The organism is Aquibacillus saliphilus (assembly GCF_020404745.1).
In the GTDB taxonomy this organism is placed as follows: domain Bacteria; phylum Bacillota; class Bacilli; order Bacillales; family Amphibacillaceae; genus Aquibacillus; species Aquibacillus saliphilus.
This window is the reverse complement of sequence record NZ_JAIZAP010000017.1, coordinates 1-56,185: the sequence shown is the minus strand read 5'-3', so window position 1 is coordinate 56,185 and position 56,185 is coordinate 1. Positions and strand designations below refer to the sequence as shown.

General features: G+C 35.3%; 68 protein-coding genes, 1 tRNA gene and 1 rRNA gene (1 of these 70 cut by a window edge). 44 read left to right on the top strand and 26 right to left on the bottom strand.

Annotated elements, in window-relative coordinates:
* Positions 1-1,250: the 3' portion of an oligoendopeptidase F gene (gene pepF, locus LD272_RS16100; protein WP_226037646.1), read on the top strand. Its footprint begins 565 nt before the window's first position; only the last 1,250 of its 1,815 coding nucleotides appear in the window; its start codon lies beyond the left edge, outside the window; it ends in the stop codon at positions 1,248-1,250.
* A gap of 88 nt (positions 1,251-1,338) precedes the next feature.
* Here pepF and LD272_RS21785 read toward each other — a convergent pair whose 3' ends face one another.
* From LD272_RS21785 to LD272_RS16085, 4 genes are all read right to left on the bottom strand, one after another.
* Positions 1,339-1,524: a hypothetical protein gene (locus LD272_RS21785; RefSeq protein ID WP_500784467.1), complete on the bottom strand. Its 186-nt coding sequence runs from the start codon at positions 1,522-1,524 to the stop codon at positions 1,339-1,341.
* A gap of 322 nt (positions 1,525-1,846) precedes the next feature.
* Positions 1,847-2,755, bottom strand: a complete 909-nt coding sequence (locus tag LD272_RS16095; protein WP_369413996.1) for a ClpXP adapter SpxH family protein — start codon at positions 2,753-2,755, stop codon at positions 1,847-1,849.
* Complete coding sequence (locus LD272_RS16090) at positions 2,752-3,156, bottom strand: globin domain-containing protein (RefSeq protein ID WP_226037645.1); 405 nt, start codon at positions 3,154-3,156, stop codon at positions 2,752-2,754. The genes LD272_RS16095 and LD272_RS16090 overlap by 4 nt, the downstream gene beginning before the upstream one ends.
* Before the next feature lie 180 nt (positions 3,157-3,336).
* Entirely contained in the window at positions 3,337-3,906 is a 570-nt protein-coding gene (locus LD272_RS16085) for a CYTH domain-containing protein (protein WP_226037644.1), read from the bottom strand.
* Between the two features lie 246 nt (positions 3,907-4,152).
* Between LD272_RS16085 and yjbM the strand changes: the two genes are divergently transcribed.
* From yjbM to LD272_RS16070, 3 genes are read left to right on the top strand one after another with little or no spacing between them, the layout of a single operon-like run.
* On the top strand, positions 4,153-4,773 hold the full coding sequence (gene yjbM, locus LD272_RS16080) for a GTP diphosphokinase (protein ID WP_226037643.1): 621 nt from the start codon (positions 4,153-4,155) through the stop codon (positions 4,771-4,773).
* Between the two features lie 13 nt (positions 4,774-4,786).
* Positions 4,787-5,590, top strand: a complete 804-nt coding sequence (locus LD272_RS16075) for an NAD kinase (protein ID WP_226037642.1) — start codon at positions 4,787-4,789, stop codon at positions 5,588-5,590.
* Positions 5,591-5,638: 48 nt separating this feature from the next.
* Positions 5,639-6,514, top strand: coding sequence for an RluA family pseudouridine synthase (locus LD272_RS16070; RefSeq protein WP_439647406.1), 876 nt, complete (start codon positions 5,639-5,641; stop codon positions 6,512-6,514).
* A gap of 95 nt (positions 6,515-6,609) precedes the next feature.
* Here LD272_RS16070 and prpE read toward each other — a convergent pair whose 3' ends face one another.
* Complete coding sequence (gene prpE, locus LD272_RS16065) at positions 6,610-7,350, bottom strand: bis(5'-nucleosyl)-tetraphosphatase PrpE (protein ID WP_226037641.1); 741 nt, start codon at positions 7,348-7,350, stop codon at positions 6,610-6,612.
* Between the two features lie 96 nt (positions 7,351-7,446).
* Complete coding sequence (locus tag LD272_RS16060; protein WP_226037640.1) at positions 7,447-8,619, bottom strand: FtsW/RodA/SpoVE family cell cycle protein; 1,173 nt, start codon at positions 8,617-8,619, stop codon at positions 7,447-7,449.
* 387 nt (positions 8,620-9,006) lie between these two features.
* Here LD272_RS16060 and mgtE point away from each other — a divergent pair, with 387 nt between their 5' ends.
* The 3 genes from mgtE to fabI all read left to right on the top strand — a co-directional run bounded on the left by mgtE (position 9,007) and on the right by fabI (position 13,136).
* The gene (gene mgtE / locus LD272_RS16055) at positions 9,007-10,374 is read left to right on the top strand and encodes a magnesium transporter (protein ID WP_226037639.1); all 1,368 of its coding nucleotides are present in this window, start codon (positions 9,007-9,009) and stop codon (positions 10,372-10,374) included.
* Positions 10,375-10,387: 13 nt separating this feature from the next.
* On the top strand, positions 10,388-12,238 hold the full coding sequence (locus LD272_RS16050) for a monovalent cation:proton antiporter family protein (RefSeq protein WP_226037638.1): 1,851 nt from the start codon (positions 10,388-10,390) through the stop codon (positions 12,236-12,238).
* 118 nt (positions 12,239-12,356) lie between these two features.
* On the top strand, positions 12,357-13,136 hold the full coding sequence (fabI, locus tag LD272_RS16045; RefSeq protein ID WP_226037637.1) for an enoyl-ACP reductase FabI: 780 nt from the start codon (positions 12,357-12,359) through the stop codon (positions 13,134-13,136).
* Positions 13,137-13,333: 197 nt separating this feature from the next.
* Here the strand turns inward: fabI and LD272_RS16040 are convergent, their stop codons facing one another.
* From LD272_RS16040 to LD272_RS16030, 3 genes are all read right to left on the bottom strand, one after another.
* Positions 13,334-13,771 (bottom strand): GNAT family N-acetyltransferase, encoded by a 438-nt coding sequence (locus tag LD272_RS16040; protein WP_226037636.1) that lies wholly within the window; start codon positions 13,769-13,771, stop codon positions 13,334-13,336.
* Between the two features lie 177 nt (positions 13,772-13,948).
* On the bottom strand, positions 13,949-14,488 hold the full coding sequence (locus tag LD272_RS16035; protein ID WP_226037635.1) for a CotY/CotZ family spore coat protein: 540 nt from the start codon (positions 14,486-14,488) through the stop codon (positions 13,949-13,951).
* Positions 14,489-14,667: 179 nt separating this feature from the next.
* Positions 14,668-15,189 (bottom strand): CotY/CotZ family spore coat protein, encoded by a 522-nt coding sequence (locus tag LD272_RS16030; protein WP_226037634.1) that lies wholly within the window; start codon positions 15,187-15,189, stop codon positions 14,668-14,670.
* Positions 15,190-15,493: 304 nt separating this feature from the next.
* Here LD272_RS16030 and LD272_RS16025 point away from each other — a divergent pair, with 304 nt between their 5' ends.
* The 5 genes from LD272_RS16025 (at position 15,494) to LD272_RS16005 (ending at position 18,103) form a co-directional block, all read left to right on the top strand.
* Positions 15,494-15,976, top strand: a complete 483-nt coding sequence (locus LD272_RS16025; protein WP_226037633.1) for a CotO family spore coat protein — start codon at positions 15,494-15,496, stop codon at positions 15,974-15,976.
* Positions 15,977-16,146: 170 nt separating this feature from the next.
* Positions 16,147-16,389, top strand: a complete 243-nt coding sequence (locus LD272_RS16020) for a hypothetical protein (protein ID WP_226037632.1) — start codon at positions 16,147-16,149, stop codon at positions 16,387-16,389.
* A gap of 248 nt (positions 16,390-16,637) precedes the next feature.
* Entirely contained in the window at positions 16,638-16,853 is a 216-nt protein-coding gene (locus LD272_RS16015; protein WP_226037631.1) for a hypothetical protein, read from the top strand.
* A 70-nt stretch (positions 16,854-16,923) separates the two neighbouring features.
* A complete protein-coding gene (locus LD272_RS16010; RefSeq protein ID WP_226037630.1) occupies positions 16,924-17,175 on the top strand; it encodes a hypothetical protein in 252 nt (83 codons plus the stop codon).
* A 28-nt stretch (positions 17,176-17,203) separates the two neighbouring features.
* Entirely contained in the window at positions 17,204-18,103 is a 900-nt protein-coding gene (locus LD272_RS16005; RefSeq protein WP_226037629.1) for an MBL fold metallo-hydrolase, read from the top strand.
* 14 nt (positions 18,104-18,117) lie between these two features.
* On the opposite strand, the gene LD272_RS16000 is transcribed toward LD272_RS16005, so the two are convergent.
* The 4 genes from LD272_RS16000 to LD272_RS15985 form a co-directional block, all read right to left on the bottom strand.
* On the bottom strand, positions 18,118-18,786 hold the full coding sequence (locus tag LD272_RS16000) for a DUF421 domain-containing protein (RefSeq protein WP_226037628.1): 669 nt from the start codon (positions 18,784-18,786) through the stop codon (positions 18,118-18,120).
* Between the two features lie 126 nt (positions 18,787-18,912).
* Positions 18,913-19,338 (bottom strand): GNAT family N-acetyltransferase, encoded by a 426-nt coding sequence (locus tag LD272_RS15995; protein ID WP_369413995.1) that lies wholly within the window; start codon positions 19,336-19,338, stop codon positions 18,913-18,915.
* A gap of 6 nt (positions 19,339-19,344) precedes the next feature.
* Positions 19,345-19,857 (bottom strand): YjcG family protein, encoded by a 513-nt coding sequence (locus tag LD272_RS15990; protein WP_226037627.1) that lies wholly within the window; start codon positions 19,855-19,857, stop codon positions 19,345-19,347.
* A 158-nt stretch (positions 19,858-20,015) separates the two neighbouring features.
* On the bottom strand, positions 20,016-20,738 hold the full coding sequence (locus tag LD272_RS15985) for an alpha/beta hydrolase (protein ID WP_226037626.1): 723 nt from the start codon (positions 20,736-20,738) through the stop codon (positions 20,016-20,018).
* A gap of 194 nt (positions 20,739-20,932) precedes the next feature.
* On the opposite strand from LD272_RS15985, the gene LD272_RS15980 reads away from it, so the two are divergent.
* Together LD272_RS15980 and LD272_RS15975 are read left to right on the top strand one after the other, a co-directional pair.
* A complete protein-coding gene (locus LD272_RS15980) occupies positions 20,933-21,781 on the top strand; it encodes an SDR family oxidoreductase (protein ID WP_226037709.1) in 849 nt (282 codons plus the stop codon).
* 72 nt (positions 21,782-21,853) lie between these two features.
* Positions 21,854-22,066 carry a hypothetical protein gene (locus tag LD272_RS15975; protein ID WP_226037625.1) on the top strand — a complete coding sequence of 71 codons (213 nt, stop codon included), beginning with the start codon at positions 21,854-21,856 and terminating at the stop codon, positions 22,064-22,066.
* A gap of 83 nt (positions 22,067-22,149) precedes the next feature.
* Here LD272_RS15975 and LD272_RS15970 read toward each other — a convergent pair whose 3' ends face one another.
* The gene (locus LD272_RS15970; RefSeq protein ID WP_226037624.1) at positions 22,150-22,662 is read right to left on the bottom strand and encodes a DUF3231 family protein; all 513 of its coding nucleotides are present in this window, start codon (positions 22,660-22,662) and stop codon (positions 22,150-22,152) included.
* A 226-nt stretch (positions 22,663-22,888) separates the two neighbouring features.
* Between LD272_RS15970 and LD272_RS15965 the strand changes: the two genes are divergently transcribed.
* Positions 22,889-23,572, top strand: coding sequence for a DUF421 domain-containing protein (locus tag LD272_RS15965; protein WP_226037623.1), 684 nt, complete (start codon positions 22,889-22,891; stop codon positions 23,570-23,572).
* A gap of 95 nt (positions 23,573-23,667) precedes the next feature.
* Here LD272_RS15965 and LD272_RS15960 read toward each other — a convergent pair whose 3' ends face one another.
* The gene (locus LD272_RS15960; protein ID WP_226037622.1) at positions 23,668-24,258 is read right to left on the bottom strand and encodes a cell wall hydrolase; all 591 of its coding nucleotides are present in this window, start codon (positions 24,256-24,258) and stop codon (positions 23,668-23,670) included.
* Between the two features lie 441 nt (positions 24,259-24,699).
* On the opposite strand from LD272_RS15960, the gene LD272_RS15955 reads away from it, so the two are divergent.
* Complete coding sequence (locus LD272_RS15955; protein ID WP_226037621.1) at positions 24,700-25,269, top strand: biotin transporter BioY; 570 nt, start codon at positions 24,700-24,702, stop codon at positions 25,267-25,269.
* 76 nt (positions 25,270-25,345) lie between these two features.
* Here LD272_RS15955 and LD272_RS15950 read toward each other — a convergent pair whose 3' ends face one another.
* On the bottom strand, positions 25,346-25,732 hold the full coding sequence (locus LD272_RS15950) for a hypothetical protein (RefSeq protein ID WP_226037620.1): 387 nt from the start codon (positions 25,730-25,732) through the stop codon (positions 25,346-25,348).
* A gap of 196 nt (positions 25,733-25,928) precedes the next feature.
* On the opposite strand from LD272_RS15950, the gene LD272_RS15945 reads away from it, so the two are divergent.
* The 6 genes from LD272_RS15945 (at position 25,929) to copZ (ending at position 30,998) form a co-directional block, all read left to right on the top strand.
* Positions 25,929-26,000, top strand: a tRNA-Val gene (locus tag LD272_RS15945).
* Between the two features lie 288 nt (positions 26,001-26,288).
* Positions 26,289-26,495 carry a YqaE/Pmp3 family membrane protein gene (locus LD272_RS15940; RefSeq protein ID WP_226037619.1) on the top strand — a complete coding sequence of 69 codons (207 nt, stop codon included), beginning with the start codon at positions 26,289-26,291 and terminating at the stop codon, positions 26,493-26,495.
* 300 nt (positions 26,496-26,795) lie between these two features.
* Positions 26,796-27,611: a ZIP family metal transporter gene (locus tag LD272_RS15935; RefSeq protein ID WP_226037618.1), complete on the top strand. Its 816-nt coding sequence runs from the start codon at positions 26,796-26,798 to the stop codon at positions 27,609-27,611.
* A gap of 448 nt (positions 27,612-28,059) precedes the next feature.
* A complete protein-coding gene (locus tag LD272_RS15930) occupies positions 28,060-28,362 on the top strand; it encodes a metal-sensing transcriptional repressor (RefSeq protein ID WP_226037617.1) in 303 nt (100 codons plus the stop codon).
* 17 nt (positions 28,363-28,379) lie between these two features.
* Complete coding sequence (locus LD272_RS15925; RefSeq protein ID WP_226037616.1) at positions 28,380-30,764, top strand: heavy metal translocating P-type ATPase; 2,385 nt, start codon at positions 28,380-28,382, stop codon at positions 30,762-30,764.
* Between the two features lie 30 nt (positions 30,765-30,794).
* Positions 30,795-30,998, top strand: coding sequence for a copper chaperone CopZ (copZ, locus tag LD272_RS15920; RefSeq protein ID WP_255639784.1), 204 nt, complete (start codon positions 30,795-30,797; stop codon positions 30,996-30,998).
* Between the two features lie 105 nt (positions 30,999-31,103).
* Here copZ and LD272_RS15915 read toward each other — a convergent pair whose 3' ends face one another.
* The 3 genes from LD272_RS15915 to LD272_RS15905 form a co-directional block, all read right to left on the bottom strand.
* Positions 31,104-33,215 carry a heavy metal translocating P-type ATPase gene (locus LD272_RS15915; protein WP_226037615.1) on the bottom strand — a complete coding sequence of 704 codons (2,112 nt, stop codon included), beginning with the start codon at positions 33,213-33,215 and terminating at the stop codon, positions 31,104-31,106.
* Complete coding sequence (locus LD272_RS15910; RefSeq protein WP_226037614.1) at positions 33,208-33,576, bottom strand: ArsR/SmtB family transcription factor; 369 nt, start codon at positions 33,574-33,576, stop codon at positions 33,208-33,210. Before LD272_RS15910 ends, LD272_RS15915 begins: the two co-directional genes overlap by 8 nt.
* Before the next feature lie 451 nt (positions 33,577-34,027).
* Positions 34,028-34,576 (bottom strand): helix-turn-helix domain-containing protein, encoded by a 549-nt coding sequence (locus LD272_RS15905; RefSeq protein ID WP_226037613.1) that lies wholly within the window; start codon positions 34,574-34,576, stop codon positions 34,028-34,030.
* 238 nt (positions 34,577-34,814) lie between these two features.
* On the opposite strand from LD272_RS15905, the gene LD272_RS15900 reads away from it, so the two are divergent.
* Entirely contained in the window at positions 34,815-35,231 is a 417-nt protein-coding gene (locus tag LD272_RS15900; RefSeq protein ID WP_226037612.1) for a DoxX family protein, read from the top strand.
* Between the two features lie 24 nt (positions 35,232-35,255).
* On the top strand, positions 35,256-36,011 hold the full coding sequence (locus LD272_RS15895; protein ID WP_226037611.1) for a GTP cyclohydrolase II: 756 nt from the start codon (positions 35,256-35,258) through the stop codon (positions 36,009-36,011).
* A 146-nt stretch (positions 36,012-36,157) separates the two neighbouring features.
* Here the strand turns inward: LD272_RS15895 and LD272_RS21515 are convergent, their stop codons facing one another.
* Together LD272_RS21515 and LD272_RS15890 are read right to left on the bottom strand one after the other, a co-directional pair.
* Complete coding sequence (locus LD272_RS21515; protein ID WP_255639783.1) at positions 36,158-36,283, bottom strand: hypothetical protein; 126 nt, start codon at positions 36,281-36,283, stop codon at positions 36,158-36,160.
* A gap of 18 nt (positions 36,284-36,301) precedes the next feature.
* Positions 36,302-36,529 carry a hypothetical protein gene (locus LD272_RS15890; protein WP_226037610.1) on the bottom strand — a complete coding sequence of 76 codons (228 nt, stop codon included), beginning with the start codon at positions 36,527-36,529 and terminating at the stop codon, positions 36,302-36,304.
* A 137-nt stretch (positions 36,530-36,666) separates the two neighbouring features.
* Between LD272_RS15890 and LD272_RS15885 the strand changes: the two genes are divergently transcribed.
* The 14 genes from LD272_RS15885 to LD272_RS15820 all read left to right on the top strand — a co-directional run bounded on the left by LD272_RS15885 (position 36,667) and on the right by LD272_RS15820 (position 46,241).
* Entirely contained in the window at positions 36,667-37,380 is a 714-nt protein-coding gene (locus LD272_RS15885; protein WP_226037609.1) for a response regulator transcription factor, read from the top strand.
* Positions 37,358-38,728, top strand: a complete 1,371-nt coding sequence (locus LD272_RS15880) for a sensor histidine kinase (RefSeq protein ID WP_226037608.1) — start codon at positions 37,358-37,360, stop codon at positions 38,726-38,728. Before LD272_RS15885 ends, LD272_RS15880 begins: the two co-directional genes overlap by 23 nt.
* Before the next feature lie 120 nt (positions 38,729-38,848).
* The gene (locus tag LD272_RS21680; RefSeq protein ID WP_226037707.1) at positions 38,849-38,926 is read left to right on the top strand and encodes a four-helix bundle copper-binding protein; all 78 of its coding nucleotides are present in this window, start codon (positions 38,849-38,851) and stop codon (positions 38,924-38,926) included.
* A gap of 460 nt (positions 38,927-39,386) precedes the next feature.
* Positions 39,387-39,866, top strand: a complete 480-nt coding sequence (locus LD272_RS15870) for a DsrE/DsrF/DrsH-like family protein (protein ID WP_226037607.1) — start codon at positions 39,387-39,389, stop codon at positions 39,864-39,866.
* A gap of 51 nt (positions 39,867-39,917) precedes the next feature.
* Entirely contained in the window at positions 39,918-40,280 is a 363-nt protein-coding gene (locus tag LD272_RS15865) for a rhodanese-like domain-containing protein (protein WP_226037606.1), read from the top strand.
* A 16-nt stretch (positions 40,281-40,296) separates the two neighbouring features.
* A complete protein-coding gene (locus LD272_RS15860; protein WP_226037605.1) occupies positions 40,297-40,593 on the top strand; it encodes a rhodanese-like domain-containing protein in 297 nt (98 codons plus the stop codon).
* A gap of 47 nt (positions 40,594-40,640) precedes the next feature.
* The gene (locus tag LD272_RS15855; RefSeq protein ID WP_226037604.1) at positions 40,641-41,216 is read left to right on the top strand and encodes a sulfurtransferase TusA family protein; all 576 of its coding nucleotides are present in this window, start codon (positions 40,641-40,643) and stop codon (positions 41,214-41,216) included.
* A 13-nt stretch (positions 41,217-41,229) separates the two neighbouring features.
* Complete coding sequence (locus tag LD272_RS15850; RefSeq protein ID WP_226037603.1) at positions 41,230-41,463, top strand: glutaredoxin family protein; 234 nt, start codon at positions 41,230-41,232, stop codon at positions 41,461-41,463.
* 63 nt (positions 41,464-41,526) lie between these two features.
* Positions 41,527-42,654 carry an MBL fold metallo-hydrolase gene (locus LD272_RS15845; RefSeq protein WP_226037602.1) on the top strand — a complete coding sequence of 376 codons (1,128 nt, stop codon included), beginning with the start codon at positions 41,527-41,529 and terminating at the stop codon, positions 42,652-42,654.
* A gap of 28 nt (positions 42,655-42,682) precedes the next feature.
* Positions 42,683-42,910: a sulfurtransferase TusA family protein gene (locus LD272_RS15840; RefSeq protein WP_226037601.1), complete on the top strand. Its 228-nt coding sequence runs from the start codon at positions 42,683-42,685 to the stop codon at positions 42,908-42,910.
* A gap of 137 nt (positions 42,911-43,047) precedes the next feature.
* On the top strand, positions 43,048-43,824 hold the full coding sequence (locus tag LD272_RS15835; protein WP_226037600.1) for a sulfite exporter TauE/SafE family protein: 777 nt from the start codon (positions 43,048-43,050) through the stop codon (positions 43,822-43,824).
* Positions 43,825-44,667: 843 nt separating this feature from the next.
* A complete protein-coding gene (locus LD272_RS15830) occupies positions 44,668-44,979 on the top strand; it encodes a rhodanese-like domain-containing protein (protein ID WP_226037599.1) in 312 nt (103 codons plus the stop codon).
* Between the two features lie 88 nt (positions 44,980-45,067).
* On the top strand, positions 45,068-45,451 hold the full coding sequence (locus tag LD272_RS15825) for a DUF302 domain-containing protein (RefSeq protein ID WP_226037598.1): 384 nt from the start codon (positions 45,068-45,070) through the stop codon (positions 45,449-45,451).
* A gap of 124 nt (positions 45,452-45,575) precedes the next feature.
* A complete protein-coding gene (locus LD272_RS15820; RefSeq protein ID WP_226037597.1) occupies positions 45,576-46,241 on the top strand; it encodes a hypothetical protein in 666 nt (221 codons plus the stop codon).
* Between the two features lie 35 nt (positions 46,242-46,276).
* Here the strand turns inward: LD272_RS15820 and LD272_RS15815 are convergent, their stop codons facing one another.
* Positions 46,277-46,903: a TetR/AcrR family transcriptional regulator gene (locus LD272_RS15815; protein WP_226037596.1), complete on the bottom strand. Its 627-nt coding sequence runs from the start codon at positions 46,901-46,903 to the stop codon at positions 46,277-46,279.
* A gap of 162 nt (positions 46,904-47,065) precedes the next feature.
* On the opposite strand from LD272_RS15815, the gene LD272_RS15810 reads away from it, so the two are divergent.
* The gene (locus LD272_RS15810; RefSeq protein ID WP_439647405.1) at positions 47,066-49,294 is read left to right on the top strand and encodes an MMPL family transporter; all 2,229 of its coding nucleotides are present in this window, start codon (positions 47,066-47,068) and stop codon (positions 49,292-49,294) included.
* A 230-nt stretch (positions 49,295-49,524) separates the two neighbouring features.
* Here the strand turns inward: LD272_RS15810 and LD272_RS15805 are convergent, their stop codons facing one another.
* Complete coding sequence (locus LD272_RS15805) at positions 49,525-50,238, bottom strand: class I SAM-dependent methyltransferase (protein ID WP_226037594.1); 714 nt, start codon at positions 50,236-50,238, stop codon at positions 49,525-49,527.
* Between the two features lie 153 nt (positions 50,239-50,391).
* On the opposite strand from LD272_RS15805, the gene LD272_RS15800 reads away from it, so the two are divergent.
* Complete coding sequence (locus tag LD272_RS15800; protein WP_226037593.1) at positions 50,392-51,180, top strand: DUF2268 domain-containing putative Zn-dependent protease; 789 nt, start codon at positions 50,392-50,394, stop codon at positions 51,178-51,180.
* Positions 51,181-51,352: 172 nt separating this feature from the next.
* Here the strand turns inward: LD272_RS15800 and LD272_RS15795 are convergent, their stop codons facing one another.
* The 3 genes from LD272_RS15795 to LD272_RS15785 all read right to left on the bottom strand — a co-directional run bounded on the left by LD272_RS15795 (position 51,353) and on the right by LD272_RS15785 (position 52,481).
* Positions 51,353-51,625, bottom strand: a complete 273-nt coding sequence (locus LD272_RS15795) for a hypothetical protein (RefSeq protein ID WP_226037592.1) — start codon at positions 51,623-51,625, stop codon at positions 51,353-51,355.
* 296 nt (positions 51,626-51,921) lie between these two features.
* On the bottom strand, positions 51,922-52,065 hold the full coding sequence (locus tag LD272_RS15790; RefSeq protein ID WP_226037591.1) for a hypothetical protein: 144 nt from the start codon (positions 52,063-52,065) through the stop codon (positions 51,922-51,924).
* Between the two features lie 86 nt (positions 52,066-52,151).
* The gene (locus LD272_RS15785; protein ID WP_226037590.1) at positions 52,152-52,481 is read right to left on the bottom strand and encodes a YolD-like family protein; all 330 of its coding nucleotides are present in this window, start codon (positions 52,479-52,481) and stop codon (positions 52,152-52,154) included.
* A gap of 294 nt (positions 52,482-52,775) precedes the next feature.
* Here LD272_RS15785 and LD272_RS15780 point away from each other — a divergent pair, with 294 nt between their 5' ends.
* The 4 genes from LD272_RS15780 to LD272_RS15765 form a co-directional block, all read left to right on the top strand.
* Positions 52,776-53,942 (top strand): TraB/GumN family protein, encoded by a 1,167-nt coding sequence (locus LD272_RS15780; RefSeq protein WP_226037589.1) that lies wholly within the window; start codon positions 52,776-52,778, stop codon positions 53,940-53,942.
* A 151-nt stretch (positions 53,943-54,093) separates the two neighbouring features.
* The gene (locus tag LD272_RS15775) at positions 54,094-54,915 is read left to right on the top strand and encodes a metallophosphoesterase (protein WP_226037588.1); all 822 of its coding nucleotides are present in this window, start codon (positions 54,094-54,096) and stop codon (positions 54,913-54,915) included.
* Positions 54,916-55,288: 373 nt separating this feature from the next.
* Positions 55,289-55,549 (top strand): atypical membrane-integrating protein (Mistic protein), encoded by a 261-nt coding sequence (locus LD272_RS15770; protein ID WP_226037587.1) that lies wholly within the window; start codon positions 55,289-55,291, stop codon positions 55,547-55,549.
* Positions 55,550-56,095: 546 nt separating this feature from the next.
* Positions 56,096-56,185 (top strand): 16S ribosomal RNA (locus LD272_RS15765); the annotation flags it as partial.

Below are 56,185 nucleotides of genomic sequence, written 5' to 3'. Positions count from 1 at the left end.
AGGTTAAGGATGATAGTGGAGAAGAGATTGAGTTAACACATGGGCGCTATTTAAACTTCCTAGAATCAGACAATCGCCAAGTTCGTGAAGATGCTTTTAAAGCTATGTACGGCACGTTTGGCAAGTATAAAAATACTTTCTCTTCAACCCTTTCAGGCGCAGTAAAGAAAAACAACTTTTATGCTAAAGTACGAAAATATGACACGGCACGTCAAGCTGCTTTAAATAATAATAATATTCCAGAGCAAGTCTATGATAATTTGGTAGAAGCAGTTAATGAACGATTACCATTGTTGCAGCGTTATGTTTCTTTACGTAAAAAGGTGTTAAAGCTTGATGATATTCACATGTATGATTTATATACACCGCTTGTTAAGGATGTTGAAATGAAGGTTCCTTACGAGGATGCGAAAGATTACCTTGTTAAAGGTTTAGCGCCTCTGGGAGACGAATATATCAGTATTCTAGAAGAAGGCTTCAATAGCCGTTGGGTTGATGTTGAAGAAAATAAAGGTAAGAGAAGTGGTGCATATTCATCGGGAGCATATGGTACCAATCCATATATTTTGATGAATTGGCAGAACAATATTAATAATGTATTTACATTAGCACATGAATTTGGTCACTCGCTTCATAGTTATTATACAAGAAAAAATCAACCGTTTCGTTATGGCAATTACTCCATTTTCGTAGCAGAAGTCGCATCAACCTGTAATGAAGCGTTATTAAATGAATATATGATTAATAATACAAAAGATAAAAAAGAAAAGTTATTCTTATTAAATCATTTCCTAGAAGGATTCCGTGGTACTGTTTTTAGACAGACGATGTTTGCTGAGTTTGAACATAATATCCACATTCAAGCTCAAAACGGTGAAGCATTGACTGCAGATAAACTGACAGAGCTCTATTATGATCTGAATAAAAAGTATTTTGGTGATGAAATTACGGTTGATGATGAAATTGGAACTGAATGGGCTCGGATCCCACACTTTTATTACAACTATTATGTTTATCAATATGCGACTGGCTATGCCGCTGCGACAGCACTAGCGTCACAGATTCTAAAAGAAAAAGAACCTGCTGTTGAGCGTTATTTGAATTTCCTGAAAGCAGGAAATAGTGATTATCCAATCGAAGTATTAAAACAAGCAGGTGTAGATATGACTGGTAAAGAACCAATTCTATCTGCTTTAGATGTATTTGAAGAAAAATTAATAGAAATGGAAGAGCTATTAGAGAACATATAGTTTATAAAAAAAGGACTGCCATTGAAATTGGCAGTCCTTTTGGTTATTAAGAACATACTATCAGGTGGTCCATTATTTCTATCATCAATTATTTGAACCCTCGAAAAGCTCTACGGTGTGTAAATGAGAAAATGGTCAAATAGATAGAAATAAAGAACAAGGGAACGGTAATAATTAATGGTATTAATTGCATTAGTCCAAATAGATTAAAGAAGAATGCCAAAATGGTTAACAGCAGAAAGAAAAAGGGATAAAATCGATGGATAAGTAACACCTCCAGATTCTAGGTATATACCATGGTTAGAGGAAAAAAGATAACTTACTTTATACTTAAATGTATGCTTCATCGACATTTTATAGAAGTGTGACATTTTTGTGAAATAATGAACAAAACTATTGCGTGAATATTTTAATACTGTTATATTTTAATTGTGAGATGTTTAACAAACAAAACCCCTTTGTTTGACCTGAAACTTTCTCCCATCCCCTTTGTTTTAAAATATACTAGATTAGAAAAGATATGTCGACGGACATATCTTTTTTAGTAAAAAAATCCCAAGTTAGACACACAAGGGATTAAGGTATATGAAAAAGAGTTATTCTCTGTTGTTTGGTTGAATATATCTCCAAAAGTAACCATACTTAACAGGTACTTTTTCGACCACTTGCTTCAACCGTAATTTTTTCATTTCTTTTTCTGTTTTCTCTATAGACCATTCATAGACAACTGAAATTTCCTTTGTACCTACAAAATCATAGTGTGATAAGAAATCTTCAATTGGTGGTTTATTGGCTGGAGAAGGATCTTTTTGTAGCATTTGTTTTAGTACTTTCACATAAATATCATATGGATATAGCCCCGATATTTTCAGACCCTCTTCTTCCTCTGATTCATTAAAAAACACCATTGCAGGGATGTATTCGACGTCCATTTCTTTTGTCAATTTCAAATCACATTGTAAAGCTTTTCTGGCAGAATTTGAATATAGATCATTTTTAAATTCCTCGATGTCTAATCTTGCGTCCACCGCACATTCCATCAAAACTTTTTCTTGTGAAACATCCTTTTTATTTAAGAAAAGGTATTCTTGTAATTTTCGTAAAAATCTTCTACCAGCTTTTTTACCTTGCAGCTCGGCAGCCTTTATGGCAATTGATGCAATCCATGGAGAAGATATCGGGTTTTCTATCCACAAATCTCCGTCACAGCTCATACCTGTTCGCTTGGCAGTCTTTTCCCATATTTGTTTTAATTGCTTTGGTCTATCAAATTTATCTTTATTTAATGTTGCAAGTTGACCGCTCAATATAGGACGAATTGTGAAGAATCTTCCATACTCGATTGTCAGCTTTTTTAAGTATGGTTCTAGTGACCAACATTCAGGACATAGCGGATCAATAAAAACATAGATCTCTACCTTTTTCTTCAGTAAATCAAAAAAGCCATACTGTGCCTTGGTATTAGTTTTCTGGTTGTTTGATGGCCCAGATGGATTCCAACTCACATCGATTCTCCTTTCTGTTCATCAACTGTATTCATCATGTGGTGTGCAGTTAAAGTTAGTCGGTCAAAAATAGCTGTTCGATAAGGCTCTTCTATATCAGACTCTTCAAGTGCATCTGCCATACATTCAAGCCAAGCAGCTTTTCTCGTTGGAGTAATAGTGAATTCCAAATGTCTTCGTCGTAACATTGGATGGCCGTGCTCTTCTAAATAAAGAGGAGGTCCACCAAAGAATTGTGTTAGAAATTGTGTTTGTTTTCTAGCGGTTTCGGTTAAATCGTTAGGAAAAATAGGAACTAATTCTGGATGAACAGCAACTCTTCTATAAAACGCATTTACTAATTCTTCAATTTTATTCTGTCCACCAATTGCTTCGTATATGGTTCCTGGAAGCTTTGACATGAATACCAAAACCTTTCATATCTTTATGAGCTATGCTTTAGCTGTGTACTAATTAATATCCTTTGGAAGAATACTGTAACTAAATAATGACAAAGCCATCTATTAATTAAATCTCGTCTCACAGTTATTTATTTGTAATTTATTGTAACAGTGGCAAATAAGGTTGGGCAACTTATATGATTACAATGACGAGTAGAAACGTTTGATTTTGTTAGGAGTCTCTTTTTTAGGAATATCATGATTCTCTAATAGTTCATGGAACACTCTTTCTCCAATGGCCTTCTCGGTTGCCTCAATTTCTAATTCATAATCAGATTGATTATTGTAGGTACTATAATCTAATACAATCGTTGTTTGTTTATAAAGCGTTTCTAAGCGATACGTTTTAAGTGTTCCACCATAGTTCAACCCAGCGAAGTCAATTCCTAGTTGATTTAGCTGTTTAGCAACAGTTGGTTTTGGAATGATAACACCGTTGATCCATGAAGTTGCTTCCGTAGTTGTTAATGTATCATGTGTTTCTAATAAGCCTTCTGGATGTGGTTCCTTCAAGGTGAGCTGCCATAAATTATTTTTTTCTCTAATTCGAAGTGCTGCACCTTTATCTTTTAGTCTAAAGTCGCTAGTTTCAAAATAGTGGTTTGTTTGAATAACCGGTTCTACATTTTCTAATTCGAAAAAAAGTCGCAATTTATCATATTCATCTTTTGTTAGCAGATTTTTAAACTCTATTTCAATTTCTTGTGACATAATATTACCTCCAGCGTTGTCTTTCTATCATTGTGTAAAATTTTCAATGAAAATGCAAAAGTTAGCTACTATATTTTTAAAAAGCGCACCTGTTGTGTAGGTTTTACTGACAAAAAGACAAGAAAACTTTTTTGTCGAATGAAGCACCATTGAAAAAAGGTGTTCTACTGGTGCAAGTTTCACTTTATGATACAATTAGTATTGTATTATACTCATAGTAGAAGGATTTTATAGGTGGTGTTCTTTGTGAATTGGGAAGCTTTCCTTGCACCTTATGTTCAGGTAGTTGAGGAATTAAAAGTTAAACTAAAAGGAATGAGAGCTCAATTTGAGTATGAGTCAAGGCATTCTCCAATTGAATTAGTAACAGGCCGGGTAAAACCGGTGCCGAGTATTTTAGAAAAAGCACACCGCAAAGAGATTCCAATGGATAGTCTAGAAGAAGAGGTACAGGATATTGCTGGGGTTCGTGTTGTTTGTCAGTTTGTTGATGATATACATTCAATTATAGAAATGCTTCATAATAGAAATGACTTTTTCATCGTAGAAGAAAAGGATTATATATCTGAAAAAAAGGATAGTGGTTATCGTTCTTATCATATTATTATCAAATACCCAGTAGAGACAATTCACGGTGAAAAACAAGTAACCGCAGAAATTCAGATCAGAACTATGGCGATGAACTTTTGGGCTACAAATGAGCATTCTTTAAACTATAAATATGAAGGGCAAATTCCAACAAAAGTAAAATCTAGATTAAAAAGAGCAGCAGAAGCAGCCTTTAAATTAGATGAGGAAATGTCTAAAATAAAAGATGAGGTACAAGAGGCGCAGCGTCTCTTTTATAAAAATAAAAACAAACACTAGGGGGCATCTAGACATGAAATTTGCGGTAACTTCAAAAGGAGATACTAAATCAAACCAATTAAAAGAATTTATTATAGATTCTTTAACTAATTTGAAAATGATACACAATGAAGCAGAACCTGACTTAGTTATTTCAGTTGGTGGTGATGGCACTTTTCTCGAAGCCTTCCATACATATAATCATCGATTAGAAGAAACTGCTTTCATCGGAGTCCATACTGGCCATTTAGGATTTTATGCAGATTGGGTCCCAGAAGAAGTAGAAAATCTTATTGCTGAAATTACCAAGAATACTTTTAGAGTCGTAGAATATCCCTTACTTGATATAAAAATATATCCAAAAAACGGACCAGAAATTGAACGGTTTTTAGCTTTGAATGAGTGCTCTGTCAAAACACCAGAAGGATCGGTAGTATTGGATTTGAATATAAAGGGAGAGCACTTTGAACGCTTTCGAGGTGATGGTCTTTGCATCTCGACACCATCAGGGAGTACAGCCTATAATAAAGCTTTAGGTGGAGGGATTATCCATCCATCACTAGAATCCATCCAAATTACTGAGATGGCATCAATAAACAATCGAGTGTTCCGTACGATTGGTTCACCATTAATTTTACCAAAGCATCATGTATGTGAATTGAAGCCAATCTATGATGATCGCAGTTTCTTACTAACGATTGATCATATAACTAAAAATTATACAAATGTCAAGGCAATTGAATGTCGAGTTGCTGAAGAAAAGATTCGTTTTGCAAGGTTTCGTTCCTTCCCGTTCTGGAAACGAGTGCATGATTCGTTTGTTTCTGACAAACGTTAATAACACCAAAAAGAAAAAAACTAAACAGCTAGAAAGGTGTCAGAAAATGTGATTTGGGCGATAAGTATGGAACATAACGGTATGTTAGTGAAAGATTATTTGATGTCAGTTCAAGGATTTTCACGTCGACTCTTGAAAGCAGTCAAATTTCAAGGAGGTAGTATTCTAGTCAACGGAGAGAATGCCACTGTACGTAGAGTGTTAATGGTAGGTGATGAAATAGCTATTGTACTTCCGGAAGAAACAAAAGGAACATTTATGGAAGCAGAGAATCTTCCTTTAGAAATAGTATATGAGGACAATGACGTATTAGTAATCAATAAGCCTGCTAAGATTGCATCGATTCCCTCACTTCATCACAGCTCTGGAACGATCGCCAATGGGATTCTTGGGTATTATCGAGCTCATAATTTAACTTATACTGTACATATTGTAACGAGATTAGATAGGGATACATCTGGACTATTGTTAGTTGCTAAACACCGGTTTAGTCATTCGCTTCTTTCAAAAGATCAGAAACAAGGGAAGGTAAATCGTAGTTATTACGCAATAATAGAAGGATATTTTACTGGTACACAGGGTACGATTGATGCACCGATTGGTAGGAGAGAGAATTCGATTATTGAGAGAATGGTAAGAGATGATGGACAGCGAGCAGTTACTCATTATAAATTGATGATGGAAGCAGGTCAGTTTTCCTTGCTAGATGTCAAGTTAGAAACTGGACGTACTCATCAAATTCGTGTCCACTTTTCTAATTTAGGCTATCCGCTTGTTGGGGATGATCTCTATGGTGGAAACAATGACAAAATTAATCGTCAATCACTTCATTGTAAAACATTAGAATTCACACAACCAATGACGAAGGAACGTCTATCTTTTAAATGCGAAATGCCTCAAGACATGAGAGAACTTCTCAAATAATGTAGAAAACCCTCCTCGTTAAGTCAGGGAGGATTTTTACATTCAGTCTGTTTACTTGCCATTTAACATATTATCAGAAATTCAGGCTTTTTCTTTTAATCAAAGGAATTAAATTTGTCATCAACGAGCGGCTGTAACGAGGGAACGGTAACCGTTTGTTCTTCTGGTAAACGAAAAGCGGTTAATGCATTTCCAAAAACACACCCTGTATCGATATTAATCGTTCGATTGACAATTCTTGGTTCCCTTACAGGTGTATGGCCATAAACAATCCAGCGATCGCCTTGATAAGACTGAGCCCAATCTCTTCGAACCGGTCTACCATCAACATGAGACTCACCAGTAATATCTCCATAAAGCACAAAAGTCTTTACTTTCTTGCTTGTTTTACCTATTAATTCTTCAGTGATTCCAGCGTGGGCGATAACTGCATTCACCTCAGGTAAATCAAGATATAAATCGGAATTTTCATATACCGACATAAAGGCATGACGCACCTTTTTTTGCATCTTGCTATCTAGCGACTTATATTCTTTTACTGTTGTCTCTAATCCATGTGTTTCTTTCACATCATTGCCTGAAAAATAACGATATAATTTATTGCAATGGTTTCCAGGTACATAAAGAGCAGTCTGCTCTTCGATAACCATTTTGTAAACTAACAGAACGACAGCTATTGAATTTGGTCCCCTGTCTGTCAAGTCACCAATGAAAATAGGAAGTCTACCATCTGGATGAATTGGTAGGTTATTTTCCCACTTATAGTCTAGTTCGTTAAATAAGTGTTCCAATTCATCTATGCAACCATGTATGTCACCAATAACATCAACTTGCATTTATATCCCCTCCTAAATAAAAGTTAACGAAGACCTAGTCTGCATAATAAAATAAAGGTGGATGCATAGTAAATAGCATTTCCACCCTTATTAATTCTAATCAAACATATATTCTTTTGTGCGATAATTAATATTTAAAACAATTCCTATAGCTATTAAATAAGTTAACGTTGAACTTCCACCATAGCTAATAAAAGGAAGAGGTAATCCGGTTATTGGAAGTAACTGAATCGACATACCGATGTTTTGAAAAATTTGAAAGGTAAACATACCAATCATTCCCGTTACAAGAAAGCTACCAAATTGATCATTACTTTGTAATCCGATATGAATTAATCGATATATTAACAAGAAGAACAATGTAACTACAAAACTTGCTCCGATAAAACCAAATTGCTCTGCAATAGCTGAGAAAATCATGTCGGTGTGACGCTCGGGAATATAAACTTCAAGATCTCTAAGTCCCTTCCCAGATAATTGACCAGAGCCAATCGCTAACATAGCACGAATCAATTGATATCCAGAATCTCCATAAACTTCAGGATACAACCAACCATAAAATCGACTTTCAACATGGCCAAATCCGAAATCATATAATAATTTCCTTGTAGCATCAGGCATTGCCATGTAAAAAACGATAAAGATTCCGACTACTACTCCAAATATACCAGTAATTGAAAACAGGATTCGCCACCTGATTCCAGAGATTAAAATCAAACAAGCTACAATAGCAGTTAAGACTAATAACCCGCCAAGGTCAGGCTGAACAGCAATTAACCCCATTGGTGGTAATGAAATGACTGCCATTTTAAAAAGTAACCAGATATCACTTTTATTTGTACGGTTGCTGAATTTTTCATTATGACTTACCATGATGTGCGACAGAGCTATAATTAAGAAAATCTTCATAAATTCAGCTGGTTGTATAGTTGTACCACCAATAATAAACCAACTACGTGCTCCGTTTGCTTCATGAATAAATGGAGCAGGAAAATTGAGATAAATCATCAGTAATGATATTATTCCAATTCCATATAACAACCAGACGACTTGCCTAAATCGATCATAATCAATAAACATAATGATGGCGATCAGCATTGAACCAACAATGTACCAGACGCTTTGTTTCAAAACGAAATTTTGACCATCATAAACTGAAGGTAAATAAGGTTCGACTGAATAAATAGAGAAGCAGCTAACGATAGCTAGTAAGAAAACAATAAATAGTAAGGAATAATCTATGTTTGGATTTGTATTTTTTGAACTCATATGTTTTACCTTTCTTTCTGTTTATTATCTGAAAAACAACTCTTTAAACTTGAAATAATAATTTATTGTAAGATTAAATAACTATTTGTCGTTTATTTTTTGATATAATATAATAACTAATCATGAACTTGGCTTTTCCTTAATGAAGAAAATTAATAACACAACTATATGAGTGTAACGCAGTAATCTGTAACAAGCTATGCATAAGTTTAAGTTTACATCAAAAATATACTTTTTTTAAGTATTGATTTCTTTCAGTGTTAAATTTCGTTAGGTAGATTAAGAAAAAGGTGCGAAATTTGGAGCACCATTTATTGACTTTTTATATTGACAAAAATTATCATGCCCTTTACTATTGTACGGTCATGTTGATAGGAGGTACTACAGGTGGAATATTTAAATGAGTCTCAACGAGAAAAACACTGGGAAAAGATACATGCAGCATTAATGAACGAGCAGATCGATCAATTCCGCGCAGAGTTTTTAGAGATACACCCATATGATCAAGCAAAAATATTTGAGGAGCAATCAGATGACATACGCTCTCTTATTTATACCTACCTGTCACCTGAGGAAATAGCGGATGTCATGGAAAATATCGATAGTGAAGATGTTGAGCCTTTTTTTAATGAAATGAATCCTCGCTATGCAGCAGATGTACTAGCAGAGATGTCTACAGATGATGCTGTTGATATTTTGAATGAGTTTGACAAAAACAAGGTTGCAAGTTTTCTTACTATTATGGACGAAAAAGCTGCAAGTGAAATAAAGGAACTACTTCATTACGAAGAGAAGACTGCTGGTAGTATTATGACTACCGAGTTTGTATCTGTTCATATAAACCAAACGGTAAAAGAAGCAATGAGACATTTACGAAAAGAAGCTCCAGATGCTGAGACCATTTATTACCTTTTTGTGGTAGATGATCAAAAGCGTCTTGTTGGTGTTTTATCACTTAGAGATTTAATTATTGCCGAGGGTGATTGGTTAATCTCAGATGTGATGAGTGACCGAGTTGTTTCTGTAGGCGTAGCTGATGACCAGGAGGAAATAGCGCAGATGATGCGTGACTATGACTTTCTTGCGTTGCCAGTAGTAGGGTTTCAAAATTATTTATTAGGGATTATAACTGTCGATGATATTATGGATGTAATGGAAGAAGAGGCAAGTGATGATTACTCTAAACTAGCTGGTATTTCAGATGTTGAGAAGCCAGATGATAATGCTTTTACTTCTGCTAAGAAAAGATTACCATGGTTAATCGTCTTATTAATTTTAGGTTTGTTTACAGCAAATATTATTGGAAGATTTGAAGAAACATTGGACATAGTACCGATCCTTGCTATTTTCATTCCATTAATTGCCGGTATGGCTGGAAATACAGGGACTCAAGCTTTAGCAGTTGCAGTCAGAGGAATTGCTACAGGAGAGTCAGATAAACAAGGTAAATCAAAAATTTTGTTACGCGAGGGTTTAACGGGTTTAATTAATGGCGTATCATGTGGAATATTAATTACAATCATAGTTTATGTCTGGAAAGAGGATATTTACCTGGGACTTTTAGTTGGGATTTCTATTATGGCAACATTAATTGTGGCAACAATAGCTGGAGCCATGATACCTTTATTGATGGACCGTCTCAAAATAGATCCTGCAGTTGCTTCAGGACCATTTATTACAACAATAAACGATATTATCTCGATTTTAATTTATTTTGGAATGGCAACATCTTTTATGAACTTGTTGATCCATTAGAGGAGGAAAAGTAATGGAGCATGCAGAATCTGTTAGTTCACTAGTCATTGTAATCTTAGCCGCATTCATTACACCCATTTTGATGCATCGTTTTCGCCTGAAAATGATCCCAGTTGTAGTGGCTGAAATTATTATAGGTCTAGTTATAGGTCATAGTGGTTTTAACATAGTTGATGACAGTAACTGGTTAGAAACTTTATCAACGTTAGGTTTTATATTTTTAATGTTTTTAAGCGGTCTAGAAATAGATTTTTCGATATTTGCTAACAAAAAGAAAAACAGGAAAAAGAAGACTAACAATGGAATGCCTAATCCGGTTGTAATTGCGTCGATGGTGTTCATTGGGATATTTATACTGTCGCTAGCTTTATCATTTTTATTTGTTTTCGCTGGATTTATCGACAATGTATTTTTAATGACACTAATTATTTCAACCATCTCACTTGGAGTGGTTGTACCAACCTTAAAAGAAGCGCATGCAATGAAAACAGCTGTAGGTCAAACAATTTTGTTAATAGCTGTTATAGCTGACCTTGCAACGATGATTTTATTAGCTGTATTTGTTTCTTTCTATGGGGATGGATCAGGAAATATGTGGCTTCTGCTTATATTGTTTGGTGCAGGGATACTAATCTATTTCATTGGAAAGTATTACAGAAATCAAACATTTATTGAAACGATGTCCAGAGGAACGATACAAATTGGGACACGGGCAGTATTTACGTTAATCATTTTCTTGGTTGCTTTATCAGAAACTGTAGGAGCAGAAAATATTCTTGGTGCGTTTCTAGCAGGGGCGCTAGTATCGTTACTTTCACCAAACCAGGAACTAGTACAAAAAATGGATAGTTTTGGTTATGGATTTCTAATCCCAATTTTCTTCGTGATGGTTGGAGTGGAAATAGACATTTGGTCGCTGTTTGGTGATCCAACAGTATTAGCACTAATTCCCTTGCTATTAATTGCACTACTTGTTTCTAAGCTAGTTCCAGTTGTTATACTAAAAAAATGGTACGATTGGAAAACAGTGATAGCTTCAGGAATGATACTGACATCTACACTTTCTCTTGTAATTGCAGCTGCTACAATTGGGGAACGAATTGGTGTTATCGATAGTCAGATGGAAAGTGCACTAATTTTAGTCGCGGTACTAACTTGTTTAATAACTCCACCGTTCTTTAAAAAACTGTACGTTAACCAAGAAGAAGAGGATCATAAACAAATTGTTTCTTTTGTAGGGTCAAACCAGGCGACATTACCAGTAGTCCGTGAACTCGACTCATCATCCTTTGAATCACACCTTTATCACACGAAATTGGATAAAATTGATGAGAAGATAACTAGATCTGTTTTTGATATCACTCAGTTAGATAATTACAATTTAGAAAAGATGGAAGAAATCGGCGTTTTCGATGTTGATTTACTTGTAGTATCTACTGGTGATGAGGCTCAGAATTCAGAAATAGCAACTTATGCAAAGCAAATAGGCGTTGAACGTGTTATTGCTCGAATCGAGTCACCGCGAATTGATCGAGAATTAAAAGCGAAAGAAATAGAGGTATTCTCAGTTATACTGTCAACCAAGACATTGTTAAAAGCTTTAATTGAAGCGCCAAGTGTCGTTGATATCTTAACAAACCAAGAAACGGCACTCTATGAAATTAATATGAATAACACTAGTTATAACGGAACACTGATAAGAGAATTTCCGTTCACAGGTGACGTTATTATGGTCCGAATTTTTAGAGGGAAGGATTCAATTGTCCCTCATGGTGATACGGAATTAAAACTAGGAGATCGTTTAATCGTAACTGGTTCAAATGAATATGTGGATGAACTGCAATTGATTTTAGAATATAGTTAAATAATAATCCTGCCTAAATAGGCAGGATTATTATTGTCTAATGATTGAGTTTATTGTGTTTTTCAGATAAAATAGTATCAGGTACTAATAACAGGATATAAAACAGGAGGATAAATAAATGAATTTTTCATTAGAAGGTCGTACATACGTGATTATGGGTGTTGCGAATAAACGCAGTATTGCATGGGGAATTGCTCGTTCCTTACACGAAGCTGGTGCCAGACTTATCTTCACTTATGCAAGTGAACGTTTCGAGAAGCCGGTAAAGGAATTAGTCGATTCCTTAGAAGGACAAGATGCATTGTTTTATGAATGTGATGTAACTGATGATGATGCAGTCCAAGCTTCATTCGATCAAATGAAGCAAGATGTGGGAACAATTCATGGTCTTGCTCATTGTATTGCATTTGCTAATAAAGAAGATCTAAATGGTGAATTCCTTGATACGAGTCGTGACGGCTTTTTATTAGCACATAATATTAGTGCTTATTCCCTTGTATCAGTAGCTAAAGCGGCAAAGCCGTTAATGTCCGAAGGCGGTGGAATTGTCACCATGACGTATTTGGGTGGTGAGCGTGTCGTTCAGAATTACAATGTTATGGGTGTTGCCAAAGCGAGTCTTGATGCTAGCATGAAATACTTAGCAAATGATTTAGGTAAACATGCAATCAGGGTGAATGCTATTTCTGCAGGGCCAATTCGTACACTCTCTGCAAAAGGAATTGGAGATTTTAGTTCAGTCCTTAAGCAAATTGAGGAAAAAGCTCCACTTCGTCGCACCGTTACACAAGAAGAAGTCGGGGATACTGCTTATTATTTATTAAGTGATTTATCTCGTGGTGTAACAGGAGAGATTATTCACGTTGATTCTGGATATAACATTTTAGGCTTGTCTTAAACAATGAAGGTGTACAGGAATTTCATTCTTGTACACCTTATTTACTATTTGCTTAGTAAATTATAAAATTGCTTTCGTTAGGATGTTTTTTTGACAATGTTAGGCCGTGTCCAGCTCCAGCGCCTAACCGGAAATAAGTGCTTTTCTTATTTCGAAGGCGCCCTGCGCTTTTGTTCTTGTAATGATCATTCTTAAATTCATGTCTGTAAACTCATAATAGATTGTAAATAATTGAAACCAAGACTTTTGTAGATGTTCTCAGCGAAGTTATTGGCAAAAACATTTAATCGAACTTCCTGGTAGCCTTGTTGTTTAAACAGTTGAATACTATAATTCAATAAAAATTTTGAAATCCCCCTTTTTCTGTATTCAGGTAATACATAGAGCTCGTATATAAATCCGTGTGGTTGTTCTGTCAATAGATCGAAATCCACCCCAATTAAAATCCAACCAGCAAGTTTTCCATCAGGATTACGATAGACAAGGTAATAGCCGCCATTGTTTAATATTGGTAGAATGATTTGATAAGCTTTGTCAATACTTACTTTATTGTGCATCATTGCTCCTTCATTTGCTGAATCCGCAATTTTAGAGTAAATGATAGTCATTTCATAATCAGTAGGCTTTGTTATCATAAAACCCCCCCTAAATTTTATCTACTGTTTTTTCTTTAAGATAGACTCTATTATATTTTTCAAAATCTACTAATTTCCTAAGCATCTAAGGACTAAGATATGATTATGTGTATTATTATCTAAATTAATTTTAAAAGGATGCCCCAAATAGCGGACATCCTTTTAATCGATTAACAATTAAAGTACAGATACTGCAGGTAGGCAAGTAATTGCACAGAAGCAATTCAAGTCTACCGTAATACAAATACCAGTGCGATTTAAATCATTAACCTCTTCTCCATCTAGTTGTTCACACGGTGTATCGTCGCCTTCAGCCCCGTCGACATTACCTGGTCGGTCTGGTTGATTAGCGTCGAAGCTAAGCAATTCTAATACTGCACAGCAATCGTCATCATCGCTAACTTCTTTGACACGGAAAATGAAGCTCTCGGTACAGTCGAATTCAGGAACTCCACCGTTCATTTCAACATCAGCACCAAAAGCTCTAAATGGTTGTAAGTCTTTACCATAAAGAATAAATGGGACTGTATCTAAATTATTTGCAGCAACTGGTGCTACTAAGTTTTGAATCGACTTTGCACAACTAACATCACATGTAAGATCTATAACGTCATCTTGTGCGTCAGCAATAGCGCGGACAACATCACACACACAGTTCCCTGAATCAAAAATATCGTCATCAACGCCTAGAACGTCATCATGTCTATTCTTCCCCATTAACAGGTACACTCCTTTATTTTTTTATTTGATTGTACATACACAATATATGAAACCTTACTATTTTCGATTAGACTAATGTCCCAAGTACCTGAAAGGGATTAAAAATAGGCTCATAACTGAGAACAAAAAGAATAGAAGGTGCCCCCTTAGGAACGCCTTCTATTGCCATGCTCAAATTAAAGAACAGAAACTGCAGGTAGGCAAGTTATTGCACAGAAGCATTTCAAATCTACCGTAATACAGATACCAGTACGGTTTAAGTCATTTACTTCTTCCCCGTCTATTTGTTCACACGGTGTATCGTCGCCTTCTGCTCCGTCAACATCACCAGGTTGATCTGGTTGCTCGTCATCGAAACTAAGAAGTTCTAGTACAGCACAGCAATCGTCATTTTCGCTAACCTCTTTGACACGGAAAATGAAACTCTCGGTACAGTCGAATTCTGGAGTACCACCGTTCATTTCAATATCTGCCCCAAATGCTCTAAATGGTTGTAAGTCTTTGCCATAAAGAATAAATGGTACTGTGTCTAGATTGTTTGCTGTTACTGGTGCAACTAAGTTGTTAATAGATCTAACACAGCTAACATCACAAGTCTGATCTATAACGTCTTCCTGTGCATCAGCGATAGCGCGAACAACATCACAGACACAATGTTCTGAATCAAAAATTGTTTCAACATCATTGTTTCTTCCCATATAAAATACACTCCTTCTAAAAATTTATCTTTCAATTACAAATTATGCAGAATTTAATTATATGTATAGATAAGTATCATTCTATTTGAAAAATAGATGAATTTAGGTGAATAGTAAGCCAAACGATATAAACAAATAGTAGAAGAAGTCAATAAACTTAGTTTAAAATACATTACTATAAATCTTGAACCTTAGATTTTGTATTTGTTACAAGACAGGCGATTTCTTTCAACTTCTACACACAATATAGGTGAACACACATATACTGTATGAAGAATTATGATATTAGGGGAGGAATCCATTTATGGGTAAGCGAAAAAAACGTGTGCAAAGACCAATGCTTTATATTGCTCAGCCCGAGTTAGGTGATCCATTAGCCTCCATGCAATCCGATTATAGAACGCCAAAAAAAAAGAAAGTTAAGAAACAAAACAAACAAATTAGTGGTCACACAAGAACAGTATCATCAAGAAAACGAGCGGTATCACGTGAATCAAATGTAGAATATCCTTCAGATGACGAAGTAAGTCAGAATAGAGGCGAGGATTTAGGAAATAGAATGGAAAGAAAACGATTTAGTGATATGTCGATTGAGGAAAAAGTTACTTATTACGCAGGTATGCCGTTCCATGTTCCAAAAATGAAATGTGAAGTTGTTACACTGAATAAAAACTATAGAGGAATCATTGAAGACTTTCATGATGGAATTGTTTTTATGAAAACTGCTAGGAAAGAGGTAGAAATTAATATAGATGAGATAAATGATATTCAACTAGTTAGCTTATAATTCGAATAATGCATGCAAAAGAGTAGATCTTTTGCATGTATTAATTTTAGCTCGATTAAGAACAAACAGAACTAAGAAACTCTAGGAAACTAGGCTGATGTCCATAACCATTACTAGACATTCACATAGAATAAAGAGATGAATTTTTGATAAAAGGAGTGAACATCTTTATGTCTGAAAAGAAAAAAGTAATTTATGTGAAAGATTTAGTAATAAAAGCAGACAACGTACACATCGAGCCTCAGCAACGACCTCGTTCAAATGACCCATTCTTCGGACCAAGAAGAGGGGTATTGGCAGAGGAATCTGTAGAAGACAAGAAGGACGAAGAAGAAGTAGAAGCAGTTGAAGATGATCATGGCAATGATGATCATAAAGACGATGAAGAAAAAAGACCTTTTTCTTGGATATAGTTAAGGTGAAACAGGGCAACTTACATGTTGCCTTGTTTTGTGGTCTAGTAAATCATAAATGGACTGTTGTTGACAATTAATTCCAAAGCTTAGCCACGTCCAGCTCCGGCGCCTACCACCTCGAAGTCTTAAGTCAATCCTCTCTGTGGCAAAGAACGCCACGCCGAGGCTTGTCTTAAGCTTGTCGGTGGTGAGCAAGGCGCCTGCGCTTTTGTTCTTACATCTTGCAAAAAAGAGGAGGGAAGAAATTGCCGGATAGAGTACCTGGTTTTCATGGAACTGTAATGAAACATCTTGGAGACATTGAGAAACATTTGGGAAAGAATGAAAAATGGTTTCAACGGCCTGAAAAACGAATCAGACAATTTGAGCAAGAAATGATCCAATGGGATCACAAATTTAATGGTAGCATCAAAGAATTAGAAATTACTATGCTTGAATTTGAAAAATTAATTGATGGATAGAGTTATTTTCCTGCATATATTTCCTTTAAAAAGGGTATATACAACTATCAAGATGTTAGGAGGAGAGGTTATGGGCTATATACTTCCAGTCCAGCAGTATCAATATGAGCAATATCATTCGCGAACGGTTAGAACAAAGCATGACCCATATCCAATTGAAAACTTACATCGAGCACAACTGAATACAATGTACAAAAATAGTAAGCAACCTAACGTTAATACAAATAGTTTATACACCCCTGCCGCTGTCCATAAGTCTGCTGAAGAAAAAATTTTTGCAGAGATAACAGGAATTGGGAAGAATATCAGCGAACATGTATAGATAACAGAAGACAAGGAGAATAATTATTATGGAATTCAGGCAGTTTAATGATACCTGTTATGCTTTTTATGGGCCCGTCAACATTGGATATGTCACACAGGGTGAAAAAGGAATGTTAATAGATGCAGGAATTGATAAATCTACAATCAAAAAAGTCATTAAGCAGTTGAAAAATAAACAACTGCCTATCACACACCTTTTCATCACTCATGCCCATTCCGACCATTTTGGTGGTGCTAAGTATTTACAAAGTGAATACGATGTTTACACAATTGCACCTTATTTAGAGGAAGCGATCATGCGGTATCCAGTGTTAGAACCTGTTTATTTGTTTGGTGGTAATGAACCATTGTCCGAATTAAGAAATAAATTTATTGAAGGTAATCCGTTACGAATAGACAATGTCCTCACAGAAGGTTTTCATACGATAGATAACTTCTCATTTGATACTTATTATCTTCCAGGTCATAGTTACTATCAATTGGCACTACGAATTCATGGTGTATTATATGCAGCTGATGCTTATTTTAGTGAGGAACAATTGAGCAAGCATAAGATTCCTTTTCTTACTGATGCAGAGCAGGCAATTGAAAGTCTTAATAAGATAAAACAAATTTCCTGTGTGGGTGCTATTCCTGGTCATGGTGTCTATCAAAAGGATTTTCATACAGTAGTTGATGCCAATATTAATTATCATCAAAAATTATTGGATTGGTTAGAAGAAAAAATAGCTTCGAACCCAGATGGGCTTACCCACGAAACATTAGTGGCTGATATGTGTGAATATTATCAGGTAAACCCTTCACAGTTGTCTCAATTTTTATTATTTCGAACAGCCGTTACAAGTTACTTGGTAGCCTTAATTAAGCGGGATAAAGTTAGGAGTACAATTGTCAAAGCGAAATGGATATTTTATAAAAAAAACTAAAAGGGGAAGGAAGCTTAAAACGTTTGTACATACAAAGCTTCTCCTTTTTTATATTCAGCATAAAGAACGTCTTTATGCGAGATGATATTTTGCTTTTTAAATTCAGCTGAAAGCCAATTTTCGTCGAGTCCTGCTTCATGTAAGTTGTCCCAAACAATTTCACCATCAGTTACCAGTGTCATTGGAAGGACAACATCTTCAGCGAGTAAATTAAAATCTTTCCTAGACGGTGTTTGATCTAACGTTTTCTTCAAAATCGAAATTGAACCATCAGTTTCTAGTAATGCATAATCAACCTCTTTTAATGAAAACGCGCCTTTTGCTCTTAATAAATGGAGTAACTGATTAATATCTAATTTATTCTTTCTCATTTCCTCTTTATTTAATTGACCTTTATGAATAATGATGGTTGGTTTACCCTCAAAGAAAGCCCGTGTACCTTTAAACTTCTGGGTTATTAGTTCTGTTACTAATAATAAACCTCCCCATAAGAAGACGGCAAAAGCTATTTTTTTAAGTGTTACTTCATCGTCGTATATACCATTACCAACTAACTCACCGAAAATCAGTGCTGAGATAAAATCGAAGGGCGTTAACTGCGAAATTTGGGTTTTACCAACGACTTTGACAATAACAAATAATGCTATGAATCCGAAAAGCGTTTCAATAAAAATTGCTCCCATGAAAGTACCTCTCCTTTCAAAGCTCCTTAACTATCTTTACCAATTGTCCAACTTTCATACGAGGAGAAAAGGGAGGCGTAACGATTACAAAGAAAATCCCTCACCATTTTCTGATGAGGGATGAATTTAGATTTTTTTAATCATTGTTACATGAGAAATACCAGCATCGATAAACTGATCCGAAATCGTGTGATAGCCAATCGACTCATAAAAACCTTCTGCATGTGTTTGTGCGTTTAGTTTAGATTTTGGGTAATCCTTTTTCTTTATTACTTGTTCCATTTCAGTAATGATTTGTTTTCCGAATTGGTGCCCGCGAAATTCTTCTAGTACACATACTCGCTCTAGCTTACCATATTCATCAACAAAACGAAGTCGGCCGGCAGCAATCGGTTTGTTGTCTTGATAACCGACAAAGTGAATTGATTCATTTTCTAATTCGTCAATTTCAAGTTCCGGTGGTACCTTTTGTTCTTCAACGAAAACGGTATTTCTTACTTGAAACGCATCCTGTTGTTGTCGATCGTTCTCTGCGATTTTTACATTCATCATTTAGCATTACTCCTTGTTTAATGTGAAGGTTTCATACACCGTCCAAGTACCGTTTTCTAATTGATACATCAACTGGAAACGAGTAATTTTTTCTTCTAGGTTGAATTCTTGCATTTTTAGACTTCCGAATACATCTGAAAATTCATCATCGGATAGTTTTTGTGCAATTGTTATATGAGGAACAAATGCATATGTTTGGTCCTCGGGAAGACTTCCAGTGTGTAGCCGTTCATTTAAGTCAACCCATTCTTGTATAGGTTCAACTTTCAAATAAATTGTATTCGTTACAGGAGAAAATGAACTTACTTTTCTAATTTTCATTAGGAAAGGTTCGGTGTTTTTTGCTACTTCTTTTAATTCTTTGACAATCGTTTCGATTTCAATGTTTCTACCTTCAAATGGTTCCTTCAAGGTAATATGAGGAGGAATCAAGGCATAATGTGGATCATAGCGCATTCGGAAAGAATTAGCTAAATCTTGAAGCTCCTTTGAAGGGAAAATAGCGATACCGTATTTCATGGTTTACTCCTCCTATTCAATCGTAAACTTGTCGAACAAATTAGTCTAACGCTCTGCTAATGTGTAATTAATTTTTATTATAACAAAAAAATAGGTTGCTTAATAAGTTATTTGTTAATTTATTCAACTTGAGTCAATTTCATAATTACCTAATGCCCTCAGCCGAACATGGTTGTTAATGCTCGTTGTAAATCCTGTTGCCAATATTTCCATGTGTGAATGCCGTCTAACTCATGGTAGGTATAATGGAAGTTATATGACTTTAATTGCTCATTTAGCTGACGGTTCGGCGAAAGGAAATCCTCTATTGTTCCAGCAGTTGTTGGTACTTTAGTTTCTTGATTGCCAATTGTGTGATAAATATCAATTGTATCTATCTTTTTACTACTTGTAACTAAGTCGGTAACAGTTTGATTGACATAAGGTGATTGCATAATGACTTTTCCGAATGTGTGGGGATAACTAAGTGCTGTCATTAGTGCAAGTGTACCTGCAAGTGAATCTCCTAATAGAGCCCTGCTTCCACCAACTTGGTAGGAAGGAATTTCTTCGTCTAACATCGGAATTACTTCATGGACGAGAAAATTCATGTAATCTGCTTGTTTCGCCCCATTAGGGTGGTATTTATCCTGACGATCATACTTATCATTATAATGAATACCAACGAAAACAGTGTCTTCAATTTCCATATCCTCGTGCAATTGATCACTCAATGAAGCAACTTTACCTAGTTGAAAATAATCATTACCATCCTGCATAATGCAAATATGGTAACTTTTGAGCGGAGTAAAAGATTCTGGTTGATACCATTTAACCGTGATAGTTTCGTTTAAATATCTACTATTAATGTCTTTATCTAACATCTTACCCTTTCGACTCATCTTACACACTCCTTTTTCTTCGCTATCTACTAAATTCCCTGATAGTAATGGATAGAAACATGGACTTAGTTTACCACAATTAAAATTTGTTAAGAGGGATAAGGTTTAGAGTACTACTACTAAAATTTAAAACCGTGGTGCCTATGATATAATTGGATTATTCATATAAATACTAGGATTGATTGGGGGGATTTATTTTGACTCGTGTTGCGATTATAACGGGGTCATCAAGTGGACTCGGTTTATCAACAACAATTCAACTTGCGCGGCAAGGATTTGAAGTACTTGCAACAATGCGTAACAAAGATAAGTTTACTGTCTTTAACTTACATACAAATGAACAAGACGTATTAGACCGAATTCTTCCATATCAATTAGATGTTACTGATCAAGAATCAATAAATAGGTTTTCTGAAAAAGTTAACACGCTTGAGCGTGTCGATGTTTTAATAAATAATGCAGGATTCGCAATTGGTGGTTTTGCAGAACAGGTTGAAATAAACGATTACAGAAGACAATTTGAGACCAATCTATTTGGCGTAATGGCAATCACGCAGGCAGTTCTGCCAAAAATGCGTCAAAAAAGGAACGGTACCATTATCAATATTAGCAGTGTAAGTGGAAGAATGGGATTCCCTGGGATATCCGCTTACGTCTCCTCAAAGTACGCTCTAGAAGGATACAGTGAAAGTCTAAGATTAGAGCTTAGACCATTTGGCATTCAGGTTGCAATAGTTGAACCTGGGTCTTTTCAAACGAATATTTGGTCATCAGGGATGGAAATTTCCAAAGGTTCACTTAATGATCAATCACCTTATCATGACTATATGACCAAGATTATTTCCTCGTTAGAGTCGAGTAAAAAGAATCATCAGGATCCAATTCTTGTTGCTAATCTTGTTGCTAAGATAGCTAACATGAAAGAAATTAAAAGATTGCGTTATCCTGTTGGAAAGGGATTAAAAGCTACATTGTTTTTAAAACAAATTATTCCTTGGAAATGGTGGGAGCGAATTGTTTTAAAAATAATATTTAAAAAATGAAGGTGTTAAAATTGAGATAGTGTATTATAATATACTATGTACCTGAATGAGTGAATAAAGAGGAGACAAACTATGTCTAATGGAGAAACCAACAACGACCAAAATATACAGTCTACGGAAAAAAAGAAATTAACTATGCAAGAATTAGTGAAACAACAGCTTGAGAGAAAGAAACAGGCGCAAATGAGTGGCAATAAAACTAACAATGGCATCAGTTCAAATCAACGAATGCAAAGCCAGCAAACCAAAAAAGCTAGCAATAATCGTAGAAAAATGGGTAGTTAATAAATAGTATATTTATTTAAAACACATGGAATTTCAAAGTGAAAATCCCATGTGTTTTTTTATTTATAAATTTATCTGATTTGTTAACAATCTTTCGTATTTGTTGGGTGAAGAGGTGGTGGAACCAACCATCCTTTTTCTTTATTAAGTCGAAGAAGTTTTGCACCAAGAGTGGCCTCTTGGGTGTGAAATTGCCCAAACATCATTGCTATATCTTCACGGATTGATTGCCCTATGATTTGACTACAGGCAACGAGTCCTGCTGCAGTAGCTATTGATAGGGCTGCTGCTATTTCAGGATCTTGAAAGCGTGCACCTGTTGGGATGTCTTCTAAACAAGCGTTTGTGCGCTCTGGTGGTGTTGGTGGTAAACCCACACCATTTTCTTTTAACAGCACTTCAATTTGTTTAACCTCTTGTTGGCATTGTTGGATAGCCTCTTGAATTAACTTCTTTAGATCTTCATCACCTGCATGATTAAGTTTTGTTTGGCAAGCGGCGATACTTGCTTTAGCTGTCATTAAGAATGACCATACACCAAACACTTCACCATAATGCATCGGTTCATTAGTTGGATTTCCACTTAAAATGCCCATAGTTAACCTCCTAAATATATTCATCTTTCGTGCCCCTTCCTAAATGCACAATGTTATGTTTTCCCTAATCATTGGTTTAATCCTAAATATATATGGACAATTAGTGTTAAAACTTGGAGATTAATTGACGTTTTTAAAAAGAGGATAACATTCTTGAATAGAACAGGTGATAAAAGGAAATATTAATTAAAAAACTGTTATCCGTAATTTTATGGGAGTTTTACCAATGGAATTTAATGAGATGGCATTACGTACAGTTATTACTTTTGTAACTCTTTATATACTGGCTAGAATATTAGGGAAAAAATTAATTGCACAAATGACATTTTTCGATTTTGTTGCTGGTGTTAGTTTAGGTTCGATTGTTAGCGGTATTATGTTCAGCAGCAATATCACGAAAACAGTAGGATTGTTTGGGTTAGTTATCTTTGCATTACTTGCATTACTTGTAGATTTTATTTCCCTAAAATCCTTTAAGGGGAGAAAGATTTTAAATGATGAACCAACACTCGTGTTTAAGGACGGGAAGGTTTATGAAGAAGGAATGTCGAAAGCGCGTCTTACAATGGATGAATTGCTTTTTCAACTTAGAAAGAAGAAAATTTTCTATTTAGATGAAATAGATTTTGCTTTTTTTGAAACAGATGGAAGTGTGTCTGCAATGAAAAAAAAGAAGCAATTACCACCTACTAAACAAGAATTACAAATTAATACCGCTTCGAGAGGAGTACCACAAACGTTTATTATAGATGGAAAGTTATTAAGCAATAGTTTGAAGGCAGCAGGTAAAGATGAAAAATGGGTTCAGTCAATTTTGCAGACGAATGGGATTTTGAAAGTTGCGGATGTGGCTATCGCTCAAATTGATGAACAGAATAAAGTGTATATTGATAAAAGGCACGATAAATAATTGTGATACAGTATGAGGATATATGTATGGAATCAGCAAAACGATAAACAAGTTTAGAAAACAATCTGCCTCTAAAATTTGTTTATCGTTTGTTTTTATCTTGCGAAAACGTGATTTCCAATTGTAATTGTTACTTCGCGAGTAGTAATCCAAGAACTCTTAGCCGTTTTAGGGTTATAAAAATATAACGATCCAGCACCTTGACCTCTAAAAGCTAGTGCTTCGTTAACTGCACGCTTAGCTGTGGTATTGGCAACTTGATTAATTGCACCATCTTTCACAGGGGAAAAAGCATAGTGTCCCCCTGCAGAACGCTGATATACAACACCATTCACCGTGTTTGGAAATTGTTTATTATCCATTCGATTCAGGATTACTGTTGCTACGGCAACTTTACCTGCGTATGATTCGCCTTTAGCTTCTGCATGTACAAGTCTTGCCATTAGGTCTCTATCGGCACTAGACATAGTGGTAGGAATAGATAATGTTTCGCCCGCATATAAAAGACTGCTTGATCGATTGTTTGTACTTTGCAAGTTTAATAGAGATACTCCGTATTTATTTGCAATAGTCCAAAATGAATCATTTTTTTGTAACTGATAGGTTGCGGCATCAGCTACAGTTGGAGCAATTAAGAAACTTATAGATAATGAAGCGGTTAATAGTATATTTTTAAATTTATTCATGTCTTTTTTCCTCCTAGCAAACTAGTTGTCTACTAAAAGGCTAACAGTTGTAATATACTTTTTCATTAACCAAAAAATCCCTATTAATCTACTACGATGCCGTTGCTATATCCAATAAGGTGAAAGTAAGTAATAGGAAATAGTTTCCTAACTTCAAAAATAGGAGGAAATTGGTTTTTTGGGGAGAAAAAGGATCTACTGTAACGAGGTGATTACAGCACTGTGACAGCATAATAAGGGCAGAAAACATTCGCAAAAACCCCTTACCTTCAGAAGCTATTGGTTAGAGGGGAGGGGAGTGAATAGAATAATGAAATAAGACATTGGACTTACACCTATTATCAATAGTGATAGTATAAAAAAGTTATCAAAAACCCTAGCTGATTTAAATGAAATATGTTAACCTATTAAAAACAAGGTTAACAATAGAGGGGTTATTTAATGAATAACAATAATTCAAAACTTAGAGGTCTGATTATTTGTGGTATTTTCGCAGCTATTACAGCCATACTTGCACAGATTGAGATCCCACTTCCTATCGTACCAATAAGTGGACAAACTTTTGCAGTAGGCTTAACAGCAACCATTATTGGCAGTAGGTATGGTGCGATTGCAATGGTTTGCTATGCCCTTTTAGGCGGGGTTGGAATGCCAGTATTTGCTGGATTTAAAGGTGGAGTTCAAGTGTTAATTGGCCCTACTGGTGGATACATAATTGGATTTATTCTTGCAGCTTATGTAACTGGGTTAATTCTTGAAAAAACGAAATTCACCCTGCCGATGGCAATGATTGCTAATACTATAGGAATGATTATTACATTAATATTTGGTGCAACACAGCTGAAAATCGTTCTTGGTATGACTTGGGGTCAGGCTCTAGTAACAGGGATTTATCCATTTGTGGTAGTTGGGCTTATAAAAGCATTTTTGGCAAGTTGGCTTGGCATAACAGTTAGAAGACGGTTGGTTCAAGCGAAATTAATTGATCAAACAAATAAACGAGTTGCTTGAAAATTTGAGAATGATCAGTGTTCTTTTGCCTATTAATACTATAAAGGAGCCATCAACGATGACTCCTTTTTTATAGTTAGTAGTACGGATATGGTGGATAGTAAGGACTGTATCCGGGACCAAAAAACGGTAATAGTGATAATGCTGCTAAACCAGAAAGAGGGAATACCCGAGGTCTGTAGCGTCTAAATCTTCTACGGGGACGTCCGTAACCGCCATAGCCGCCATATCCTCCATATCTGGGGTCATCCATTTCATCTTGGTTTTCTCTATCCATAATATCCTCACCAACTAACACAGTCACATTATCAATCGTAACGTTAACAATAATTCCATCAAAAGAACTCCCATCTGTCCCATTTATGAGGACGTGATGATGCATGTATTCATGACAGTGATCATGCATGTGCCTTGATTGGAAGTCATTGTTGTTAAATTGTTGATTCTGATTTTCTAAATTCATAACCCTCCACTCCTTTCAAATACATGATATTCATCTAGATACTGTGGGTTGCTTGTTTAACTGGAAGAAAATGAATTTGTATTGACAAAAGTAGTGGATTCCTATTATATTAATACTTGTCCAGCTTAATTTTTAATATATTCCGTAGCTCAGCTGGGAGAGCGCTACCTTGACATTGATTATTTTAAATTACTAAGACCCTATAACTCAGCGGGAGAGTGCCATGTTGACAGCGTGGATGTCGTAGGTTCAAATCCTACTAGGGTCATCATATCAACAACCTCAAAACATACGTAAGTATCTACTCATGTTTTGAGCACACACTTCGTTATTCTGTTAACTGAAAATTGCAGAATAACGAAGTGTTTTTTTATGTCATTAGAATATGTTGACGAAAAACCAAAGTTGCAAAAAAGAATACTAGCCAAAGGAAAATGAAGAAAGAAACCGTTCAACATAAACGTTTCTTAGCAGGAAAATAATAGATAAACTAAAATAAGTATTATTGTATAAACTAGCAAATAAGTACAGTAATAATTTTTTAGGAGTGGAAAGAATGATGTATTTATTAGCTATTTTATTACCACCTGTTGCAGTATTGATGGTAGGTAAACCATTTCAAGCACTACTTAACTTGGGACTTTGTATTTTACTATGGATACCAGGAGTTATACATGCTTGTTTAGTAGTAGCAGATTCAAAAGCTGATAAGAGAATGAAAAAACAAGTTAAAATGCAAGCGAAATATAATAAAAAAAGTTAAGGCATCCATTGGGTGTCTTATTTTGTTTTGAAAATTTAGAAGGGATTGATTAATATTTTACTAATATTACCAATTATCCTATTTTTAGTTTTTATAGTTACATTCGTGGGTGCAATTGGTGAAAGAAAATAAGGATTTAAGAAATAATAGTGAAAATTAATGTATATCTTTTCAATGTGTTGTAAAGTTTTCCCTAGGAAACATTTTTGCTATAATACATATATTAATAACGGAAAATTTTTAGGCTATTTTGCTTTTCTAAATATAGTAGTGATAACAATTATAAGGGGGACTTTTAGAATGATCGAATTCTTTGCCGGTTTAAGTCCTGTCATGCAAGCATTACTTGGGACTACATTTACTTGGGGGATGACGGCACTTGGTGCTGCATTAGTTTTTACCACTAAACAAATGAATCAAAAACTTATGGATGGCATGCTCGGTTTTGCGGGTGGGGTTATGATAGCAGCGAGTTTTTGGTCTCTTTTAGCACCTGCACTTGAAATGGCAGAAAATGATCCACTGCCAGCCTGGTTTCCAGCTGCAATAGGGTTTATGTTAGGTGCAATATTCCTTTGGGGAGTTGACAAAGTTATTCCGCATTTACATCCCAACGCATCAATGGAAGAAGCAGAAGGAATTCACCCATCAAATAGAAGACGAAGTACGTTATTAGTACTGGCGATTACACTTCATAATATTCCGGAAGGTCTGGCAATAGGAGTTGCATTTGGTGCTGTTGCGGCGGGTTTTCCATCAGCTTCTTTAGCTGCCGCAGTGACATTAGCTATTGGGATTGGTATTCAAAACTTTCCGGAAGGTACCGCGGTTTCGATGCCATTGCGTAGAGATGGGATGTCAAGGAGAAAGAGTTTTATGTACGGACAATTCTCTGGTATGGTTGAACCCGTTTCTGCGTTAGTAGGCGTATTGGCAGTTACGTTAATGGAACCACTTCTTCCATTCGCTTTAAGTTTTGCCGCTGGAGCAATGATCTTCGTGGTAGCAGAAGAGGTAATACCTGGTTCACAGGAAAACGGCAATAAAGACCTTGCATCGATGTCTTTAATGGTCGGATTTACCGTAATGATGATTTTAGATGTGGCACTTGGTTAAAATAGTGAGTAGAACATACGATTTTATTTGAGGATGTTTTATTTTATCTGTCTGTTTATATTAACGATTCATTCCATGGCAAATGTGATGGGGACACTTTTTATATTCAGCACTCAGCAGCAACGAGTGTAATCCCTGGTTGTAAGAGTCCAGAGCAAGTAGAGGTAAATGCAAGAGCAGCTGACTTAGATATTGACCCAAGTGCTATATAATAGTGTTAAGTTATCATAATGGCAGTTCCAGAAACTAGATAGGCTACAAAAGGAGATGATTTCTGTATTGAACAGAAACCATCTCCTTTTAATTATAACCGAATGCGTTAGTTGAATTTTAGTATCATTTAAATAGTCAAATCCACGCATACTAGAGGGAAAATAAAAACTTTTCATTTGACTTACATACTATAGGGGGGTATAGTATAATTATAAACCGAAAAGGAAGTGACTAAATGGATGAGTTTCTTCATGATCACCCGAGTACACCTAGAACAAATGATGAAAAGCAAGCGGTTGTAAATCGTTTAAAGCGAATTGAAGGCCAAGTGCGTGGAATCCAAAAAATGATTGAAGAAGACCGATATTGTGTAGATATCTTAGTTCAAATTAGTGCAATTAACGCAGCAATGAAAAAAGTAGGATTCTCTATTACTGAGCGACATATAAAGCATTGTGTGAGTGATGCGATTAAATCAGGCGAAGGAAATGAAACGATTGAGGAACTGATGGAAGTGATGAAGCAATTCTCTAAATAAGGAGGGGGTAAAAACAGATGAGTGAAGAAAAGCACATTACCGTCGGTGTAACTGGGATGACTTGTGCAGCATGTTCAAACCGAATCGAAAAGGTATTAAATAAAATGGATGGCGTAGAAGCGCAAGTTAATCTGACTACAGAAAAAGCAACGGTAGATTATGATCCTTCTACAGCCTCAGTGAGTGATATCACTGCTAAAATTGAAAAATTAGGTTATGGTGTCCATACTGAAAAGATAGATTTTGATGTAGTTGGCATGACTTGTGCTGCTTGTTCAAATCGAATTGAGAAAGTGTTAAACAAGCAAGAAGGTGTGAAAGTTGCTAATGTCAATTTAGCAACAGAAAGTGCAACGATTGAATATAATCCAACGTTAATAGAAGAAATGGATCTTATTGGTCGAATCCAAAAACTTGGCTATGACGCAAAGCGAAAAGCTGGAAAAGAAGAGACACAATCGCAAAAAGAAAAACAGCTTAAAAAAATGAAAGTGAAACTATTTATTTCTGCGCTTTTATCGGCTCCATTACTAATTACCATGTTGATTCATTTGTTTGGTGTGAACCTACCAGCAGTATTCATGAATCCGTGGTTCCAATTTTTATTAGCTACACCGGTACAATTTGTAATCGGCTGGCAATTCTATGTAGGTGCATACAAAAACTTACGTAACGGTGCAGCCAATATGGATGTGTTGGTTGCTTTAGGAACGAGTGCAGCTTACTTTTATAGCTTATACGAAGCATTCAAAACCATCCCGAATCCAGCCTACATGCCACATTTATATTTTGAAACAAGTGCGATTATCATCACATTAATTTTATTCGGTAAATATTTAGAAACTAGCGCTAAAGGTAAAACAACACTCGCTATCTCAAAATTACTTGGATTACAAGCTAAACAAGCACGAGTAATCAGAAACAATCAGGAATTAATGATTCCGATTGAAGAAGTAACCGTAGGTGATCGTTTAGTTGTAAAACCTGGCGAGAAAATACCTGTAGATGGTATCGTTGTGAAAGGTAGAACCTCGGTCGACGAGTCAATGATTACTGGTGAGTCTATCCCGATTGAGAAAAACATGGAAGCAACTTTAATTGGCTCAACAATCAATAAAAATGGATCGATTGAAATGGAAGCTAAAAAGGTAGGAAAAGATACCGCGTTAGCATCGATTATTAAGGCAGTTGAAGATGCCCAAGGATCCAAAGCACCAATCCAACGTTTAGCTGATGTTATTTCCGGTTATTTTGTTCAAGTGGTTGTTGGAATCGCTATTTTGACATTCATAATCTGGATTACGCTAGTATCGGCCGGAAATGTTGAATCCGCACTAATAGCGACGATTGCGGTGCTCGTTATTGCATGTCCTTGTGCACTTGGATTGGCAACACCAACTTCTATTATGGTTGGGACAGGGAAGGCTGCTGAAAATGGAATATTGTTCAAAGGTGGCGAACACTTAGAACGTACCCACCAATTAGATGCGATTATTTTTGATAAAACGGGCACAATTACAAAAGGAAAACCTGAAGTAACGAACTTTACCGCTGATGAGGAAACATTACAGTTGTTAGCAAGTGCTGAGAAGGGTTCTGAACATCCGTTAGCAGATGCGGTTGTTGCTTATGCAACCGAGAAGGACATTGATCTTATTGATGTCGACGAATTTAATGCGATACCCGGTCACGGTATTCAAGCTACTATTACAGGTAAAAAAATACTTGTTGGTACTAGAAAACTAATGAATGATTTTACTATTGATGTAAGTCATGCTGAGAATGCATTGGTAGAATACGAACAAGATGGAAAAACTGCCATGTTGATTGCAGTTAATGGAGAATTTCGAGGCATTGTTGCCGTAGCGGATACAATTAAGGAAACTGCGGTTCAAGCAATTAAAGAATTGAAGGATCAAGGTTTAGAGGTAATTATGCTGACTGGGGATAATGAGCGAACTGCACATGCAATTGCTAACCAGGTAGGAATTGATCAAGTGATAGCCCAAGTCTTGCCTGAAGAAAAGGCAAATAAGGTAAAAGAAGTTCAATTACAAGGGAAAAAAGTAGCGATGGTTGGTGATGGAATTAATGATGCACCTGCTTTAGCGATTGCAGATATTGGAATTGCGATTGGAACAGGGACAGAGGTTGCAATTGAAGCAGCTGATGTAACAATCCTTGGTGGTGAATTGTTACTCATACCAAAAGCGATTAAATTAAGCCGCGCCACGATTAGGAATATCCGCCAAAATCTGTTCTGGGCTTTTGCCTATAACAGCGCAGGGATTCCAATCGCAGCACTTGGTCTTTTGGCACCATGGATTGCCGGAGCAGCAATGGCATTTAGTTCTGTAAGTGTTGTTTCTAACTCACTTCGTTTGAAGCGAGTTAAAATATAATAAATATATCTTAAAAAAGGAGAATGAATAATGGAAACTATTTTAGATGTAAAAGGCATGACTTGTGGTCACTGTAAACAATCTGTAGAGGGGGCACTTCAAGGATTAGATGGAGTGACTAGTGCAGAGGTGGACTTAGGAACTGGTAAAGTAACAGTTAGTTATGATGACAACAAAGTGACAGTTGCAGCTATGCAAGAAGCGGTTGAAGATCAAGGCTATGATGTTGCATAAATAATTAGAAAATAAAAGAGTCAGCCTTTGTCAGGGAATACTATCCTTGTAAGGGCTGGCTCTTTTTTTATTTGTGGTGGTGATATTACTCAAGTTAATAGAAATCTATTTTTTTATCCTTAATAACCGCAAACTGTTTAGCGTTACGAGTAATGTTGCACCCATATCGGCAAATATTGCTATCCATAGTGTTAGCCAACCAGGAATGACTAATAGTAAGGCAACTAATTTTATCACTAAAGAGAAGGTAATATTTTGTTTGATAATCTTCAATGTTTTACGACTTAGTTTAATGGTATAACCCAGTTTGCTTAAGTCATCTGACATTAATGCAATATCGGCCGTTTCTAGTGCAGTATCAGTCCCTGCACCACCCATAGCTACCCCAACTGTGGAAGCAGCAAGTGCCGGGGCATCGTTCACACCATCTCCAACCATGGCAACCCCGCGTTGATTACTACGAAGCTCTTTAATATAGTTTAATTTATCCTCTGGAAGTAGATCTGCTTTAATATCAGATACTCCGATTTCATGTCCGATTGCTTCAGCGGTTATTTTGTTATCTCCAGTTAGCATCACTGTCTTTTCAATTCCGATTTCGTGAAGTTCTTGGATTACTTGTTTGGATGATTCCCTCACTTCATCAGCTACCGCAATAAGGGAAAGTATTTCTTTATCTGTACCTAAAATCATGACTGTTTTCCCTTGGGTTTGTAACTGTGTTATCTTTTGTTTTCTGGCGCTCTCCATTTTTCCGTGTAACTCTTCAAACAGAGCAGGATTTCCTACATAATATATCGTGTCTTTGATAGTTGCCTTTAGGCCTTTTCCGGTAATAGACAGGAAATTTTCGACTGTAACATCTCTAAAGTTCCAACCATTTTTTTCAGCGTTTGTAATAATTGCTGATGCTAAGGGATGTTGTGAAGCCTTTTCTATTGCAGCTGTAATCGTCATTAATTCTTCTTCGGATTTATCATAGGTGATGATGTCTGTAACAGCTGGCACACCTTTTGTTAATGTTCCAGTTTTATCAAAAGCGATTATTTTTATGGCACCTGTTTCTTCAAGATAAATGCCACCTTTAATCAGCACACCATTTTTCGCTGCGTTGCCAATCGCTGTTACAATCGCAACTGGGGTGGAAATTACTAGTGCACATGGACAACCAACAACTAATACGGCTAATCCTTGATACACCCATTCGCTCCAATCTCCACCAAGAAGCGGGGGCATGATTGCTATTAACGTGGCGATGATGACAATCGCTGGTGTATAGTACTTAGCAAATTTGTCTACAAATGCTTGTGATGGTGCTCGTTCTGCTTGTGCTTCTTCTACTAAGTGAATAATTTTCGAGAGGGTAGTATCCTCTACTCGTTTAGTAACCTTTACTTCGATTAATCCTTCTTCATTTAATGTTCCGGCAAACACTTCACTATCAACGGTTTTTGTCACTGGCACACTTTCGCCGGTGATTGCAGCTTGATTTAACGTAGATGTACCTTTAACAACAAGCCCATCCATTGCAAGTTTTTGACCAGGTTTTACAATCATAATGTCATTAATTTGAATGTCATCAACGCCAATTGTCATTTCCTGGTCATTGCGGCGAATGACTGCTTCTTTTGGTGCAATATCCATTAAAGATTCAATCGATTGACGTGCTTTGTCCATAGAATAACGCTCTAATGCCTCACTAATGGCAAATAGGATAACAACCATTGCACCTTCGCCCCACTCACCAATAATAGCGGCACCAATAATCGCAATTGTCATTAAGGTCTTCATATCAAAATTAAAACGAATTAAATTTTTGAACCCTTGAATGAATAGTAAATATCCTCCGATTATAATAGAAGCTGCATAACCAATAGTAGGAATAACACTTTCCTCTGCCAGCTGTTGAGTTAAAACCCAGCTAATCAGAAGTAAGAAAGCAGAGATGTACACTTTTATATTCTCTTTTTGTTTCCAAAACGATTGCTGTTCTTTTTTCTGGTCTTTTTCATCTCGAACTTTCAGATTTTCGAATGCGCCTGCCTTTTCAATTTTTTCAATGGTGGTGCCACCTGTTACTGTTAGTTTTGAAGCACCAAAATTTACTTTTGCGTCTTGAACACCATCCAGGTGTTTTACGTTCGTTTCGAACTTTTGGGCACAATTAGCTCAGGTTAGTCCTTGAATGCGATATGTTTTTGATTCTTTTTCAGACATTGATCTCCACCTCTTTCTGATGCGCTAACGCAAGCATGATTAATTGTTTTATTTGATCATTATCTAACGAATAAAATGCAAGTTTTCCTTCTTTACGGTAAGAGACAATCCCTTGTTTACGAAGGGTTCGTAGATGGTGGGATGCAGTTGCTACAGAAGACTCAATGATATTAGCAACATCACAAACACATAACTCTCCGTCTTGGCAAAGAGCATAGCTGATTTTTGCTCTGTTTTCATCTGCAAGTGCTTTAAATAATTGGGAGACACTAGATAAATCTTGGCTTTCTAACTCCCCTTGAATCCGATTGACTTTCTCTTCATCGTAGCAATAAATATCGCAAGTATCTTTCTTATTCATCATTATCCCCACTTTATATTCAAATGATTGTTTGATTATATATAGTATATTATAACTTTTCTTCATTTGTTATTCAAATATTTATTTGAATAACAAAATTCAGCTTTAAACGAACTCGAAAATAGTAATTCCTCATAAATTCAACATAAGTGAGGAGTATTATGAATTAAGAAATTAGTTTTCAAAAAGTAGAGTTGTATTGGTGTGATGAATGGAGTAGGAATGAGTGGCCGCCATTTCGGGGCTAAAAGCTTCCATGACTGGAATTAGCATTTTAGATTACTTGTTTAATGAAAGTATCTTGTTCTATCAATAAAGAGAATAACCAGAGAAATATAGTAAAAAAGAGCATACACTTTAATAAAGTTATGCTCTTTTTTTACTTGTGAAGAATTAATCAAGGACGACTGTTAGAAAAGTAGTAGAAGGTCTGGAATGCTGCTCCATACTCTTATAAATTATCTTCATTTTCTTTTTCCGTGTAGGTTGCAATTAAAACCACGGCTAATTCATCACCTATATTTTTGGCGAAATGTGGGACACTTGCATTCCAACTAAATGAATCCCCTTCCTCTAAAATAACGGAATCCTCTCCTTGTTCTGCTAGGATTTTACCTTGTAATACTAAATGAGACTCTTCCCCTTCATGTGCATGCGGAGCATCTCCTGTAGAAGCTTGTGGTGGAAATGTTACGCGTTTCATCTGGAGACCACCTTTTGACGTTAGGTGTTCAACTTTAAGATTATGCTTGTTATGTGTTGTGAATTCTCTTTCATCTTTTCTAACTATACGCATCCGCTGATCTTTTTCCAAAAGAAGATATGGCAAAGGGATAGATAAAAACTGAGCAACGGCGTGTAAAGTGTTAATCGAAGGAGATGTATTGTTATTTTCCATGTTACTAATAAACCCTTTTGAGAGTCCGGTCCCTTCACTCATCTGTGCAATAGTTATTTTTTTCCTATTCCTAATCGACTTAATTGTTGTACCAATGTCCAAAAAATTCACCTCTTAGTTTCTTAATAAAAAACTTAATTACATATTACCAATTTATTTGTTGACAATCCACTATATTTTTTGTTACTTTATAGATAACTAATATTCATATTAAGAAACAAATGATAATTAGTTTGCATTTATCAAGTTTTGATAATTGGTTGATTTCACACTAAATTAATTGTGGGCTATCAATCCGGACTATTGGTTTTCAAAAAAATATATTTGGAGGTATAAACAAATGATTCAAAAATATGAATGGAGTACGCTATTATTACGTGTAGTTTTAGGGCTAACTTTCTTTGTCCATGGATTGGTAAAATTCCAAGGTGGGATTGGAAATACGGTTGGGTGGTTCGAAAGTATTAGCTTACCAGGATCTTTAGCTTATGGTGTCGCATTATTAGAACTAGTTGGTGGAATTGCTCTAATAATTGGATTAGGAAGTCGAGTTGTATCAGCCTTATTGTCATTAATGATGGTTGGAGCAATTATAAAAGTTCAATTAGCAGCTGGTTTTATCGGTGGGTATGAATTAGATTTAGCTTTATTAACAATATCAGTGTTTATTGTCGTAAATGGAAGTAAGTTATATGCACTTGATCAGCTTATATTTAAGAGAAATGAACAAAACAACGAAACTAGTAAAGCTGCTTAAATAGAAAAAGGATGGTTTTAGGATATGGCACAATCACAGGTTAAATCAGAGGTGTTAAATGTATTAGCGGATAAACTAACATTGGTTAGACAAAACGAAGGTGCGATTTATTTAGTAGGACCAATTCGGCTTCCAGTTAATTTAGATGGAAAAACTGTGGTCTTAAAGTGGTACTGTTGGTTGAACCACGACGAGATAATTGATGACTATGAAGAATTATTAGCTAAAATAGCTTCTGCAGATTTAGCTGAATTTCAACAGAGTAGCGTGCTAGTTTATGGTGACTTTGCGCATGGCGATGAGGCAATGGTTAGAATGCATTCCACTTGTCATACGGGCGATATATTTGGAAGTAAACGATGTGATTGTGGTTTTCAACTAAAAGAGTCGATGAAAAAAATAGTAACAGCTGGGGCTGGGGCATTATTTTATTTAGCGAATCATGAAGGTCGAGGTATTGGGCTTTTTAGCAAAGCAATGGCCTATATTCTGCAAGAGAATGGATATGACACAGTAGAGGCAAACAATGCGCTTGGTTTTGTTGATGACTCTAGAGACTATAAAGCTGCGATTGATGTATTAAAATCATTACGTTCCAAACCTGTTTCGATTATAACGAACAATCCTAAAAAGATTGAAGCGTTGAAAAATGCAGGATTAGATTTAGTTGATCGGGTGCCTCTGTGGGATGATAATCACGAATACAATGAAAAATATTTACAAACTAAAATTAAAAAGTCTGGTCATATCGAAAATAGTGAGAACTCTGTAAATGTTTAGGTATGAATTTTATCGATATAGCACCAAATAACCCAAAGTTAACATTAATTTGCTCTTTCTTGTAATCAAGACTGACTCCAGAGAACAAACAACCTGATCGTTTTAACGGATCAGGTTGTTTGTCTAAATAAAAAAATTCTTAGAATTTATTCTTTATTATTTTTCAGTGCTAATTTGACAGAGTAATAAACTACGATACCGATAACTAAAAGGTTAATAAACCATCCTAGTAATCCATAACCCATCATGCCAAATCCGTATCCACCCATCATTAGGAATCACCTCTTAGGCTAAAAGTTATTCATCAGGTTATTTTGCATAAATCCATTCTCTCCATGGCAGTTATTAAACATCGCTTCTTGCTCTTCTGTAGAAAAATCTGGATGCATTTGTTCGATGTATGGTTTCATCTCATTAAAGTTGAAAAATCCATCTTCATTTGTCTCAGCAAAAGCATAGGTTCCAGCTCCACCCAAAATTACTACTCCTGTTACGATGCTGATAATAATTTTTTTCATTTATTGCATCTCCTTTCTTGATTAATTTCATCATAACGTACACAAATGTAGTTCTTATGGAGAACTTGTGTGGAAGTTGTGAAGATTAACCTTTAAATAATAAGAAATGATAAGATAAGCACACGAGGTGATACTAAATGACTAAAATTCTTATCGTAGATGATGAAAAAATTATTCTGGAAGTTTTAGAAGCTTATTTTGAAAAAGAAAATTGGGATATTTTATTCGCTTCCAATGGAATAGAGGCACTTAAAAAAGTTAAAGAAGAGAATCCAGACCTAATCATATTAGATCTTATGTTACCTGATATATCAGGTGAAGAAGTTTGTAGTTTAACGAGAAAAAATAGCAATGTTCCTATCATCATGCTCACAGCCAAATCAACTGAAGATGATTTGATCAATGGAATTGTAATTGGGGCAGATGATTATGTGACCAAGCCCTTTAGCCCGAGGGAAGTCGTAGTTCGGGTGAAAGCCTTATTACGAAGAACAAATAAGACGGAAACTGGTAGTCAACTCGGATTTAATAATCGGAAATTGAAGATTGATAAACTAAAAAAAGAAGTTAAACAAAATGATCAAATCATTGGATTAACTCCTAATGAATATAAACTTCTTCTTTCGATGGCTAGTTATCCTGGTCGTGTCTATAGTAGGTCTGACTTGTTAGGGAAAATTCAAGAAGATGGTGGATATTTTGAAGGATATGAACGAAGTATTGACACACATATAAAAAATTTGCGTAAAAAGGTTGAAACTGATTCTAGACATCCGGAATTTATCTTAACCGTTTTTGGAATGGGTTATAAGTTTGGAGGAGTACCGGATGAAGATAACGCTTCGTTCTAAAATTCTATTTTATATCTTAATTGTATCCTTGTCTGGTGTGTTTCTTACTAGTTTCACTATTTTTTTTGGAGTGGATAATCAGTTCGCTGATTATTTGGAAAAAAATAGAGAGAACAATAGAGACCAAATTGAAAAGGTAGCTATCCAACAATATGATGAGACAGGAACTTTAGTAAACGACCAATTGATTAATTTGATGCGTGAGCAGGCGATGACAGACAACTTGTTTTATAAAATTTATGATGAAAATAAAAATCTAGTTGTAGATACAACAAACATGCAGGGTATGATGGGAATGATGCGAGAAATGCACTCACAAACTTTGTCTGCTACTGATTATCAATCTGTTTCTCACGATATAATATTAAATAAAAAGTCAATTGGTAGTATGAAAGTGTACTTCCCAGTAGAACTGATGGGAGAGGACTTTATTTTTTTGAAATCGATAAAACAAAATATTGTTATCGCGGTGATTGTAACCGTAATTCTATCCATTCTATTTAGCTTACTGTTTTCGAAACGGTTGACAAAAGGTTTTAATCAATTATCAAAGGCTATTCAAGACTTGCGAAATCATAAAAGATTAGTACGTGTACCTATAAACGAATTGACAGACGAAATGAAGCCGCTAGGTGAATCTTTTAACCAACTTGCCGAATCAGTTTTTAAAGAGGAAGAGCTCAGAAAGCAATTCACGGCTGACTTTGCCCATGAGCTAAGAACGCCACTTGCAACGTTACAAAGTCAAATCGAGGCTTATCAAGATGAAATATGGGAACCCACTCCTAAAAGGTTAAAACAAAGTCATGATGAATTGATGCGGTTAGTCCGCCTTGTAAATGAGTTGGAGAAATTGATTGCTGCAGAAAATCCACAAATTAAATTTAAAAAAACAAATCTCGAAGCGGGACAATTAATATCTTTAATTGAAGATCAATTCAGACCTATATTCAAGGAAAAAGGTGTTGATTTGAACATTCAAAACATTGAAGAAAAACATTGGTTCAAGGGAAATCATGACAAGGTAATACAAATTTTAACCAACATTGTGAATAATGCACTCCAATATACTCCACTTGGAAAAAAAGTCACCATTGATATAGAAGATAAAATTGATTACATCAGCTTTATTGTGAAGGATGAAGGTGTTGGTATTAGCGAGAAGGACCTTCCGCATCTTTTTGAAAGATTTTATCGCGGTGATAAATCACGGGACAGAAAAACGGGGGGGATCGGGATAGGATTGTCTATTGCAAAAGCACTTGTAGAAGCACATCAAGGAAAAATTGAGGTAGAAAGTCAATTAAGTGTTGGAACAACCTTTGAGGTTTTATTTCCCAAACAATAAAGAATTATAATCTGCTTAAATGAATTTATTTTAAAATGTGGCAGTAAGACTAGACAAGAAGTCTAGTTTTTATTACTGAGAGGAAATTCAAACATGACAGTGTGCAGCAGAATGTGAAAAATGAAGGATACGCATTGCAAAGAATGTGCAATTATATGTCGTGAATGTGCTGAAGAGTGTCGTAAAATGGCTAAGTAATTTTAATAGAAATGAAAACCCTTTAAGCGATTGCTTAGAGGGTTTTATAATGATTCATGTGTAGCGGAAGCACTAGTTAATAGTTTCATAATCGGATGTGATAATGTCACATCACTTTAAAAATTTAATATCCTAAAGTGATACTCTATGTTTCTCGATAGTGTGCAGTTATTTTGGTTATTAACATAGTCTCGTAATATCAGTAGGAATTTTATTTTCTAATGTTGACATTATACCTGGTAGGGTATATTATAGGTTGTGTCAGTTTCAATCTTAATGAAAGATAAGTCGATTCTGATGACAACAAAAGTATGTATAACGAATCAGTTGGGAAGAGGCTTGACATCCTAGCTACTTTTGACTAGTATATATACCCGTACAGGTAAAGGTAATAGGTATTTAAATTGGAATAATTGGAGTTTTTACTCATTATTTTATTAAAAAACAGGAGGATTAACATATGACTGAGAAGAAAAAAACAACAATTGTCTTATTTAGTGGAGATTATGATAAAGCAATGGCGGCTTATATTATAGCTAATGGGGCAGCAGCTTATGATCACGAGGTAACGATATTTCATACTTTTTGGGGATTAAATGCTTTAAGAAAAGATGAAAATATGGCAGTAAAGAAAAGCTTCATAGAAAAAATGTTTGGAAAAATGATGCCTAGAGGCGCAGATAAAATGGGTCTCTCAAAAATGCAGTTCGCCGGTTTTGGTCCTAAGATGATTAAAAATGTAATGAAAAAGCATAATGCTATGAGTCTACCAAGTTTAATTGAAATGGCTCAAGAACAAGATATCAAACTAGTAGCGTGTACAATGACGATGGATCTATTGGGTCTACAAAAAGAAGAACTACTGAATGACATTGACTATGCTGGTGTTGCTGCATATTTAGGTGATGCTGAAGATGGCAATGTTAACTTATTCATTTAAATGACAAGTGGGGATATTCCCCCTTTCTATTTGAATTAGGAGGAAAAATGAATGGACTATATAAATTATATTATTATTGCACTATTAATCCTTTTCGTAGTTAAGCGATTCGTCCCAACAAAGGGTGTTAGAAATATATCAACAACTGATTTAAAGAATGAACTAAAAGACAAGAGCAAGCAATTTGTTGATGTTAGGACGCCTGCAGAGTTTAAAGGAAATAAGATTAGGGAATTTAAAAATATTCCACTACATCAGCTTTCTCAAAAAGCTGAGAAAGAACTTTCAAAGGATAAAGAAGTTGTTTTGATTTGCCAGAGCGGAATGAGAAGTCAAAAGGCAAGTAAAACATTAAAAAAACTAGGATTTACAAATGTGACCAACGTAAAAGGCGGCATGAGCGCCTGGAGATAAAAGGAGAAGATTATGAATGGAACGATTAACAGCGAAAGAAGTACAAAATCTGTTGAAAAAGGAAGAGAACTTGAACATTATTGACGTTCGAGAAGTAGATGAGATTGAGACTGGAAAAATTCCTAGTGCCATTCATATTCCTCTTGGTTTGTTGGAATTTCGTATGCACGAACTAGATAAATCAAAAGAATATATTATGGTTTGCCGTTCCGGGGGTAGAAGTGGTCGTGCTTCACAGTTTCTTGAAAGTCAAGGTTTCAATGTTATTAATATGACAGGTGGAATGCTTGATTGGGAAGGCGAAATGAAATAATTTTCAATATATAATATACCCGTAGAGGTAATTAGGAGGATTTTAAAATGAATGCATTAAAGACTAATGTTGTATTAGATGCGAAAGGATTAGCCTGTCCAATGCCAATTGTAAAGACAAAAAAGGCAATGAAAGAGTTAGAATCAGGTCAAGTAATCGAAGTGCAAGCAACAGATAAGGGGTCAAAGGCTGATCTTCAAGCATGGGCAAAAAGTTCTGGTCACCAGTATTTAGGTACACTTGAAGAAGGAGAAGTTCTAAAGCATTATTTAAGAAAATCATCTAATGAAGAAACTATTGAAAAAAATCATCCTAATGTATCAAACAATGAAGAATTTGAAAAGAAGTTAGTAGCAAATGAAAACATTGTAGTACTTGATGTAAGAGAAGCTGCAGAATTTGCATTCGATCATATTCCAAATGCAATCTCTATTCCTCTTGGAGACCTTGATGAACGGTCTTCTGAATTAAACAAAGAAGACGAAATTTTTGTCGTATGCAGAACAGGAAGCCGTAGTGATCTTGCAGCCCAAAAGTTAACAGAAAAAGGTTTTTCTAAAGTGATAAATGTCGTTCCGGGCATGAGTCAGTGGTCTGGTATAACAACTAGTATCGAGAGTTAAGGGGGCTTATATTATGAATTCAATAACTATTTATACAACGACACAGTGTCCGTATTGTGTTATGTTGAAAAATTTCTTATCGGAAAAGAATATTCCTTTTAAAGAACTGAATGTAGAAAAAGATCCAATAATGATGCAAAAAGTCGTTAATACTACAGGACAAATGGGTGTGCCGCAAACAGAAGTCAATGGTCATTGGATTTTGGGTTTTGACCCAAATAAGATTATGGAAGTATTGAATAATTAGGTCTTACTAGTATAATTTAAGAATATTTTTTTGGAATAATTAATACCGTAGGGGGTAAAATTAATGACTGTAAATGCAATGTCAGTTAAAGAAGTAACAAAAAAGATAGTTAACAAAGATGAACTATTTATCTTAGATGTTCGTAACGAAGATGATTTTAAGGACTGGAAAATTGAAGGTGAAAATTTTGAGCATTTCAACATTCCTTACTTCGAACTACTTGATGGTGTGGAGGGAATTATGGATGAAATCCCTGCTAATAAAGAACTATTAGTAGTATGTGCCAAAGAGGGGTCATCGGTTATGGTAGCTGAAATGCTTTCTGAAGAAGGATTAACTGCTTCTTACCTTCCAGGTGGTATGAAAGCATGGAGTGAACACTTAGAACCGGTTAAAGTAGGAAACGTAAACGACGGCGGAGAAATCTACCAATTTGTTCGTATCGGAAAAGGATGTTTATCTTATATGGTTGTCTCAAATGGTGAAGCTGCCCTGATTGATGCAACACGTATGACAGATATTTATCTTGAGTTTGCAGAAAGTATTGGTGCGAAAATTACCCATGTATTTGACACGCACCTTCACGCGGATCACATATCAGGAGGAAGAAAGATTGTTGAGGAAACAAATGCAACATACTGGTTACCTCCAAAAGATGCAACAGAAGTAACGTTTGACTATGCGCCATTAGAAGGTGGAAATGTAGTAACAATTGGTAACACAGCAATTGATATTCATGCATTATATTCTCCAGGTCACACAATTGGTTCAACATCGTTCGTAGTTGATGGGCAATTCTTACTGTCAGGAGATATACTCTTCATTGATTCAATTGGAAGACCAGATCTTGCTGGAATGGCAGAAGATTGGGTAGGGGACCTTAGAGAAAGCTTATACTCACGTTATAGAGAGTTATCTGAGGAGTTAGTAGTTCTTCCAGCTCACTTTATGATTATTGATGAATTAAACGATGATGGTAGTGTATCTGAAAAACTAGGAACGCTATTTGCTAAAAATCACGGATTAACTATTGAAGATGAAAATGAATTCAGAAAATTAGTGACGGAAAATTTACCGCCGCAACCAAATGCGTATCAAGAAATTCGTGAAACAAATATGGGGAAAGTAAATCCTGAAGAAGAAAAACAAAGAGAAATGGAAATTGGACCAAACCGTTGTGCGGTACGCTAATTTCAGAAAACTAAGGAGGTAATTGAAAATGGAAATAACAAAAGTATTAGATGCAAAGGGTCTCGCATGTCCAATGCCGATTGTAAAAACAAAAAAAGCTATTAATGAATTAGAAGTAGGTCAAATTTTAGAAGTTCATGCGACAGATAAGGGTGCTAAGAGTGATTTAGCTGCATGGACGAAATCTGGTGGTCATGAATTAGTGAAAGATACAGAAGAGAATGAAGTCTTAAAGTTTTGGATTAAGAAAGGTTAAAAATTAAGGGAACCATTAAAGGTTCCCTTTTCTTAGTAATTAATTGACCAAAGCATGCCAATAAAAGTCAGTTGAACTGAGATTTTATTTCGCATTCGGTTAGGCATTACTATTTTCTATAATGAGGAGGGAAGGAAATGGATTTTGGATTTATTATAACAATTTTCTTAATTGGATTCGTTGGGTCTTATATTTCAGGTATGTTAGGTATTGGTGGTTCAATTATTAAATATCCAATGCTTTTATATATTCCTCCATTATTTGGTTTAGCAACATTTACTGCTCACGAAGTTGCTGGTATTAGTGCTGTTCAGGTTCTTTTTGCAACGATTGGTGGTGTATGGGCTTACCGAAAAGGTGGGTATTTAAATAAATCATTAATTGGTTACATGGGAATAAGTATTTTGATTGGTAGTTTTGTTGGTGGATATGGTTCAAAATTAATGTCGGAGGAAGGCATTAATCTTATTTATGGAATATTAGCGATCATTGCTGCTGTCATGATGTTCATCCCTAAAAAGGGAATTGATGACATTCCTTTTGATCAAGTGAAATTCAATAAGTGGCTTGCTGCAGGACTAGCATTAATTGTCGGTGTCGGGGCAGGTATTGTTGGAGCAGCAGGTGCATTTTTGCTAGTACCAATTATGTTAGTGGTATTAAAAATTCCAACCAGAATGACGATTGCGTCATCGCTCGCAATTACCTTCATTTCATCAATAGGTGCGACAATAGGAAAAGTTAGTACAGGACAAGTAGAATATTTTCCTGCAGCCATAATGATTGTTGCTAGTATCATTGCGTCTCCTCTTGGAGCAATTGCTGGAAAAAAAGTGAATACGAAAGCACTACAAATTATTCTAGCTGTCTTAATTGCTGGAACAGCGATTAAGATATGGTTGGATATTTTATAAATTGAAAGCTTAAACTACGATTAGGTGAGTTTTATCATCACTGATTTGATTTATCGGAGACAAGTTTTAACGAAGGGGAGGATTTATAATGGTGAAAATTACTGAATCTGCGCTAACACATGTCACAAAAGAAGTTCAAGGTCTAATAGATGACGGAAAAAAACCAATGATTCGCTTATCGATGGCTATTGGTTGAGGGGGTCCACAGCTCCGTCTGGCTCTGGAAGAGTCAGCTTTAGAAAATGATGAAATAACAGAACAAAATGGCATCCAATTCTTGGTTAGTGAAAGAGACGCCGTTTATTTTAACAATACTAAAATCGATTATACAAAGACATTGTTTGAAGGCGGAGAATTTAGAGTGCTTCGGGTTTAAAAGATAGTGAATGTTTTACCTTTATTTTTTCAGAACCTTGGATGCCGTTTGCAATTGAAAAAACAAACAAAAGAAGAGATGCTCTTCTTTTGTTATACCTACGATAAAATTAAAGAAAACTATATCTTTGGTTAATTTTAAATTTAAAAACTCATGGCAAAAATGAGCGGACTTTTCAGCTTGAATACGAGCTGGGAATTCCAGTATCTATATAATAAATAGTCAAGCATATTAAGTGCCACTCGATATTTAACGATTGCATTGGTTTATGATGTTTATTTGTTGTTATAATTGACATTATACCTATAAGGGTATAATGTCAATTATAAGTATTGATCGTCGAAGTGACATTGTCATCTTAGTTATAGTATCTTTAATACTATCAGTTTTAGACTCCTATCTTTTATCATCTCGGTGTCTAAATCTATATTTGGAATCAGTAGTATCCACACTATGGAGGGAAAAATATGAAGGAAATAACAGCAAAAGAATTAGCTGAAAAATTAAAAATGAATAAAAATCTTAGTATCATCGATGTGCGAGAAGATGATGAAGTAGCGCTTGGGAAAATTCCGGGAGCAAAACATATACCGTTAGGAGAAATACCTGAACGTCTAAATGAAATTGATAAAAACAAACATCATTACATGGTTTGTCGTTCTGGTGGGCGAAGTGGAAATGCTTGTGCCTTCTTAAGTAATCAAGGCTATGATGTATCGAATATGCAGGGCGGTATGCTGGACTGGGAAGATAAAGTAGAGAAATACGAGGATAAATAAGGTGGAGGGAATAAAAATTCTTTTAGTTTTTCTATTGTTTTAATCAACCGAAAATTGGATACAGAATAGAAAAGGAGATGAAGATATTATGTTTCATTATACAGTCGAAACAAATAAAACGATGGAAGAAGCGATTCACTCTTTAGAGGGAAGCTTAAAGGAAGAAAAGTTCGGTGTTTTGTGGCAATTCGATATCAAGGATAAACTACAAGAAAAGGGACTAGATTTTAACCAAAACTATATGGTTCTTGAGGTTTGTAACCCCCATGAAGCGCAGCGTGTACTATCTAAAAATTTGATGGTCGGTTATTTCTTACCTTGCAAAATTGTTGTTTATGAAGATGCAGGGAAGACGAAGATTGGTATGCCGAAACCAACTGCCTTGATTCAAATGGTCAATGACGAATCGATTAAGGAGTTAGCAGCAGACATTGAAGAGAGATTAATTACCTGTATTGACAAAAGCATTTAATAAATTAATCGTTGTTAAAGAACGGTAAAGGTGAATCGCAAGCCCTTTATCGTTCTATTTTATATTCATGAAATTTTTATATTTCTTTTTTATAATATAATTGACATAAGAAGGAGGCGTAACTATGCCACCAGCTTGGTTAATTGGACCTCTAGTTATAAAGAGTTCCCTAGTTATCCTGATTGGTAGCTTATTAGCGGGACTTCTTTTCTTTCGAATCATAAGTCCATACTCAAAATCAGAAACCAAACAGCGTATAGATGAAGTTGGAACCATACTTATTACGTTTGTAATTACTTTGTGGATTGGTAAGATTATAATGAATTTTTCCATATTCATTAGTGATCCAATTGCAATACTAGCTTATCCTAGTGACTCTAAGTCATTTTATATTGCTGTATTTTTAACAGTATTATATGGAAAATATAAATTTATACGAGTATCAAAACATTTAATTCCACTACTTTTCTCGTGGATGGTAGTGTTTTTAACTGCTTCATTTGTATATGAATTTATCCAAATGATTTGGGGAACAAATGTACATACTTTAGGATACTTAGGCTTACTTGTCACTTTAATAATGGTCACTATACTATTACCAGAAAGGATAGCCTTAGAAAACATTACGTTAATAATACTGATTGGTTGGTGCCTCGGCCAATGGATTTTATCCTTTTTCACTAATACAACAGTGTTTCAATTTTCCTTAAATCCAATCTTTTATTTAATCATCTTTATAGGAAGTTTAGTGCTTTTTTATTTCTATAAGAAATTATCCATGAAAGGATAAGAATTTTAATCTATTTAAATAGATTAAAATTCTTATCAACTTTTATGAAATAACCCGTTCCAGAAGAAATTGATGATGTGTTCTGCTGTTTCCTCAATTGACGGAAAAATCGCCTCATTATCTGCGTTTCGATAATTACCTACCTTTAATAACGATACATATGTTTGTGTTGCGAATTTGGGATTTATCTCACTGATTTCTCCAATTGCTATCGCGTCTATGAAAGATTTTTCAATTGCGTTATACATATTTTCCTCTGCTTCTTGCATTTGTTTAACCTGCTCTGTTGATAAAGTGCTTTTTGTTTCTCGCATAAAACCATCCAAATCAATGTCTACAGTTGCTTTTAAGTGTGCTTTAGTTACGTTGAAAAGCCGAGTGCGTAATGGAATTTCTTCTAGTAACATAACTTGCATTTGTTCACGAATCCGATACATTATTTGAACCATGGTTTCTGTAAATAATTCTGCTTTACTATTATAATAGTAATAAACAGTTGCCTTTGTAACATTGCATTTTCTTGCAATATCATCTACAGATACTTCTTGATAGCCATTAGCTAAAAAAAGATGGGAAGCTGCTTGGAGAATTGTTTTACTGGTTGGTTGTTTTTGTTCACTGGAAGGAGGTCTACCTAGTAAACGTTTTTTTTTTGCTTTCACACTTGTTCGCTCCTTGTTTATCATTGGAATTAGTATAGCACAAAAAATATAATTGTTGATAATTAACTTACCAGTATATATAATTAGTTAATGATAAGAATGTTATGTATTTTATCGACTAAATATATAGGGAAATAAAGTATTTTGAGAAGGAGATATTTATTGATGAGTAAGTTGTTAGATAAATTAGGAGAAATAGTTGCAAGTTCGAAAAGCCGCTTTGTTACTATAGCTTTCTGGATTGTAATTGTTGCGCTATTATCTTTTGTATGGCCCCAGGTAAATGAAGAAGAGACTAGTACGAATAATTTGTTACCTGAGGATGCCATGTCAGTCGAGGCAACTAAGATTGCAGATGAACAGTTTCCAAATGATGCGGGTATTCCGTTATTAATAGCTTGGCATCGACAGGGTGGATTAAATGAGGGTGATTTTACTGCTATTCAATCTCTTTACAAGGATTTGAATGCTGAACCTCTTAATAACCAGACAATGGCTCCAGATTTTGCGAACATTCCGGTTGAAGGACTGATGCAAGCAGCCTCAAGTGATGGCGAAGCAATCGTAACACCGGTGTTTTTTGAAGAAGCTACTAAGGCCGGTGATTTGCAACTAGCCTTGGATGCTTTGAATGAAAATATAACTGAATTAACGGAAATGGATCCTTTCAATGGAGATATTACTGAAGAAGGATTGCACGTTCGGTTTACCGGCCCAGTAGGCATTTCAACAGATGCCGTTGAATTGTTTAGTCAAGCTGATTTAACGTTGCTAATTGCAACTGTACTGCTTGTACTTGTGTTACTAATTGTTTTATATCGATCGCCAATTTTAGCTGTGGTACCTCTGATTGGGGTTGGATTTGCCTATGGATTAATCAGTCCATTACTTGGGTTTATGGCAAGAGAAGGATGGATTGTTGTTGATGCACAAGCAATTTCAATTATGACCGTTCTCTTGTTTGGTGCTGGAACCGATTATTGCTTGTTCCTTATTTCAAGATATCGTGACGAATTAAAACTAGAGGTGAACAAGTATAAAGCACTTCATCTGGCTATCGCAAATTCGGGCGGCGCCATTATGATGAGTGCAATGACAACGGTAATCGGTTTATTAACGTTATCCCTTGCTCAATATGCATCTTATGACCGTTTCGCTATCCCGTTTAGTTTAGGAATATTTATGATGGCGATTGCCGTTATGACACTATTACCAGCAATACTAGCGTTACTTGGTAGAACCGCATTTTTCCCGTTTATACCACGAACAGAAAAAATGACTCAAGAATTGGAGAAAAAGAAAGGGAAACCTGTCCGCCGTCCAAAATCGAAAAGTCGGTTTAGTATTGCGGCTGGTCGTTTGGTGACCGAAAAACCTTGGCAAATTATTATTATATGTCTTCTATTCTTAGGAGGGCTTGCTGCTCTTTTCCCGAGAATTGAATATACTTATGGAGTCCTAGATTCATTTCCAGAAGATATGCCGTCCCGGGAAGGCTATTCAATCATTTCTGATCATTATCCTCCTGGCGAAATAGCACCGTTACAGTTGATTGTTGATACAGCTGGTGCGGATGTTGACTTTGAGGAAATGCTTAGTTCGTATTCTATTGTTGAAAGTGTTAGCGACCAAAGAGTTGGTGAAGTTGATCCTAATGTTGTCGAGTATCAGGTAACCCTTGCAGTCGACCCTTACTCAAAAGAAGCTATTGAACAGGTTCCGGAAATTAAGGCATCTGCAGCAGAAACGCTTGAACAAGTGGTTATTGATAATGCAAGTGAGCAAGTCTGGATAGGTGGAGAAACGGCTACGTTGTATGATACAGAAGAAATCACACGTCGTGACCAAAATATAATTATGCCTGTTGTCCTTGTCATCATTGCAACCTTGCTCATGCTTTATTTACGTTCAATTGTTGCGATGACTTACCTTCTCTTAACTGTTGTACTTTCCTTTTTGTCGGCACTCGGACTAGGATGGCTGATTATCCATTACGTTATGGGCGCCTCCGCTATGCAGGGTCTAATACCGCTTTATGCGTTTGTGTTTTTAGTTGCCCTTGGGGGAGATTACAATATATTCATGATTTCGAGAATATGGAAAAATCGTAGTTACATGCCGTTGAAAAAAGCAATCTCAGAAGGTGTTGGAGAAACGAGTAGTGTTATTACATCGGCTGGATTGATTTTGGCAGGAACGTTCTCTGTGTTAGCGGTTATGCCTATTCAAGTACTCGTCCAATTTGGTATTGTAACAGCGATTGGAGTATTGTTAGATGCGTTTATTGTAAGACCTTTACTTGTTCCTGCGATAACAGCAGTACTTGGAAAATATGCCTTTTGGCCAGGAAAGCTTTGGAAAAAGGAAGATGTTGATAAGCAGCGTGGCTAGCATATAACTTTGTAGTTATAGTGTTTAAGCAGAGTTCTGTTTAAAGTAGTGGATACGCTTAGAGTTATTGATTGGAACAAAATAGCAACCTTCCAGAACTAAAAGTCGCAATTCTATGTTGTTTAAATAGGATTGCGGCTCTTTTTTTAAAAGCATTTTTCTACGATCTGTACCCTGAAAATCCTCCATCTCCATATTCCAAGTGAAAATTATTCGTTTATTAGAACAAGCTAAGCGTAGCATTTAAATATACGGAAACCTAAAATATCCTTATAAATATTTAATAGTTGCTCATGCTCTTCAAGAACTTCAATTAGTTGTTCATCAATAGTTTCAGAAAGTGAAAAATCGGCAGCGTTTTGCACATTGGTTTCATCGAACTGTTGGCCGAAATTTTCTATAGTTATCTGTTTAAAACCTGCTCTTTCAAATAAGTGATACCATTTTGCTTCATTGAATAATTGAGAGACGCCATAAAAGTTAATTATTGGTTTTACTTCTTGTTCAGAAAGTGGCTTTTCAAGTACCATTTCAATAGCAATTAGTGTTCCGTTTCGTTTAAGTACTCTTTTGAATTCAGGAATAGTTAAAGATGGATTTGTAAATGAGGTTACTGATTCTGAAAGTATAATATCAAATATTTCATCATTAAAAGGTAAACTTTCAACACTTGCTTGGATGAAATTGCTTGGTAAATTTAGTGATGTAAATCTTTTTTTTGCTTTGTTTAGCATCATTTTGTTAAAGTCTATTGAAGTAACATGACACCGGTACTTTTCGGCGAGGAATGCAGAGGTTTGGCCTGTTCCACATCCAGCGTCAAGAATGGACATATTTTCGTCGATATTTTCCTGTGCTAACAGATGTTTTGTAAGCTGTAACCCCCCAGGATGTGCACCACCAACCCCGAATAACGACAAACAATCAAGATATGTGTATTCCAAATTACGTCCCGCCCTCTTGTATATGAATTACATTATTTTATGATTTTAGATAAAATTGTTGACTGTAAACTGTTTAGAATATTGATTAGGTAACGTTTAGCTTGTATCGTTCATATGGTGAATAGACCAAGATATGCAGCTAGGAGTGTTCTTATGAGCGTTGTTAGAACAGATAAATGGTTACTCGATTTTTATGATAAGCCTATTGAAATCTGTGAAAAACTAAAAGTATATTTTGATGATGTTCAAGCTGCTGAAATTTATGATTTTTTAATTCTACATGGAATGTATCTTCCATTAGAGAATGGATACGAGCAGGTAAAAGAGTTAAAGAAAAATAAAGTATGGCAAATTGTAGCGGATGAAAAAAAGCGACTTCAAAAATTATGGGAAGGACCGACTATCCCTATCTTTATTTTCCCATCAGACGTAAGTAATCAAAAAATAGTCAGAGATTATAACGGAAAAGCAGGTTTAGCCTTTAGAGATAAACTATTTTTGTTTGTCTCGGAGGGTAACGAAGAAATGGAAATAAGATCATTGTTTACCCATGAATACAACCATGTTTGTCGATTGACTAAATTTAATAAAAAGGAAAAGGATTACAAGTTGTTGGACACAGTTATTTTGGAAGGTCTAGCAGAGAATGCCGTCCGTGAAAGATATAGTGAAGAATCTGTGGCTAGTTGGACATTATATTACTCAAATGAAAAGCTTAAGAGAATTTGGGATAATCTAGTGTATCCAAACAGAAATATGTTAAAAACAGACATTCGACATCAAGACATTTTATTTGGTTTACGCTATTACCCCAAAATGATTGGTTATTGTGTAGGGTATTATTTAGTTAAGGAATATATGGACGCGAATGAATTATCAAGCAAGGAGTTATTGGATGTTCCGACGGACGAAATTGCTCAAATAAAGAAAACACCAGATTAAGTTAATAACCTGGTACACTAAAATAGATATCTATACTATGTACACGTAATAAAGTGAAAAAATGAACAAAACATTGATTTTTTTGTGCCAACTAATAATTAACATTCAGGGGGTAAATACCCCAACTGAATGTTAGTTTGAACTTGAAATTTTGATAGGAAAACTATATAAATTACCAAAAAAATAATGGAAGTAAAGCCAATGTAGCAATCGATCCTAATGCAACGCCAAAGCCAAAACCACCATAACCATAACCATAACGAGGACCGAACGCACCGTAACTAAACCCACCTAAGTCTCTAGTTCGGTCAAGTGGTTGCAAATAAACTCTGCCGTGATCTACATGTTGAATGACCCCTCTGTGAGTTCTGCCATCATGAGTTGTGATGTGCACAGCCCTACCTCTGTATTTTTGGCATAGTCCATGATAATGTTCAACAGACATTTTGTCTCACCCCCATAGCTCTGTATCGTTATATCACTAGTTTATGTATCGACATTAACAAGCGTAAGGGACAGGTGTATCAGGTGATTAGTGGAAATCTAAAACTATCGAGATTGAATTAACTTAGAGGTTATAATGATGGGGATGAGAGGAATGGCATGTTGATTAGGGTCCAACATACAAATCATTGTACCTAAGTATAATCTCATTTGGACGCATGCTGTTGGATTCTCTTAGCGCGATTTTTAACTTAAGTTATCTCTATTAAGTAATAGCCTCGCCCCTGAGCGAGGCTATTACTTAAACAACTTTCTCATCATTTTGCCTGTTGCTTTGCCGGCTGTTCGCCTTCCGATTCGTTTCCCAACACGACCTTTTCGAACTGAGTCAACGTCGTTCCAAATACGTAGTACCTTATAAATTTTAGACTTAAGACCCATCTTGTTTCACCTCTTTTTTAATGACACCGTCAACTTTTCCCTCATTCTCATCCAATGAAGGCTTACTGTTATTATAACAAAAGATGTTACTTAATAATTGATACATCTAAGATTTCCGTAAAATCCAGATAGTCTATTCCGTCTTCTGTTTGAATTTCTAATCTGTGCTGTACAGAGCGTTTAATAACTCCTTCAATCACCTTAATTCGATGATTTTTGTAATACTGGATATCAACCACAAATAAGTATTCAATAGCTTCTTCTATTGTTCGAGCCATTTCCTCATAATGATCTTCACTTAAGATAGGTTTAGCTATATTTTTTTGAGATTCCCAATAATTATTTAGCATCTCAATGTGTTCAGGCATCATGAAAGGGGTCCATTTAATGTTCCCGCGGTCATTAACTTTAGTCATGCTATCACCTCACTATTGGAACATATGTTCGATATGGTTAGTATAAGCTAATTGTTCTGTTCTTACAAGTCAAATTTTTTATTTTTTTACTAAAGATAAATAGTTGAAAAACGAATAAACCTGTATAATGTATAAGGAAACTATTCAATTGATGGCTTTTTAGTTGAATAACATATATCATTTGAGGGGTAGAGAAAAATAGTGTAGAAAGAAATTACTCATGTATATCATGCTGTTAATTAAACGTATTGAATAAGTTGAGTATTATTACGAGTTTTCAAAAGGAAGGTAGTTATGTCAAACCAAAATATTACAACAATAAATTTAGATGGTAAGGAAATTATTCTTATCGGAACTGCTCACGTATCCAGACAAAGTGCGGAACAAGTAAAGGAAGTTATTGAATCAGAAAAACCAGATTCTGTTTGCATAGAATTGGATGAACAAAGATACCAATCTATTATTTCTGGAAGTAAGTGGCAAGAAATGGATGTTTTTAAGGTTATTAAAGAAAAGAAAGCTACCTTACTTTTAATGAATCTTGTCATATCTTCTTTCCAGAAACGAATGGCAAAGCAGTTTGGGATTAATCCCGGACAAGAAATGATTCAAGGAATCGATTCAGCAAAAGAAATAGATGCTAACCTAGTGCTAGCTGACAGAAATATTCAAATAACCTTTTCTCGTATATGGCATGGCGTTGGACTATGGGGGAAAACAAAGCTGCTTATGCAAATAGTAGCAAGTATTTTTAGTAACGAAACGATTTCAGAAGAAGAAATGGAAAAAATGAAAACTCAAGACATGCTTGATACCATGTTAGATGAACTTACAGTAAACTTCCCAAGACTTAAGACGCCATTAATTGATGAGCGAGATCAGTATTTGTCCCAGAAAATCAAGAATGCTCCAGGTAATAAGGTTGTTGCTGTTCTAGGAGCTGCACATATTCCTGGTATTAAAAAAGAAATTACAAAGGAACATGACTTAGAACGATTATCTCAACTACCAGCTAAATCAAAACTGCCTAAAATAATTGCTTGGGCTATTCCGCTACTCATTATTTCGGTTATTGCATATACCTTCTATGCAAATCCTTCTGCGGGAATACAGCAAACATTAAGTTGGGTATTATGGAACGGATCTTTTTCCGCTATTGCAACGGCGATTGCATTAGGGCATCCTCTTGCTATTGTGACAGCATTTATTGCTGCACCAATAACCTCCTTAAACCCATTGATTGCAGCAGGATGGTTTGCAGGGATTGTTCAAGCGTTAGTACGTAAACCAAGTGTAGCAGACTTTGAAACACTCTCTGAGGACGTATATAATCTAAAAGGTTTTTGGGGTAATAAGGTAACACGAATTTTACTCATTGTTGTTTTAGCAAATCTAGGAAGTGTGGTAGGAACCATGATTGGTGGAGCAGATGTAATCCGTTTGTTCTTAGAAAACGTATAGGGTTATTAGTAATCACTAGTTAGACACTATCCTGTATATGGATAGTGTCTATTTTTAAAATACAATAAATATATATTGTTGAAGGAGATAGGTTGATAGAGGTGAATATCTAAAAAAATAGCAATAGTTTTAAATGATAGGTGGTGTGTATATGAATAAAAAAAGGCTCGCTTTTTTCGCATTCTTAGTATTACTTTTAATTTCTCTAGCCAAAGTCTATTTTGATACAAACTATTTTAAAGTTAATGAAGTTGAGTTTAATAGTAACAAAATACAAGAGGGTTCTGAAATTACAATTATGCAAATTAGTGATTTGCATAATAAAACCTTTGTAAATAATAATGAAAAACTGATTAGTACTGTAAAAGAATTAGATGCCAACATTATCGTATTAACCGGGGACATGATTGATAGGAAAACGGAAGAATTAGAAGACACGTTTGACTTAATTGAGACGATTACTTCAATAAATAAGCACGTTTATTTTGTTTCTGGCAATCACGAGTGGGAAAATGCTCAAACTGAAGCGTTTTTTAACGGACTTAGGGACCGGGGTGTTACAATATTGGACAATAAAAACACTCAAATAACTGAAGAGAGTGTAACACTTAATTTAGTTGGTGTTGCCGATTCATCAACAAATCATGAAGATATTAACAAAGCATTTGCAAACATAAATGATGATTGGTACACAGTACTGCTATCTCATTCACCAGATATTATTAAAAAATATAATAATGAATCAGCTGATTTAGTTTTATGCGGGCATACGCATGGAGGACAAGTGAGATTTCCCGTTATTGGTGCGCTAGTTGCTCCTGGTCAAGGTATTTTCCCTGAATTAGAAAAAGGAATATACCAGATTGAACAAAACAGGTATCTTTATATAGATAGTGGTCTTGGGACCAGTGTGCTCCCAATTCGTTTTCTGAATCAAAGTCAGTTGAGCTTAATTACGATTACTAAATCATAGCATATGTGCAATATCTGAGGCGACTGTAGAATAAATGTAAATCATCTTTAATAAATAACTTCCTTCAGGTATTTCCGGTAAATGTGTTTTAAATTGAATTAGTTCATTCCAATTGATACGAACGTCTCCAGTTAAAGATTTACTTAACTCTACTGTGACCTTTTATGAAAGTTGAACCATTGGAAGTAGGAAAATCTTATAGAGTAAAGAAGGTGTTTTATCGAGGTCATGGCTGATTTTATAATTAGTCTTTTTTAAAAGTAAATTTGATTATTTCTAATATGCCAAATGAAAGTATTATTATATAATGCACATTGCACTTTTTATATTTATTTAATAGCTATATTGGTTATCCTAGTATTGGGTGATAACTATGAAGGCGACTGAATTAGAAAGAAAAAGATTCGATAAGTCATTAGATGAAATAATAGATCTCTTCAATAATATTGAAAATGATGATCCAATTATTGCATTTAACGAGGAAGTTATTAAAAACATTGAGCGTGCAAAGAAAAAGTACGGCGATGAAACGGTTAATCAAAAGATAAATACTGTAGTGCATGAGATGCTTTCTTGGCTTGATCTTAAAGATGTTGAATTGGATGATGATGAAATAGAAGGTAATAGTGATTAGTTTGTATTTCAAGGTAAGGTCATGATGGGTTGACGAGTTAGAGGGAATACAATGTAATATCTTGTTTTAGTAGTGGATTTATTCATTGAAGAACGTGTTCCTTCTATATAAATGTTTTAAATTTAGTTAAGATGCAAAATTATTGCAATGGTTCTGCTGTTGTAGTGTCTTGTGTCAATTTATGAACTACTATCCTTGCAATAAAGGTTAATTGAATAATAAATGTAAAAAGTCTTGTGTAAGTTTACTAATCATGTTATATTAAATATCGCTTCACCAATTCGACGCATTTCGACAAAAAAGTTGTTGACTTGGTTTGCGGAATATGTTATATTAATTGAGTCGCCAATTTGAATGGCACAGAAACACAAAAACACAAAAAAACAATTTTAAAAAGTTGTTGACTTTATCAAAAAAAGTTGATATACTAATTAAGCTGTCGTAAAGAGACATCGACATTTTGATCCTTGAAAACTGAACGAAACAACCAGTATGTTAAGTAAGAAATTAAGCTAGTTTTTTGAACGAGCAATCAAGCTCATAAACTTTATGGAGAGTTTGATCTTGGCTCAGGACGAACGCTGGCGGCGTGCCTAATACATGCAAGTCGAGCGCAGGAAGCAAGCGATCACCCTT

What these genes read in the sequence shown, in the direction of transcription:
- LD272_RS16090 (WP_226037645.1), bottom strand. Translation starts at nt 3,156, where the DNA reads ATGTCAAAGCTTCCAGGAACCATATACGAAGCAATTGGTGGACAGAAT.
- LD272_RS16085 (WP_226037644.1), bottom strand. Translation starts at nt 3,906, where the DNA reads ATGTCACAAGAAATTGAAATAGAGTTTAAAAATCTGCTAACAAAAGAT.
- LD272_RS16075 (WP_226037642.1), top strand. Translation starts at nt 4,787, where the DNA reads ATGAAATTTGCGGTAACTTCAAAAGGAGATACTAAATCAAACCAATTA.
- prpE (WP_226037641.1), bottom strand. Translation starts at nt 7,350, where the DNA reads ATGCAAGTTGATGTTATTGGTGACATACATGGTTGCATAGATGAATTG.
- LD272_RS16060 (WP_226037640.1), bottom strand. Translation starts at nt 8,619, where the DNA reads ATGAGTTCAAAAAATACAAATCCAAACATAGATTATTCCTTACTATTT.
- LD272_RS16050 (WP_226037638.1), top strand. Translation starts at nt 10,388, where the DNA reads ATGGAGCATGCAGAATCTGTTAGTTCACTAGTCATTGTAATCTTAGCC.
- fabI (WP_226037637.1), top strand. Translation starts at nt 12,357, where the DNA reads ATGAATTTTTCATTAGAAGGTCGTACATACGTGATTATGGGTGTTGCG.
- LD272_RS16040 (WP_226037636.1), bottom strand. Translation starts at nt 13,771, where the DNA reads ATGATAACAAAGCCTACTGATTATGAAATGACTATCATTTACTCTAAA.
- LD272_RS16035 (WP_226037635.1), bottom strand. Translation starts at nt 14,488, where the DNA reads ATGGGGAAGAATAGACATGATGACGTTCTAGGCGTTGATGACGATATT.
- LD272_RS16030 (WP_226037634.1), bottom strand. Translation starts at nt 15,189, where the DNA reads ATGGGAAGAAACAATGATGTTGAAACAATTTTTGATTCAGAACATTGT.
- LD272_RS16025 (WP_226037633.1), top strand. Translation starts at nt 15,494, where the DNA reads ATGGGTAAGCGAAAAAAACGTGTGCAAAGACCAATGCTTTATATTGCT.
- LD272_RS16020 (WP_226037632.1), top strand. Translation starts at nt 16,147, where the DNA reads ATGTCTGAAAAGAAAAAAGTAATTTATGTGAAAGATTTAGTAATAAAA.
- LD272_RS16010 (WP_226037630.1), top strand. Translation starts at nt 16,924, where the DNA reads ATGGGCTATATACTTCCAGTCCAGCAGTATCAATATGAGCAATATCAT.
- LD272_RS16005 (WP_226037629.1), top strand. Translation starts at nt 17,204, where the DNA reads ATGGAATTCAGGCAGTTTAATGATACCTGTTATGCTTTTTATGGGCCC.
- LD272_RS16000 (WP_226037628.1), bottom strand. Translation starts at nt 18,786, where the DNA reads ATGGGAGCAATTTTTATTGAAACGCTTTTCGGATTCATAGCATTATTT.
- LD272_RS15995 (WP_369413995.1), bottom strand. Translation starts at nt 19,338, where the DNA reads ATGATGAATGTAAAAATCGCAGAGAACGATCGACAACAACAGGATGCG.
- LD272_RS15990 (WP_226037627.1), bottom strand. Translation starts at nt 19,857, where the DNA reads ATGAAATACGGTATCGCTATTTTCCCTTCAAAGGAGCTTCAAGATTTA.
- LD272_RS15985 (WP_226037626.1), bottom strand. Translation starts at nt 20,738, where the DNA reads ATGAGTCGAAAGGGTAAGATGTTAGATAAAGACATTAATAGTAGATAT.
- LD272_RS15975 (WP_226037625.1), top strand. Translation starts at nt 21,854, where the DNA reads ATGTCTAATGGAGAAACCAACAACGACCAAAATATACAGTCTACGGAA.
- LD272_RS15970 (WP_226037624.1), bottom strand. Translation starts at nt 22,662, where the DNA reads ATGGGCATTTTAAGTGGAAATCCAACTAATGAACCGATGCATTATGGT.
- LD272_RS15965 (WP_226037623.1), top strand. Translation starts at nt 22,889, where the DNA reads ATGGAATTTAATGAGATGGCATTACGTACAGTTATTACTTTTGTAACT.
- LD272_RS15960 (WP_226037622.1), bottom strand. Translation starts at nt 24,258, where the DNA reads ATGAATAAATTTAAAAATATACTATTAACCGCTTCATTATCTATAAGT.
- LD272_RS15955 (WP_226037621.1), top strand. Translation starts at nt 24,700, where the DNA reads ATGAATAACAATAATTCAAAACTTAGAGGTCTGATTATTTGTGGTATT.
- LD272_RS15950 (WP_226037620.1), bottom strand. Translation starts at nt 25,732, where the DNA reads ATGAATTTAGAAAATCAGAATCAACAATTTAACAACAATGACTTCCAA.
- LD272_RS15940 (WP_226037619.1), top strand. Translation starts at nt 26,289, where the DNA reads ATGATGTATTTATTAGCTATTTTATTACCACCTGTTGCAGTATTGATG.
- LD272_RS15935 (WP_226037618.1), top strand. Translation starts at nt 26,796, where the DNA reads ATGATCGAATTCTTTGCCGGTTTAAGTCCTGTCATGCAAGCATTACTT.
- LD272_RS15930 (WP_226037617.1), top strand. Translation starts at nt 28,060, where the DNA reads ATGGATGAGTTTCTTCATGATCACCCGAGTACACCTAGAACAAATGAT.
- LD272_RS15925 (WP_226037616.1), top strand. Translation starts at nt 28,380, where the DNA reads ATGAGTGAAGAAAAGCACATTACCGTCGGTGTAACTGGGATGACTTGT.
- copZ (WP_255639784.1), top strand. Translation starts at nt 30,795, where the DNA reads ATGGAAACTATTTTAGATGTAAAAGGCATGACTTGTGGTCACTGTAAA.
- LD272_RS15910 (WP_226037614.1), bottom strand. Translation starts at nt 33,576, where the DNA reads ATGAATAAGAAAGATACTTGCGATATTTATTGCTACGATGAAGAGAAA.
- LD272_RS15900 (WP_226037612.1), top strand. Translation starts at nt 34,815, where the DNA reads ATGATTCAAAAATATGAATGGAGTACGCTATTATTACGTGTAGTTTTA.
- LD272_RS15895 (WP_226037611.1), top strand. Translation starts at nt 35,256, where the DNA reads ATGGCACAATCACAGGTTAAATCAGAGGTGTTAAATGTATTAGCGGAT.
- LD272_RS21515 (WP_255639783.1), bottom strand. Translation starts at nt 36,283, where the DNA reads ATGATGGGTGGATACGGATTTGGCATGATGGGTTATGGATTACTAGGA.
- LD272_RS15890 (WP_226037610.1), bottom strand. Translation starts at nt 36,529, where the DNA reads ATGAAAAAAATTATTATCAGCATCGTAACAGGAGTAGTAATTTTGGGT.
- LD272_RS15885 (WP_226037609.1), top strand. Translation starts at nt 36,667, where the DNA reads ATGACTAAAATTCTTATCGTAGATGATGAAAAAATTATTCTGGAAGTT.
- LD272_RS15880 (WP_226037608.1), top strand. Translation starts at nt 37,358, where the DNA reads ATGAAGATAACGCTTCGTTCTAAAATTCTATTTTATATCTTAATTGTA.
- LD272_RS21680 (WP_226037707.1), top strand. Translation starts at nt 38,849, where the DNA reads ATGAAGGATACGCATTGCAAAGAATGTGCAATTATATGTCGTGAATGT.
- LD272_RS15870 (WP_226037607.1), top strand. Translation starts at nt 39,387, where the DNA reads ATGACTGAGAAGAAAAAAACAACAATTGTCTTATTTAGTGGAGATTAT.
- LD272_RS15865 (WP_226037606.1), top strand. Translation starts at nt 39,918, where the DNA reads ATGGACTATATAAATTATATTATTATTGCACTATTAATCCTTTTCGTA.
- LD272_RS15860 (WP_226037605.1), top strand. Translation starts at nt 40,297, where the DNA reads ATGGAACGATTAACAGCGAAAGAAGTACAAAATCTGTTGAAAAAGGAA.
- LD272_RS15855 (WP_226037604.1), top strand. Translation starts at nt 40,641, where the DNA reads ATGAATGCATTAAAGACTAATGTTGTATTAGATGCGAAAGGATTAGCC.
- LD272_RS15850 (WP_226037603.1), top strand. Translation starts at nt 41,230, where the DNA reads ATGAATTCAATAACTATTTATACAACGACACAGTGTCCGTATTGTGTT.
- LD272_RS15845 (WP_226037602.1), top strand. Translation starts at nt 41,527, where the DNA reads ATGACTGTAAATGCAATGTCAGTTAAAGAAGTAACAAAAAAGATAGTT.
- LD272_RS15840 (WP_226037601.1), top strand. Translation starts at nt 42,683, where the DNA reads ATGGAAATAACAAAAGTATTAGATGCAAAGGGTCTCGCATGTCCAATG.
- LD272_RS15835 (WP_226037600.1), top strand. Translation starts at nt 43,048, where the DNA reads ATGGATTTTGGATTTATTATAACAATTTTCTTAATTGGATTCGTTGGG.
- LD272_RS15830 (WP_226037599.1), top strand. Translation starts at nt 44,668, where the DNA reads ATGAAGGAAATAACAGCAAAAGAATTAGCTGAAAAATTAAAAATGAAT.
- LD272_RS15825 (WP_226037598.1), top strand. Translation starts at nt 45,068, where the DNA reads ATGTTTCATTATACAGTCGAAACAAATAAAACGATGGAAGAAGCGATT.
- LD272_RS15820 (WP_226037597.1), top strand. Translation starts at nt 45,576, where the DNA reads ATGCCACCAGCTTGGTTAATTGGACCTCTAGTTATAAAGAGTTCCCTA.
- LD272_RS15800 (WP_226037593.1), top strand. Translation starts at nt 50,392, where the DNA reads ATGAGCGTTGTTAGAACAGATAAATGGTTACTCGATTTTTATGATAAG.
- LD272_RS15795 (WP_226037592.1), bottom strand. Translation starts at nt 51,625, where the DNA reads ATGTCTGTTGAACATTATCATGGACTATGCCAAAAATACAGAGGTAGG.
- LD272_RS15790 (WP_226037591.1), bottom strand. Translation starts at nt 52,065, where the DNA reads ATGGGTCTTAAGTCTAAAATTTATAAGGTACTACGTATTTGGAACGAC.
- LD272_RS15785 (WP_226037590.1), bottom strand. Translation starts at nt 52,481, where the DNA reads ATGACTAAAGTTAATGACCGCGGGAACATTAAATGGACCCCTTTCATG.
- LD272_RS15780 (WP_226037589.1), top strand. Translation starts at nt 52,776, where the DNA reads ATGTCAAACCAAAATATTACAACAATAAATTTAGATGGTAAGGAAATT.
- LD272_RS15775 (WP_226037588.1), top strand. Translation starts at nt 54,094, where the DNA reads ATGAATAAAAAAAGGCTCGCTTTTTTCGCATTCTTAGTATTACTTTTA.
- LD272_RS15770 (WP_226037587.1), top strand. Translation starts at nt 55,289, where the DNA reads ATGAAGGCGACTGAATTAGAAAGAAAAAGATTCGATAAGTCATTAGAT.